Source organism: Microbacterium sp. LMI12-1-1.1 (genome assembly GCF_040676455.1).
In the GTDB taxonomy this organism is placed as follows: Bacteria; Actinomycetota; Actinomycetes; order Actinomycetales; family Microbacteriaceae; genus Microbacterium.
Window position 1 is genome coordinate 1 of record NZ_JBEGIA010000001.1, and the last position, 56,252, is coordinate 56,252.

The following is a 56,252-nucleotide window of genomic DNA, read 5'->3' on the forward strand; positions in this document are numbered from 1 at the left end:
ACTCACCCGTTCGCCACTGATCCACCCCGCAAGCGGGGCTTCACCGTTCGACTTGCATGTGTTAAGCACGCCGCCAGCGTTCATCCTGAGCCAGGATCAAACTCTCCATAAAAAATGAATACTGCAAACCCACCCCGGAAAAAGGGACAAGAAGCAGCGAGTTCAACCATGACCAAAAACGAATATCAAACTGACATCCATGAATTGATCCAAAAAGGACCCCCACCAACCAAACAAATGGTCAGCGAGGATACAAAAATTGGCATTTGACAAGTGCACGCTGTTGAGTTCTCAAAGATCGGACGCACCAGCGTTCGGGTCTCTCAACCTTCGCCGCTGGGCAACTTCTCTATCTTACACACGCCGTTTCGCCTGTCAAACCGACGCAGCGAGGCACAAGACCCCACCACACCGCCGACCGACGCACACGAGAGTGGAAGAAACCCATCCTAAGCCGAAACCGGCAGACTCACCAGGAGCAGTTCAGATGGGGTGGTTCACTGCTTGAGGGGAGCCAGGCCTTCCGGCCTTCCGCTCTACCCTTTGGGGCGAACAAGTAATACTTTACGTGCGACGTGGCCACCCGTCGAATCCAGCCCGCACCCCGGGCGTGTCGCACCCCCGCATCCGCGGAAACACGCGGGAACCGGGCCGGTCCGGCCGCGCTAGCGTGGAGGCATGACCGAAGAACGATGGGTGTGGGGCGTGGGCCTCGCGACGACCGCCGAAGACGGAACCGTGCTCGACACGTGGTTCCCCTCCCCCTCCGCGGGACGGATCCCGCTCGGGTTCGATCCGCAGCTGGCGCCGGATCAACTCGACCACCTCGCGGTGGCCGACCCTCGTCGCGCCGTCTCCGTCGACGTCGTCGCGGTCGAGGCGGACCTCGACGCCCCGCCCTCGTCGACACCGGACGCCTATCTGCGTCTTCACGCGCTCTCGCATCTGCTCGTGCGTCCCAATGAGGTGAATCTCGACGGTGTGTTCGCGCACCTGCCGAACGTCGCCTGGACCACCGCCGGTCCGATTCACCCCGACACGCTGACCAGGCTTCGCCCCTATCTCGCGCGCGACGGGATCCAGGTGCAGGGTCTCGACAAGTTCCCGCGCCTGCTCGACTACGTCACGCCCCCGGGCGTGCGGATCGCCGACGCCTCGCGCGTGCGCCTGGGCGCCTACCTCTCACCGGGCACGACGGTCATGCACGAAGGGTTCGTCAACTTCAACGCCGGCACGCTCGGACAGAGCATGGTCGAGGGCCGCATCTCGCAGGGCGTCGTCGTCGGCGACGGCAGCGACATCGGCGGTGGCGCGTCGATCATGGGCACCCTGTCCGGCGGGGGCACGCACAAGGTCTCGGTCGGTGCTCGGACGCTGCTCGGCGCGAACGCCGGCATCGGCATCTCACTGGGCGACGACTGCGTGGTCGAAGCGGGCCTCTACGTCACCGCCGGCACCAAGGTGGTGCTTGCGGACGAGCCGCGTCGCGCGGACGGCTCGCCCACGACGGTCAAGGGCGCCGAGCTGTCGGGGGTGGCCGGGCTGCTGTTCCGTCGCAACTCGCTGACGGGTGCCGTCGAGGCGGTCCGGCGTGCGGGCGTCGGCGTGACACTCAACGAGGCGCTGCACGCCTGACATCAGCCGGCCGGCCGCATCGCCGACGCGGAGGTGAGGCCGGTCGTACGAGATCAGCGGCGGATCGCGTTGATCGCCAGGTTGAGCACGCGCTGGCGCTGAGCCTCGTCGTCGAACGAGGCGACGGCCGCGACCCCTGACACGAGCTTGACGACGTCGCCGATGGAGATGTCGGGATCGACGTCGCCGGCCGTCTGTGCGCGCTCGAGCAGCGGCTCACCGGCCGACAGCATGATCGTCCGGCACTCGGCGAGCACCGGAGACCGGCGGTTCAGTCCGTCCAGCAGCGCGTGCTTCGTGCCGACGTACGTCACGAAGCGGTCGAGCCAGGCGCGCAGCGCATCCCAGGGCTCGAGGTCGGCGACCTCATCGGCGGCGCGCGCGAGCGCATCGACTTCGCCGAGGTAGAGCGTCTCGATCAGGTCGTCGCGGGTCGGGAAGTTGCGGTAGAGCGTGCCGATGCCGACCCCGGCGCGACGCGCGATGTCTTCCAGTGAAGCGGCCGAGCCCTCCTCGGCGAACGCCTCGCGCCCGGCGGCGACCAGGGCGTCGAAGTTGCGCGCGGCGTCGGCCCGCTGGGGACGACGCGCATCCAGCGCGGATACCCGCTCGACGACCGACATTCCGACGACCTCCCGTGGTGCTGCTGACTGCGACCGCCGAGACGGTTGCAGATCCGTACGAAGTGGTGGTTGCGAAACGGAGGACCCCTCCGCTAATCTCTAAGCGGAGGCTTCCTCCGTTCGGAGACCTACTTCCACTTTACTCCGCATTCATCGGATCCGCACCCATCGGAAGGCCCGTCGATGCCCGCCATCCCCTTCACCCCTCGCGCAGCGTTCGCGGCGATCGCTCTCAGCGTCGCCTCGCTCGCGCTGCTGCAGAACCTCGTCATCCCCGTCATCCCATTGATCGCCGCCGACTTCGGCGTGACGGCGGATGCGGCATCCTGGACCAACACCTCGTGGCTCATCGCCGCCGCGGTGGCCACTCCCCTCCTCGGCCGGATCGGCGACCTGCGCGGCCGCCGCAACACGTTCCTCGCCGTCCTGGGCGTGGTCGCTATCGGCGATATCGTTGCATCGTTCGCGCCGAACCTGCAGATCCTGATCCTTGCCCGCGTCCTGCAGGGAATCGGCGGCGCGCTCTTCCCGCTCGCCTTCGGCCTGCTGCGCGATGTGATGCCCCGCCACCAGCTCACCGGCGCGATCGGCGCCACGAGTGCGATCATCGGCATCGGCGGCGCGGCGGGCAGCGTCCTCGCCGGTCCTCTCGCCGAGCTGCTGGGCTGGCAGGGCATCTTCGCGGTGCCGTTCGTCGCCGCCGTGGCCGGGATCGCGCTGACCGCGATGCTCGTGCCGCCGGCGGGGTTGCGCGCCACGGGAAGCGTCAACGTCGTCTCGGCAGTCCTGCTCTCGGGCTGGCTCATCGCCCTGCTGGTTCCGCTCAGCTCGGGAGCCCGCTGGGGCTGGACCTCCCCGCTCACGCTCGGCATGTTCGCTGCGGCGACGGTGCTCGTCGTCGCCTGGGTCGTCGCGGAGCTGCGCTCCGACAACCCTCTCGTGGATCTGCGCCTGATGGCGACGCGCGCCATCTGGCCGGTCAACACCGCCGCACTCCTCATCGGCGCTGCCGCCTTCGGATTCTGGGGCTACCTGCCCCAGTTCCTCGAGACGCCCACCGACTCAGGATGGGGCCTCGGGCTCGGGGTGCAAGCGGCAGGACTCGCGCTGCTCCCGCTCCTCATCGGCATGTCGAGCGTCGGCTTCGCCACGGGAGCGATCGCACGCGTCATCCCGCTCCGACTCATGATGGCCCTCGGCGCGCTGCTCATGGCGGGCGGCGTGGTGTTCGCCGTCTTCGACCACGAGACGGTCCTGACCCTCGCCATCGCGGGCGGCGTGTTCGGGCTCGGCATCGGGCTCGCCTATGCCTCCACCGCGAGCATCATCGTCGAGAGCGTGCCGGCGGACCGCACCGGTATCGCGACCGGCGTCAACGCCAACCTCCGCACCATCGGATCGGCGATCGGCTCGGCCCTCACGACAGCGATCGTGTTCGGCTCGGTCGCCCCCGGCGGATCCCCCGCCGTCGACGGATACGCCGTCGCGTGGCTGACCCTCGCCGCCGGCGCCGTGGTCGCCGCGGTCATCGTGCTGGTCGTCCGGCCGCGTCGATCGACGGATGCCGCGACCACGCCCTCCGACGAGGAGAGAGCGGACGTGCCCGCCGCCCTCGCCGAGATCGCCTGACCGCCGGGCGACTCGAATGACGGATGCCGCGCCCCGAGGGGCGCGGCATCGTCGTTCTGCCGTCGATCACGCGGTGGAGCGCTCGTCGACGCAGGCCGGGTCAGGACAGACCCGGGTAGCTCCGCTCCTCGGCCCCGACGTACAGCTGCTGCGGGCGGCCGATCTTGGTCTGCGGGTCGCCGGCGGCCTCGCGCCACTGCGCGAGCCAGCCGGGCAGGCGCCCGATGGCGAACAACACCGTGAACATCCGGGTCGGGAAACCCATCGCCTTGTAGATCACGCCGGTGTAGAAGTCGACGTTCGGATACAGCCGGCGGTCCTGGAAGTACGCGTCGTTGAGAGCGATCTCTTCGAGCTCCTTGGCGAGATCGAGCAGCGGGTCGCTGACGCCGAGAGCGTTCAGCACCTCGTCGGCCGACTCCTTCACGAGCTTGGCGCGCGGGTCGTAGTTCTTGTAGACGCGGTGTCCGAAGCCCATGAGCTTCACACCGTCTTCCTTGTTCTTCACGCGCTCGACGAAGCGCTGGACGCTCTCACCGGAGTCGCGGATGCGCCCGAGCATGTCGAGCACGGCTTCGTTCGCGCCGCCGTGCAGCGGCCCGTAGAGCGCGTTGATGCCGGCCGAGATCGACGAGAACTGGTTCGCGCCGGTCGAGCCGACCAGGCGCACCGTCGACGTCGAGGCGTTCTGCTCGTGGTCCTCGTGAAGGATCAGCAGTCGCTCGAGCGCACGGGACATCACCGGGTCGACCTCGTAGACCTCGGACAGCACGCCGAAGTTCAGCTTGAGGAAGTTGTCGACGAAGCCGAGCGAGTTATCGGGGTACAGGAACGCCTGGCCGATGCTCTTCTTGTGCGCGTACGCCGCGATGACGGGCAGCTTCGCCAGCATGCGGATCGTGTTGAGCTCGACGTGCTCCGGGTTGTTGGGGTCGGACTGGTGCTCGTAGTACGTCGAGAGCGCCGACACCGCCGAGGAGAGCACCGACATGGGGTGCGCAGTGTGCGGAAGCGCGGAGAAGAATCGCTTCAGGTCTTCGTGCAGCAGCGTGTGCCGACGGATCTTCTCGTCGAACTCCCCCAGCTCGTCGGCGGAGGGGAGCTCGCCGTAGATGAGCAGCCACGCCACCTCGAGGTAGGTGCTGTTCTTCGCCAGCTGCTCGATCGGGTAGCCGCGATAGCGCAGCACGCCCTGGTCGCCGTCGATGTAGGTGATCGCCGACTTGGTCGCCGCGGTGTTCACGAAACCGTAGTCGAGAGCCGTGTAGCCGGTCTGGCGGGTGAGGGTGGAGAGGTCCACGCTCGGCGAGCCGTCGGTGCCCCGCAGGAGCGGGAACTCGGCGGACGTATCACCGATCGTGAGGGTGGCCTTCTCCTGCTGGGTGCCCGCGTCGCTCACGGCGCCTCCTCGCGATTTCTGGTCGTACCGGGGGTGTCGTCCGGTCCTGAGCGACACCGTGGGGCGGTCTGCGTCAGAACGGAGGGGCGGGACGGGGGATGCCGCATCGCCGCGTTCTTACAGCCTAGTCCGCCGCTGCGCCTACTGCTGACACAGCCAAAGGGACGCGGCATCCGATGGAGGAATCCTCAGCCAGGGGCGACGGTGCCCACGTTGTCGCTGCGGGGAGTGGACGCCGACGCGCGCAGGCGCTCGGCGGCCGCGGCGATGCGGTCGTCGGTCGCGGTGAGCGACAGCCGGATGTGCTGCGGGAAGTGCACGCCGTAGAAATGGCCGGGACCCGCGAGGATGCCGAGGTCGGCGAGCCGGTCGATGCTCTCCCACGCGTCACGACCCTCGGTCGCCCACAGGTACAGGCCCGCCTCGCTCGCGTCGATGCGGAAGCCGGCCGCTTCCACGGCCGGCCGAAGGGTCTCGCGCCGGCGACGGTAGAGCTCCTTCTGTGCCGCGACGTGGACGTCATCCGTGAGGGCGGCGACCATCGCCGCCTGCACCGGCAGCGGCAGCATGAGGCCGAGATGCTTGCGCGCCGTGAGCAGACGAGCGACGACGGAGGGATCGCCGGCGAGGAACGCCGCCCGGTACCCGGCGAGGTTCGACTGCTTGCTGAGCGAGTACACCGACAGGATGCCGCGCAGGTCGCCGGCGGTGACCCGGGGATCGAGCACGGACGGCACCGGCTCGCGATCCCAGGGGGCGTCCCAGCCGAGCTCGGCATAGCACTCGTCGGACGCGAGCACGGCGCCCAGCTCCCGCGCTCGCGCGACGGCAGCACGCAGGGCGTCGACGTCGAGCACGCGGCCATCCGGATTCCCGGGCGAGTTCACCCACACCAGGCGCGTTCCCTCCGGCCACTCCGCCGGGTCGTCGGACGCGACCGGCGTGGCGCCGACGAGGCGCGCCCCCACCTCGTACGTGGGGTAGGCGGCGCGGGGATGGACCACGATATCGCCGGGGCCGAGGCCGAGCAGCAGCGGCAGCAGGGCGACCAGCTCCTTCGAGCCGACGGTGGGAAGGACGTTGTCGGGCGTGAGGCCCGCGACTCCGCGGCGGCGGTCGTACCACTCGGCGATCGCCGCGCGCAGCGACGCCGTGCCGACGGTCTGCGGGTAGGCGTGCGCGTCGGTCGCCGCACGCAGCGCGTCGGCGACGACCGCGGGCGTCGGGTCCACGGGCGACCCGATCGAGAGGTCGACGATGCCGTCGGGGTGCGAGCGCGCCTTCTGCGCGTACGGCGCGACGGCGTCCCAGGGGTAGTCCGCGAGGTCGGCTACCGCCACGTCAGTGTTCCTGCGGCGGGAGCGCCTCGATGACCGGGTGGTCCTTGTGGATCACACCCACCTTGGCCGCGCCGCCCGGGGAGCCGATGTCGTCGAAGAACTCGACATTGGCCTTGTAGTAGTCCTGCCATTCGTCGGGCAGGTCGTCTTCGTAGTAGATCGCCTCGACGGGACACACCGGCTCGCAGGCGCCGCAGTCGACGCACTCGTCGGGGTGGATGTACAGCGACCGGTCGCCCTCGTAGATGCAGTCCACGGGACACTCGTCGATGCAGGCGCGGTCCTTGACGTCCACGCAGGGAAGGGCGATCACGTACGTCACCCGCTCAGTCTACGTCCGACCGGGGCCGGCCCCACGCCCCGCTCCGCATCCGGCCGGGGCCGGCCCCACGCCCCGCTCGGCATCCGACCTGAGCCGGCCCCATGCCACGCCCCGCATCCGGCCGGGGCCGACCCCGTGCCGAAGCTCGCTTCCGCGCGGTGGCCCGTCCTCGGCTCAGGCGGCGGCGCGGGAGCGATCGGGCCAGGCGACGGCGAGGGCCACGAGGATCGGCACCGCGAACGTCCAGACCACGGCGAGGCCGGTCTGCGGCACCACCACCGAGCCTCCGGGTCCGCTCCCCGAGAACACCAGCGTGGAGATCATCATGCCGCCGCCGGTCGCGAGCGTCGCCCACCTGTCTGAGGTGAGGAACCGCACCGCCATCAGCAGCGCTGCCGATCCGATCACCGCCAGGATGAGCCCGAGCGGGAACCAGCCGATCGTGTACGCGTGGGCGACGGTTCCGGCGACCCCGTACACCAGCCCGACGAGCAGCGCGACGATCCAGCTGCCGATGCGGGCGGGGACGGAGGGACGCATGACTCGATCGTACCGACCTCGTCCATGAGGGCGGTTCCCCTGCCTGGTCGCGCGACAGAGACGGTCTACGCCGCCCAGCCCCACAGGCGCAGCAGCGCCGCGACGAGGGCTGCGGCGATCACCACCACGAGGAACGGCGCACGCAGGAGGAGCAGCCCCGCGGCGACGAGCACGGCCGGCACGCGGGCGTCGACCACGACAGCCTGACCCGCGCCGAGCGTCTGCACGGCGACAAGGGCGGCCAGGAGGGCGACCGTCAGCAGATCGGCGATCCGCAGCGGAGTGGGTGCCTCCACCCAGCGGGCGGGGATGAGATAGCCGACCGTCTTGAGCGCCACGCACACGATCGCGGCGACGAGCACCGCTGTCCACATGGTCACGGCAGCCCCTCGCGCTCCGCCACGTCGTCCGGCTCGGCGGCATCCGCTGCGTCATCCCTGCCGAGCCAGTTGGTCCAGCCCACGAGGATCGCGACGGCCGCCGCGACGATCACGGGCAGCCCGGGCATGAGGACGGGCGTCAGCACCGTCGCGATGACGGCAGCGGCGACTCCGACGACGATCGGCTGCCGGGCCCGGAGCCGCGGCCACAGCAGGGCGAGGAAGGCGGCCGCCGCCGCGGCATCCAGTCCGTACGCCCGTGGGTCACCGAGCACGTCGCCGAGCAGGGCGCCGGCGAGCGTAGACAGATTCCAGCCGACATAGATGCCGATGCCCGTGACCCAGAACCCGAGGGTGCGGGCGCGCGCAGTGCGCTGTGCGAGCGAGACGGCGGTGGACTCGTCGATCGTGAACTGCGCAGCGGCGGCGCGGCGCCAGAACCCCGGACCGATCACCGGGGACATGCGGATGCCGTACGCGACGTTGCGCACCCCGAGAAGGGCCGCGGAGGCGATCGCGGCGGGTGCGGCCGCCAGTCCCCCGGCGCCGACGATCCCGACGAACGCGAACTGGGACCCGCCCGTGAACATCACGAGGCTCAGCACGCAGGTCTGCCACACGTCGAGTCCTGCGGCGACCGCCAGCGCGCCGAACGAGATGCCGTAGGCACTCGTCGCGAGAGCCACACCCAACCCCTGACGAACGGCCCGCTTCGCCTCTCCGGCGCTGTGCGCGTCGTCGAAGTGGGGGTCGAGAGTCACGTCGTCATGCTACCGACGGCTGCGCGGCGTCACTCCGGTCCGCCTCGAGGCGACTGGCCACCTCGGAGCGCGGCATCCGCTAGATGGGATTGCGTTTTCCGGCCGCCCGGACCATGCTGGTCGCACACGCAGAAAACGCTTCCTCGCTTGTGGGTGCCACCACCCGTTCTCATCACGGATTCTGCTTCCGGACGAAGGAGTCCCATGAGAACGACGCTGCCCGCGCGCGCCCTCCGCAGCCGAACGCCCCGGCGACCACTCACCAGAGCCGCCGGCCTCGCGACCGCCCTCGCCCTCGCCGCGGTGCAGCTCACCGCTGCGCCCGCCTCCGCGACGACGCCGGCTGCCGCATCCCCTGCCGTCGACCTCGGACACGAAGTGATCGCGGCGGGCGACGGCTGGGGCTCGTGGTCGGGACCGACGGCGCCCGAACGCGTCCCGCGCGTGGCCGAGCCGGTGAGCGGCGGGAGTGCGGCGGACCCCTCCCAGGTGTACGTCGTGGACGACTGGCAGACGCTCCGCGATGCTCTCGCGGGAGTACCCGGCGGCTCGCAGAACGATGCGCGCTACAACCAGGTGCCCCGCATCGTCTATGTCACCGGCGAGCTCGATCCGTGGCTCCGCGCCGACGGCAGCCGCATCACCTGCGACGACATCGCCTCGCAGGTGACGGTCGCGGGCACCGGAGCGCCGTTCGACATGGACGACTACATCGCGGCGTTCGGTCCCGGCGTCGACCCGTCCGGGCCCCTCGAGCAGGCGCGCGTCGAAGCGGCAGCCCTGCAGGCGAAGCTCACGCTGCAGCACGTCGGCTCGAACGTGACCCTCGTCGGCGTGGGTGACGACGCGCGCGTGGCCGGGGCATCCCTGCGCATCCGGGACGCGCACAACGTGATCGTCCGCAACCTGACGCTGTCCGACGCGTACGACTGCTTCCCCCAATGGGATGCCGGGGACGCAGGCGGGAACTGGAACTCGGCGTACGACAACCTCTCGGTCTGGACGTCCACGAGCGTCTGGGTCGATCACAACACGTTCGACGACGGCGCGCACCCGGCGACGAGCCTCGACACGGTCTACGGACGGCCGTTCGAGGTGCACGACGGGCTCCTCGACGTGACGCACGGCTCGGACCTCGTGACCATGTCGTGGAACTGGTTCCAGCATCACGACAAGACCGACATCATCGGGTCGTCCGATTCGCGCACCCAGGACCGCGGGCAGCACCGCGTCACGCAGCACCACAACCGCTGGACCGACATCGGCCAGCGGGGACCCCGCGTGCGCTTCGGCGACGTGCACGTCTACAACAACCTCTACGAGCAGACGGATGCCACCACGGCGGCGTCGTCGGCCGACCACCCGTTCTTCCAGTACTTCTGGGGCGCGGGCAAGGAGAGCAGCATCGTCGCGGAGGCCAATGCGGTCGAGCTCGTCGACCCGTCGAGCGCGTCGCGCATCATCGCCGGCTGGGGTGGGACGGAACTGCGCGCGAGCGACACGCTCGTCGACGGCGCGCCGTTCGACGTGCTGGCGGCGTACAACGCGACGGCCGCCAGCCCCCTCTCCCCCGACGTGCGCTGGGATCCCGCCGACGCGTACACCTATGCGCCCGACCCCGTCGCCGACGTGGCGGCGATCGTCCGCGCCGGCGCCGGCGCCGGCATCCTGTCGTCCGGAACCCCCGGCGCGACGGCAGCCCCCGCGGCGTTCACCGTCTCGGACGACAACGGCCGCGACACCGGGCTGCGCGACGGCGACTACCGGGTGTTCGCCGACCTGTGGTGGGGGCAGAACGCGACGGTCGTGAAGCTGTACGAGAACGGCGTGCTGATCGACGCGCAGGGGATCGACGGCGCCTCGCCCGCCGCGCAGCACGCCGCGTTCGACATCGCCGGCCGCGTCGACGGAAGGTACGAATACACGGTGGTGGCGCTCAATCCCTACGGCCAGACCGCGTCGCGGACCCACACGGTGACGGTCACGGATGCCGCGCCTGCCCGCGCCGCGCTGTCGGCCTCAGGGGCGCGGAGCGGCACGGTGACCATCACCGCCGACCTCTGGTGGGGCACCAACGCGACCGAGTACGTGCTCTACCAGGACGGCGTCGAGGTCGACCGCCGGGCGCTGGTCGCCGCGACGCCGGGCGCTCAGCACGCGGCCACCGTCGTCGGCGAGCTGGCGCCGGGGACCTACGAGTTCACCGCGGTGCTGTCGAACGCCGCCGGCTCGACGCCGGCGAAGCCCGTCACCGTGACCGTTCGGGGATGACAGCGGATGCCGCGCCCGGTGCCTCTGAGAGGCGCCGGCCGCGGCATCCGTCACTGCTTACGCGTTGGCGTCCTGGCGCTTCAGGCGTGCCGTGGCGCGGCCGCGCTCGGTCGCGTCGAGGACGACCTTGCGGATGCGCACCTTCTCGGGCGTCACCTCGACGCATTCGTCGTCGCGCGCGAACTCCAGGCTCTCCTCGAGCGAGAGCTGACGCGGCGGGGTCATCGACTCGAACGTGTCGGCCGTGGAGGAGCGCATGTTGGTGAGCTTCTTCTCCTTGGTGATGTTCACGTCCATGTCGTCATTGCGCGAGTTCTCGCCGATGACCATGCCCTCGTAGACCTCTTCGGTCGGCTGCACGAAGAACGACATGCGCTCCTGCAGGGCGATGATCGCGAAGGGCGTCACCACTCCCGAGCGGTCGGCCACGATCGAGCCGTTCTGACGCGTGACGATGTGACCCGCCCACGGCTCGTAGCCGTGCGAGATCGCGTTGGCGATGCCGGTGCCGCGCGTCGTGGTGAGGAACTCGGTGCGGAAGCCGATGAGACCGCGCGAGGGCACGATGAACTCCATGCGCACCCAGCCGGTGCCGTGGTTCGTCATCGTCTCCATGCGGCCCTTGCGCGACGCGAGAAGCTGCGTGATCGCGCCGAGGTACTCCTCGGGTGAGTCGATCGTGAGGTGCTCGAACGGCTCGTAGGTCTTGCCGTCGACCTTCTTCGTGACCACCTGGGGCTTGCCCACCGTGAGCTCGAAGCCCTCGCGCCGCATGTTCTCGACGAGGATCGCGAGGGCCAGCTCGCCGCGGCCCTGCACCTCCCACGCGTCGGGGCGGCCGATGTCGAGCACCTTCAGCGACACGTTGCCGATGAGCTCGCGGTCGAGGCGATCCTTCACCATGCGGGCGGTGAGCTTGTGACCCTTCACCTTGCCGACCAGCGGCGAAGTGTTCGTGCCGATCGTCATCGAGATCGCGGGGTCGTCGACGTGGATGGCGGGCAGCGGCCGGACGTCCTCGGGATCGGCGATCGTCTCGCCGATCGTGATCTCCTCGATGCCGGCGATGGCGACGATGTCGCCCGGGCCGGCCTCTTCCGCCGGGTAGCGCTCGAGCGCGCGGGTCTTCAGCAGCTCGGTGATGCGCGCGTTGGAGTGCGTGCCGTCGTGGCGCACCCAGGCGACCGTCTGGCCCTTCTTCAGCGTGCCGTTGAAGACGCGCAGGAGTGCGAGGCGGCCGAGGAACGGGCTGGAGTCGAGGTTCGTCACCCACGCCTGCAGCGGGGCCTCATCGTCGTAGGACGGCGCCGGCACGTGCTCGAGGATCGCGCCGAAGAGCGGCTCGAGGTCGGCGTTGTCGGGCAGCTCGCCGTTCGCGGGACGGTTGCGCGATGCCGCACCGGCGCGACCCGACGCGTAGACCACGGGCACGTCGAGGAGCGCGTCGACGTCGAGGTCGGGCACGTCGTCGTGGAGGTCCGACGCCAGGCCGAGCAGCAGGTCGTGCGCCTCTTCCTCGACCTCGGCGATGCGCGCATCGGGACGGTCGGTCTTGTTGACCAGGAGGATCACCGGCAGCTTCGCCTCGAGCGCCTTGCGCAGGACGAAGCGGGTCTGGGGCAGCGGGCCCTCGCTCGCGTCCACCAGCAGCACGACGCCGTCGACCATCGAGAGGCCGCGCTCGACCTCGCCGCCGAAGTCGGCGTGGCCCGGGGTGTCGATCACGTTGATCGTCACGGGCACGTCGGTGTGGACGCCCTTGTAGGTGATCGCCGTGTTCTTCGCGAGGATCGTGATGCCCTTTTCGCGCTCGAGGTCGTTCGAGTCCATCGCGCGTTCTTCCATGTGCTCGTGCGAGCCGAACGAGCCGGTCTGACGGAGCATCGCGTCGACGAGGGTGGTCTTGCCGTGGTCGACGTGAGCGACGATAGCCACGTTGCGGAGGTCCGGACGGAGGGCGCGCGCCATGAGGGAATCCTTGAAAGAGAATGGGGATGCCGGAATGCCGGCATCCCCATTCTATTGGGCGCTCCTGTGTGTCGCCTTTCGGCGCTGTGGTCAGCCCTCCAGGCCCGCTGCGAGCAGGGCCGCCCGCGCTTCGCGGCGCACGCGCTGCTCGTCGGGGTCGGGCACCGGGATGGCCGCGATGAGCCGTCGCGTGTAGTCCTCCTGCGGCGCCCGCAGGATCTGACCGGTCGCACCCTGCTCGACGATGTGCCCGTGATGCATCACGATGATCCGGTCGGCGAGCGAGTCGACGACCGCGAGGTCGTGGCTGATGAACAGGCACGCGAAGCCCAGGTCCTGCTGCAGCACGCGCAGCAGCTGCAGCACGGTGGCCTGCACCGACACGTCCAGCGCCGACGTGGGCTCGTCGGCGATCAGCAGCTTCGGCTGCAGCGCGAGAGCGCGCGCGATGCCGACGCGCTGCTTCTGACCGCCCGACAGCTCGTGCGGGTACCGGTTGCGGTACGAGCGGGGCAGCTCGACCGCGTCGAGCAGCTCCTGCACGCGCACGTCGAGCTGGCGGCCCTTCGCGACGTTCGCCAGCAGCATCGGCTCACCGATCGACTGGCCGATCGGCAGGCGAGGGTTGAGCGACGAGGACGGGTCCTGGAAGACGATGCCGACGTCCTTGTGCACGGTGTGCAGCAGACGGCGGTCCGCCTTCGAGATGTCGTGCCCGACGACCTCGGCGCGCCCCTCCGCGATCGGCAGCAGGCCGATGGCGGCGCGGCCGACCGTCGTCTTGCCCGAGCCGGACTCGCCGACGAGGCCGGTGACCTCACCCGGGAAGATCGAGAAAGTCGCGTGCTCGACGGCGCGGAACGCCGGGACGCGCCCGCGCTTGGGGTACTCGATGGCAACGTCCTGGAAGTCGAGCACCGGAGCGCCGAGGCCCTTGCGACGCTCTTCGTCCGCGCGCGCGGCCACATCCGCCAGTCGGATCACCGACGTGTCGCCGGCCAGCGCAGCCGTCGTGTCGATCGACTCCCCCGCCGCGTCGCCGATGCGCGGCACCGCCGCCAGCAGCTGCTGCGTGTAGGGATGCTGCGGACGGTTGAACACGGCGTCGACGGTTCCACGCTCGACGATCTCGCCCTTGCGCATCACCACGATGTCGTCGGCGATGTCGGCCACCACGCCCATGTCGTGCGTGATGATGAGGATGGCCGAGTCGAGACGGTGACGCAGGTCGCGCATGAGGTCGAGGATCTCGGCCTGCACCGTCACATCGAGCGCCGTGGTGGGCTCGTCGGCGATGAGCAGCTGCGGATCGCACGAGATCGACTGCGCGATCATGGCACGCTGCCGCTGTCCGCCCGAGAGCTGGTGCGGGTAGGAGTTGAACGCCTTCAGCGGATCGGGCAGCTCCACCATGTCCAGGAGCTCGAGCGCCCGGGCGCGCGCTGCGCTCGGCGTCATGCCCTTGTGGATGCGGAGCGTCTCGATGATCTGGAAGCCCACCGTGAACACGGGGTTCAGCGCGGTCATCGGCTCCTGGAAGATCACCGCGATCTCACGGCCGCGCACGCGGCGCAGCTCTTCCTTGCGCAGGCCCAGGATCTCGCGGCCGCCGAGCTTGACACTGCCGGTGACGCGGGCGTTCGAGGGCAGCAGTCCGAGCATCGCCATGGAGCTCGCGCTCTTGCCCGAGCCGGACTCGCCGACGATCGCGAGGGCCTTGCCCGACTCCACGAAGTAGTCGAGCTTCTTCGCCGCGGGCACCCAGTAGTTGTCGACGGCGAAGTCCACGGACAGGCCGCTCACTTGCAGCAGCGGGCCGCCGGTGGATTCGGTGTGGGGGGACGCGTTCATTGGATGGTCCTTGCGGGGTCGAGAGAGAGAATGGGGAGGTGACCGACCCTGCGATCCGCATCGACTCCCGTTTCAACCGCATTGCTGCCGTCATCGTCTGGAGTCTCGCGGCGCTCGCAGTGATCACCGCCGTGTGGAGCTCGGACGCGCGGCTGACGTGGGTCTACGCCGGCGCTCCGCTGGCCGCGCTTCTCGGCTGGGCCGCCCTGTGGCGCCCGTGCGTCGTCGTGTCCGATCACGGCGTGCGCATCGAGAACGTCAGTCACGACGTCGATGTGCCGTGGGAGGCGCTCGTGCACGTCGACACGGCCCGCGCCCTGACGCTGCACACGCCGTCCGGCAGCTTCACCGCCTGGTCCGCGCCGGCGCCCGGCTTCTTCACCACGATGATGGGCAACGCCAAGGCGCGCCGCGAGGCGAGCGCCGCCGGCGGCGAGGCGCGTCCCAGCGACCGCCTGGGCACCGACTCGGGCAATGCCGCCCTCGTCGTGCGCGAGACGTGGCGCCGCCGCCTGGACGCCGGTCAGGTGGAGCTCGGCGTCGCCGACGAGACGCCGGTCAAGCGCCACTGGCACCTGCTCTACCTGGTGGCGTCCGCCGTGCTCGCGGTGGCGTCCGTCGCGCTGATCATCGCCACGGGCTGACCGCTTCTCGAGCATCATGCGCGGCGATCCGGTTCGGGCGAGATCTCCTCGTCGAGGACGTCGTCGCCGCGATCGCTCGTCACACCCGACACGGTCGTTCCGCCGCCGGCGGTGACCATCGCGCCCTCGGGCACATCGACGGTGGTGCCGCTGACGATCACCGCATCGTCCGGGAGGTCCTTCACCTTGCGGAAGACCACGCGCTTCTGGCGCGGGTCGAACGCATCGCGCAGGCCGTCGCCGACGAAGTTCACCAGCAGCGACAGGATCACGATGAACGCCGCCGGCCACCAGAACAGCCACGGGCGGGTCTGGAACGCCGATTCGTTCGAGGCGATCAGCAAGCCGAGCGAGACATCGGGAGCGCGGACGCCGTAGCCGAGGAACGAGAGCGACGTCTCGAGGATGATGGCTGCGGCGATCAGCAGCGTCGTCGCCACGATCACGACGCCGATCGCGTTGGGCAGGATGTGCTTGAAGATGATGCGCGCGTCCGATGCCCCGGCGACCCGCGCCGCCTCGACGAACTCGCGCTCACGCAGCGTCAGGAACTCGGCCCGGACCAGACGCGCGATGCCCGTCCACACGAAGAAGCCGAGGAACAGGGCCAGGAACAGCGGCCCCAGGTTGCCGACGGACGAACCGACCACGGCGCCGATGACGATCACCGGGATCACGATGACGATGTCGGTCAGGCGCATCAGCACCGCGTCGACCCACCCGCGATAGTAACCGGCGATCGCACCGACCACGACGCCGATGAAGGCGCCGATGAGGCCGATGATGAACATGATGTACGACGAGTTCACGAGGCCGCGCATGACCATCGCGAAGTAGTCCTTGCCGACCGTGTTCTGACCGAACGGGTGGTCGCCCAGCGAGAACGGGAAGAGCGTCAGCGTCGGCTTGCCGCCGTCGGTGATCGGGATCAGCTGCTCATAGTTCCACTTCCACCAGCCCGGGATCGGGCCGATGCCGGTCGCGGTGACGGCGAATCCGACGATCAGGATGAAGAGGATCGCGCTGATCACGGCGGGCTTGTGGGCGATGAACCGACGGAAGGTCAGTCGCCCCTGGCTGACGCCGCGCTCGTCGGCGGTCTGGACGTGCACGCCGCCTTCGGCGACCTGGCTGGGCGGTTCGAGGGACGGATCGATCGGGATGGACATTACTTGACCCTCACTCTCGGGTCGATTGCCGAGTAGGCGAGGTCGGCGAGGAAGTTGAACGTGATGGCGAACACGGCGATGACGACGAAGTACGCCATGACCGGGTTGGGGTCGGCATGCGAGAGACCCTGGTTGAAGAGAGCACCCATGCCGCTGAACGCGAAGATCCGCTCGGTGATGATCGCGCCACCGATGAGCGCGCCCACATCGGCCGCGACGATCGTGGTGATCGGGATCAACGAGTTGCGGAACGCGTGGCGGACGATGACGGTGCGCTCCGGCAGACCCTTCGCGCGCGCCGTGCGGATGTAGTCCTGGTTCAGCGTCTCGAGCATGCCGCCGCGCGCGTAGCGCGTGTACGCCGCGAACGAGATGAGCATGAGGCTGATCGTCGGCAGCAGCAGGTGGGTGAACGTGTCGATGCTCTGGATCCACCAGTCGCCCTGCAGGTTCGGCGTCTCCGAGCCGATCGTGGCGATCGGGCGGCCGTTCACCTTCGGGTTGTTGACGTAGTCGTTCCAGCGCCCCATGAACTGGTTGAGGACGATGACGCCCATTCCCAGGATGCCGGTGAGGGCGCCGATGCGCATCGCCTGGCCCTTGTCGTACTCACCCAGGAACCAGCCCGCCGCCACGCCGACGAGCGCCGAGGCGACGAAGAGCGCGAAGACGCCCCAGCCGTTGAACGAGTCGAGGAAGGGCTGCAGCACGAAGAACGCGGCCACCAGCACGATGACGGTCGCACCCGCCGTACGCCAGGCGTAGCGCGCGCGGGGTCCGGCGATGATCAGCACCATCGCGGCACCGAACGCGGCGATCAGCAGCGGCGTGAGTACGGGGCCGAGCGACGGGTAGAGGAACCACGCCGTGACGCTCATGCCGTAGAGCATGGCGCCCGTGGTGACGACCGATGCGGCGAAGACGACCAGGCGACGCTGCCTGTTCCCGCCGATGATCGCCTGCCAGAAGACGCCCGATATGAGGCTCAACGCGATGATCCACGGCCATGTGAACACCGGGCTGTCCAGCCAGTTGTTGAAGCCGAGGGCCAGGAAGACCTTGAGGAGAACACCCATCACGAACGACGGCAGCGAGTAGAACAGGAAGCTGGCGAACGTGAACGAGTAGTCGATCGCGCTGTACTGACGCAGCGCCGAGACGATGCCGACCAGGATGCCGAGGACGATCGCGAGGATCGTCGAGGCGGTCACGAGCTGGAGCGTCGCACCCATGGCGCGAGCGAGAAGGACGTCGACCGGCTGGTTCTGGATCGTGACGCCGAGATCGCATCCGCCGAACGGGATGACGCAGCGTGCGGCGCCGAGAAGCCAGTTGAACCAGCGGACGGGAATGGGCTGGTCGAGGTTCAGCCAGTCGATGCGCTGTGCGATGAGCGCGTCGCGGTTCGGGCTGTTGGAGGCGTACAGATCCTCGAGCGGGTCTCTTGCCAGAGCCACGAGGGTGTACATCAAGAAGGATGCGGCGATGAGGATCAGGATCGAGACCCCGATGCGCCGCAGGACGAAGCTAAGCACTGGGCTGGCCCTTCATGCAGAAAAGGTAGCAGGCGGGCGACGGCGGCAGCAGAGGCTTGACGTCGCGGCCACCCGCAGTGGACGGGAAGACACACGCACGGGGCGCCGGGCTGCAAGAACCCGACGCCCCATGGCGTGGTGTTTCAGCTGATCACCGAATTACTCGGCGACCGTCCACTCCCAGAAGTTCCAGAACACACCGGTCTGGTTGCCCATGTAGGTGAGGCCCTCGATGTTGTCTGCGTGCGCCTCCAGGCCCGGGCTCTGCCACAGCGGCAGACCGTAGGCGTCGCCGAACAGCTCGGCGTCGGCCTGGACCGTGAGCTCATCGATGGTGTCGGTGTCGAGCGTCACCGGGATCTCACGGGCGATCTCGTCGACCGTGTCGTTGGCGTACTTGTTGAAGTTGCTGCCACCGAAGCTGGCGAAGATCTGCGGGACGGTGCCGTTGCCGACACCGGGCGAGATCCAGCCGAAGATGACCGCGTCGTAGATGTCCGAACCGAGCTGCGCGCTCCAGTCCTCACGGCCCAGATCCTCGATCACGAAGCCGGCCTCAGCAGCCGAGGCCTGGATGGCCTCGAACGCCGCGACGCGGTTCGGGTTGTTGATGTTGTACATGAGGCGGATCGTCGGGGTCGCACCGGCGAGGAGCTCCTTGGCACCCTCGATGTCGACCTCGGCGTACGCGTCGGAGCCGTTGCTCGAGACAGCGTCCTCGTAGGACGACTGCGCCGGGATGAACAGCTGCGAGTTGAGGACCTCGGCCTCGGGGTTGATCGGCTTGATCAGGGTGTCGACGAGCTGCTGACGCGGGATCGTCTTGAGGAAGGCCTCACGGACGTTCTGCTCGGCCAGCGGGCCGCCGAACGTCAGGTCGAGGTGGTCGTACGCGAGCTGGTCGCCCTGGATCACCGTGGCACCGTCGATCGCCTCGAGCGCGGTCAGCGTGTCACCGCTCGCCTGCGGGGCGATGATGTCGACCTCGCCGTTCTGGAGGGCCGTGACCTGGGCCTGCGCGTCACCGATGAAGCGGATGACGAGCTCCGAGAACTGCGGCTTGAGGTCACCCGTGTAGCTCTCGTTGAGCTTGAGCGTCATCGACTGCGTGGGCTCGTACGAGTCGATGATCCACGGGCCGCTCGCCAGGTACAGCGACGGGTCCTCCGGCAGCGACGTCATGTCGAAGCCCGAGTTCCAGAAGTCGGCAGCAGCCTTGAGCGTCTCGTTGACCGGCGCCGGAGCGGCAACGTCACCGCGCGGGCTCGTCAGGATCGTGTCGATGAGCTCGGCCTGGTCGACGCCCGCCTTCTCGGAGACGACGTGGACCGGCTGGTCCATGAGGTCCTGGATGTTCCAGTCGACGAAGGGCTCGTCGTACTCGAGCGTGAGCGAGAGCTTGTCGTCGGCGACCTCGGTGATCGTGGAGGTCTTGAGACCCTCCGTGCTGCCGGCGTACGCGAAGTACTTCGTGCCGCTGACGGCCTCACCCGACTCCGGGTCGAGCGTGGCGTCGTCGAAGACGCCCGACGTGGCAGCCCATCCGAAGACGAGGTCGTCGGTGGTGATGGGCTCACCGTCGGACCACTCGAGCCCGTCGTTGAGGGTGTACTTGACCTGGAGGGGGTCCTCGCTGACGACCTCCATCGTGCCGAACGACTCGTCCGGAACGACCTCGTAGCTGTCGCTGACGTAGTAGAACGTGGACTTGGTGAGGTAGTCGATCTTGCCGTTGATGTCGAGGTTGCCGTTGTCGCTGTTCGAGTTCGTACCCGTGAACTCGTTCGTCTCAGCAACGGTCACCGCGGTGTCGGTGGCCGTGGGCTCCTCCGACTCCGGCGGGGTCGTCGAGCAGCCGGCAAGGACCAATGCGGTCACGCCGACGCCCGCCGCGACTCCGAGTGCGCGCATGCGCCACGTCGTCTTGTCAGACACTGTGTCTCCTCCTGTGCAGGGTAATGCGCGCGAGTACGGAGAGAACCGGACGGGCGCGCGGATGGGAAAACGATAAGCATCGGTGGTGAGATGGTCAAAACGATCGGGGAAAACGTTACAGAGCCTTAACTCAATCGACGCGGAGTGTGACAATCTGACAAGATGACGCCGCTGAACCGGCCCACGGACCGGAGGGAATCCACTACGCTTGCTGCCCCCGATGCGTTCGAGCGCCGCCGCCTGACCTGGGAGGTCTGGATCGTCCTGGCGATCACGGTCGGTCAGTCGGCGCTCTACTCGGTCCTCTCGCTCGTCCGCAAGCTCCTCGCACCGGTCCCCCTGGGCCAGCAGCAGACCCAGGTGAATCCGTCACGCGATGTGCAGGCGTTCTGGGATGTGACCTACCAGCTGCTCTCCGTCTTCTTCGCGCTCGCCCTCGTCGCGCTCGTGGTGTACCTGCTGTGGGAGCCCGGGAGCAACGCACTGCGGCGCATCGGCCTCGACTTCACCCGATTCGGCGGCGACCTCGGCCGCGGCATCCTGCTCGCCGCCGTCATCGGCCTGCCGGGGCTGGCGCTCTACGCAGCCGGACGAGCGCTGGGGATCACAGTCGCGGTCGTGGCCTCGCCCCTCGACGCGGCGTGGTGGACGGTGCCGCTGCTCGTGCTGTCGGCGCTGCGCGCGGGGCTGACCGAGGAGGTCATCTTCATCGGCTACCTGTTCGACCGGCTGCGCCGGCTCGGCTGGAACGACGGGTCGATCATCCTGACCACCGCGGCCCTGCGCGGTGCGTACCACGCGTACCAGGGCATCGGAGCGATCGTCGGCAACTTCGTGATGGGCCTGGTGTTCGGCTGGTGCTACCGCCGGTGGGGGCGCGTCATGCCCCTCGTCGTCGCGCACACCCTGCTCGACATCGTCGCCTTCGTCGGCTACCCCCTCGCAGCGGCGCTGTGGCCCGGCGTCTTCGCCCCGATCCCGACGCCGTCGCCGTCGCCGACCCCGACTCCGACGCCGTCCGCGTCCGCGTCCGCGTCCGCGTAAGCGCGGCGTAGCCGGTCAGCGCGCCGCCCTGTCTCGGCGAGGGGTGCGCGCCGCCCTTTCTCGGCGAGACCCCAGTGGGTGGACGAGACCGTGGGGTTCACCCAGGGTCTCGTCGGCCCACTGGGGTCTCGTCAAACCGCGCCGGGCGCGCAGCGTGGGGCGCTGTGCGCAGGAACACCGGCCGGCGCGCGGCTCCTCCACAGACCGGGGGTTTCGGCGTTCGTCCACGAACGGCTCGGAGATCTTCGCCGCGGCTGCCGCGGCCCGACAGAGTCGACGGATGCCGCTGCTCACGTCCGCGCTGACAATCCAGCCATCGCCGATCTCGCTGTTGCGCGTCGACGACGTGCCTCATCCCGAACGCGCGGTGGCCCGGAACGACCTGGTCAAGGTTCGGCGCGGGGTGTACGCACCAGCGGAGGAGTGGCGATCGCTGCCGCCGTGGACGAGGTACCTGGCGCAGGTTCACGCTGCGCTTCTGTTGCATCCGGATCTCGTCCCCTCCCACGAGTCTGCTGTCGCGCTGCACGGCGGTCCGGTCTTCGGCAACCCCGGCGTCGTCCATGTCCTCGCACCGGCGACAGGCGCATCCAGGCTGGTCTCGGGTGTGCGCACCCACACCACAACGGACCACCGCGCACTCGTGCTGATCAGCGGGATCGCCGTCTCCGCCCCGGCGGAGGCAGCCGTCGACGTGGCTCGCGCGCGCCATCCCGCCATCGGGCTCGCGGTGGCGGATGCGATGCTGCGACGCGACGACACGGTCTCGCGCGAGGAGTTGGCGCGCATCAACGCGACGCGTTCGTCCAGCCGTGGCCGTGACATCGCACGATGGCCGCTGTCGCGCGCGACCGCGCTCGCGGAGACAGCGTTCGAATCCGTGAGCCGCGGCGTGATCGAGTGGCTGGGCTTTTCCGCGCCCGAGCTCCAGAAGACTTTCGTCACCCAACCGGACGAGGTGGACCGCGTCGACTTCGTGTGGGAAGAGGCATCCCTCGCTGGGGAGGCTGACGGGGACTTCAAGTTCGACGGCCGGTTCGGCGATGCGGCCACGCTCCTGAAGCAGCAGCGATCGCGAGATGCGCGACTTCGCGGGCATCTGCGAGCCGTCGCCCACTGGGGATGGCAGGATACGACGACGTTCACACCGCTGCGTACGCTCCTCCACGGCGCCGGACTCCGTGCCACCGCTCCCGAGAACTCCGCCGCGTTGATGTCGATGCGCCGTGTACTGGTCGGACGCGCCCCGCACCCGACCGACCCGCGTTAGCCCCCCTCCTCCGCGAGACAACAGTGGGCGGACGAGACCGCGGGGTTCACCCAGGGTCTCGTCCGCCCGCTGGGGTCTCGCCGCGCCGCCGCATCGGCCACGCCGCGCCGCCGCATCGGCCACGCTGCAGGGCATCACCCGCACCCGACCGACCCGCGCGAGCCCCCCGCCTCCGCGAGACAACAGTGGGCGGACGAGACCGTGGGGTTCACCCAGGGTCTCGTCCGCCCGCTGGGGTCTCGCGGAGGTGAGGCCAGGGCCCACGGCGCGCCGCCCGGAGGCGGGAGCGAGCGGGATGCCGGGGGCACCGGCATCCCGTCGCTCAGGCGCCGGTGTCAGGCGAAGGCCTCGATCGGCGGGCACGCGCACACCAGGTTGCGGTCGCCGTAGGCCTGGTCGATGCGGCGCACCGGCGGCCAGTACTTGGTGCGGACGAGCGTGTGCACGGGGTACACGGCGGTCTCGCGCGAGTACGGGTGGCTCCACTCGCCGGCGACGACCGACTCGGCCGTGTGGGGGGCGTTCACCAGTGGGTTGTCGTCGGCGGGCCACTCCCCCGCCGCGACGCGCTCGGCTTCGGCCTTTATCGCGATCATGGCCTCGATGAAGCGCTCGATCTCGCCGAGGTCCTCCGACTCGGTCGGCTCGACCATGAGCGTGCCCGCGACCGGGAACGACATCGTCGGAGCGTGGAAGCCGTAGTCGATGAGCCGCTTGGCGACGTCGTCGACCGTGATCCCGGTCGCCTCGCGCAGCGGCCGCAGGTCGAGGATGCACTCGTGCGCGACGAGGCCGTCCTCGCCGGTGTAGAGCACCGGGTAGTGCTCGCGCAGGCGCACGGCGATGTAGTTCGCCGCGAGCACGGCAGCGGCGGTCGCGTCGCGCAGCCCCTCGGCGCCCATCATCCGCACGTACGCCCACGAGATCGGCAGGATGCCGGCGGAGCCGTGCGGCGCGGCCGAGATCGGTCCGCCGTCGAAGACGCCGCCCGCGTGGTCCCTGCGCTGCGAGAACGGGTGGCTCGGCAGGTAGGGAGCCAGGTGCGCCTTGGCCGCGACCGGGCCGACGCCCGGACCGCCGCCGCCGTGCGGGATCGCGAACGTCTTGTGCAGGTTGAGGTGCGAGACGTCGCCGCCCAGATCGCCGAACCGGGCGTAGCCGAGGAGCGCGTTGAGGTTCGCGCCGTCGATGTACACCTGGCCGCCCGCGTCGTGCACGGCCTGCGTGATCTCGAGCACGTCGTGCTCGTACACGCCGTGCGTCGACGGGTACGTGATCATCAGCGCCGCGAGCTCGTCGGCGTGCGCTGCGATCTTCGCCCGCAGGTCGTCGAGGTCGACGTTGCCGGCGTCGTCGCACGCGACCACGACGACGCGCATGCCGGCCAGGACGGCCGAGGCGGCGTTGGTGCCGTGCGCCGAGGACGGGATGAGGCACACCGTGCGTTCCTGGTCGCCGTTGGCGCGGTGGTAGCCGCGGATCGCCATGAGCCCGGCGAGCTCGCCCTGCGAGCCGGCGTTGGGCTGCAGCGACACCGCGTCGTACCCGGTGACCTCGGCGAGCCACACCTCGAGCTGCTCGATGAGCGCGAGGTAGCCGTGCACGTCGGCCTCGGGCGCGAACGGGTGCACGCGCGAGAACTCCGGCCACGACACCGCCGCCATCTCGGTGGCGGCGTTGAGCTTCATGGTGCACGAGCCCAGCGGGATCATGCCGCGGTCCAGCGCGTAGTCCCGGTCGGAGAGCTGCTTGAGGTAGCGCATCATCGCCGTCTCGGACCGGTGCGTGTTGAACACCGGGTGCGTGAGGAACTCCTCGACGCGGTGCAGCCCCGAGGGCACGCCGGCGAGGGGCTCGGCATCCGCGTACGGAAGCCTGCGCTCTCCCTGCTCGCCCGCTCCGAGGAACTCGTCCTCGGGCAGCCCGAAGGCCCACGCCACGGCAGCGAGATCATCGGCGGTGGTGGTCTCGTCGACCGACACCCCGACCGTCGCGTCGTCCGCCCAGAACAGCTGGTAGCCGCGCGAGCGGGCGCGCTCGATCACCCGTCGCGATGCACCCGGTGTCGCGACCCGGATGGTGTCGAAGAACGCGTCGGAGCGCAGCGACAGGCCGTACGAGCGCAGCCTGGCGGCGAGCGCCTCGGTCTTCTTCGCCACGTCGGTTGCGATCGCGCGCAGCCCGTCGGGGCCGTGGTACACCGCGTACATGGAGGCCATGACGGCCAGCAGCACCTGCGACGTGCAGATGTTCGACGTCGCCTTCTCGCGGCGGATGTGCTGCTCGCGGGTCTGCAGCGCCAGGCGGTACGCGGGGTGTCCCGCGGCATCCTGCGAGACGCCCACGAGGCGGCCGGGCAGCTGGCGCTCCAGACCCTGGCGCACGGCCATGTAGCCGGCGTGGGGGCCACCGAAGCCCAGGGGCACGCCGAAACGCTGCGTCGTCCCCACTGCGACGTCGGCCCCGAACGAGCCGGGCGAGCGCAGCAGGGTGAGTGCGAGCAGGTCGGCGGCCACGACGACGAGCGCGCCCGTCAGGTGCGCCGCGTCGACGACGCCTGCCGGGTCCCACACGTTGCCCGAGGCGCCCGGGTACTGGATCAGCACGCCGAACGGCTGGAGGGGCTCACCGGCCGCGTTCTCGAGCAGCGCGCCGTGGGCGAGGTCGAGCTCCACGAGCTCGATGCCGACCGCCGCCGCGCGATGGGCGAGGAGCGCCTTCGTCTGCGGCATGGTTTCGGTGTCGACGACGAAGACGTTCGATGGCGACTTCGAGCCTCGGCGCGCGACGAGCATGCCCTCGACGACCGCGGTCGACTCGTCGAGCATCGACGCGTTCGCGGTCGCGAGGCCCGTGAGGTCGGTCACCATCGTCTGGAAGTTGATGAGCGCCTCCAGGCGCCCCTGCGAGATCTCGGGCTGGTACGGCGTGTACGCGGTGTACCAGGACGGGTTCTCGAGAACGTTGCGCGCGATCACCGACGGGGTGATCGTGTCGGCGTAGCCGAGGCCGATCATCGGCCGGGCCGCGCGGTTCTGCGAGGCCAGCATGCGCAGCTCGGCGAGCGCCTCGGCCTCCGTCGCCGCCGGCGGGATGTCGCTCGTCGGGCGCGCCTGGGCATGGATGGATGCCGGCACCGCCGCCTGCACGAGCGCGTCGACGCTGTCGTAGCCCAGGGCGTCGAGCATCGTGCGCTGGGCCGCGGCATCCGTCCCGATATGACGATCGACGAACAGACCCGTCATTCGGCGCCGCCCGTGAGCGAGATGTACGCGTCGCGGTCGAGCAGGTCGGCGACCGCCGCCGGGTCGACCGTCAGCTTGACGAGCCAGCCGGCGCCGAACGGATCGGCGTTCACGAGCGACGGGTCGTCCACCACGGCCTCGTTGATCTCGAGGACCTCGCCGGTCAGCGGCGCGTAGAGCTCGCCGACGGACTTGGTGGATTCGATCTCGCCGACGACGGTTGCCGCGGTCACCGTGCTGCCCACCGCGGGCAGCTCGACGAACACGACGTCGCCGAGCTTGTCGGCCGCGTACGCGGTGATGCCGACGGTCGCGACGTCGCCGTCGAGGGCGACCCACTCGTGCTCGGCGGTGTACTTGAGGGCGGTGAGGTCGGTCATTTGTTCCTCCGGTAGAAGGGCAGTTCGGTCACGGTCGCGGGGATGCGGGTGCCCCGCACGTCGATGAAGAGCGGGGTGCCGGGAGCGCTCGCGGCCGGCGAGACGAAGGCCATGGCAATGGGATGCCCGAGCGTGGGGCTGAGCGCGCCGCTCGTGATCTCGCCGACCGGGGTGTCGGCGTCGGTCGCGTCGAACACGGCGTAGGCGGCGCGACCCGCGCGCCGGCCCTCACAGGCGAGGCCGACGAGCACCGGGGCATCGGGCGTCACGACCGCCGCGAGGCCGGCCTTGCCGACGAAGTCGTCTTTGTCGGCCGCCACGACGCGGCCGAGCCCGGCCTGTGCGGGCACGATGTCGCGCGAGAGCTCGTGGCCGTAGAGCGGCATCCCGGCCTCCAGGCGCAGCGTGTCGCGCGCGGCGAGGCCCGCGGGAACAAGTCCGAGCGGTTCGCCGGCGGCCAGCAGCGCGTCCCAGAGCGCCGGTGCGGAGGACGCTCTGATGTACAGCTCGAAGCCGTCCTCGCCGGTGTAGCCGGTGCGGCCAACGTGCATCGGCACGGGCTCCTCGCCCGGCGCTGCGAACCGCGCGTGCGCCATGCGGTAGTACTTGAGGTCGTCGAGCGGGGCCGAGAGACCGACGATCCCGGCCGTCGCCTCGAGGATCGCCTGCGATGCCGGGCCCTGCACCGCGACGAGCGCGATGTGGTCGGTCGCATCGTCGATGTCGACGTCGAACGACTGCGCGCGCTCCGCGAACGCCGCCGCGACGGCTGCGCGGTTCCCCGCGTTGGCGACGACCATCAGTCGCTCAGGGTTGTGGCGATAGACGATGACGTCGTCGATGATCCCGCCGTCGGCGTCCAGCACCAGGCTGTACTTCGCCTGGTCGTCGGTCATCGCCGACAGTCGTCCGGCGAGCGCGTAGTCCAGGAACGCCCCCGCCTCCGGTCCTTCGACCAGGAACTCGGCCATATGCGAGATGTCGAAGAGGCCTGCGGCTGTGCGCACCGCGTGGTGCTCCGCGAGGTCGGAGCTGTAGCGCACCGGCATGAGCCAGCCGCCGAAGTCGGTGAAGGAGGCGCCGAGCGCCTCGTGGCGGTCATGCAAGGCAGTCGTACGGAGTTCTGTCATGAGTTCTCCCGGTCGCGGACGGGCAGACGCCGATCGACGTCTGTGAACTCCCCCTCTGTCATGGGCCTGAGAGCTTCGCCGGATGCGGGGCATCCTGCTTTCACCGTCGGCGGATCTGCGAGCTTCGCTCGAAATCGCTTTCCAGAGTCGGCCTGCCCGAACGGTACGCGGTACCTGAGAGATTGGCGGGGAGGCTTGCTCCTTCGGTGCTCGGCGATCGCGCTGCCGAGGCTCTCCCGCCCGGGTGATGGGCCGTATTGACTTGCGCAGCAAGCATAGCGGTCGTGGTGGTCAGCCGACGCAGGAACCGGTCGACACGGTGTTCGAGAGCGACGGCGCGCGCGCCGCCACCGGGTCGAGCTCGGCCATCGTCATCGCGTAGCCGAGGTTCTCGTCGTTCTCCGCTCGGGCGAAGACCACACCGGCCACGGCTCCGTCGTCGGTGAGCAGCGGACCGCCCGAGTTGCCCGGGCGCACGACGGCGTCGAGCGCGTAGATCTCGCGCGGGTTCCACGACTCGTCGTACACGTCGGGCACGTTCGCGGTCCCCACCGATTCCACCCCGGCCGGGACCATGGTGAACGGGCCGCCGTACGGGTAGCCCTGCACCGCCGCCGCATCGCCGGCTGTCAGAGTCGGGGAGAACGGCAGGACGTCGGCGCCCAGGTCGTCCACGGCGATCACCGCGAGGTCGTCGATCGGATCGAAGTACACGACGCGTCCCTCACGCGCCGCCACGCCCGGCAGCTCGACGATGGGCGTGTCGACGCCGGCGACGACATGGGCGTTCGTGACGACGCGGTCCTCTGCGATGACGAAACCGCTCCCCGCCGATCCGCGCCCGCAGGCGTACGCGTTGCCCGACACGCGGGCGACGGATGCCGCGGCCCGCTGCAGCTCCGGATCGTCCAGGGCCACCGGGGGCGCGGGATCCACCGTCGCGGGGCCGAGCAGCTGGCCGAGGCCCGGCAGGCTGTCCTCCAATACCGCGCCGCGCAGTTGTGCCAGCGCCGCGGCGACCGGGTCGGGCGTGGCCGCCTCGATCCCGCGCAGGATGCCGGACGAGGCGACGGCGGACGACACGATCGGGATACCGGCGACGGCGATCGCCGGGGCGACGAACGCGAGGGCGAGGATCGCGGCGAGCACGGAGGCGATGCCGCCGAGGAAGCGCTCAATGCCGCGGAGCTTGAGCCGGTCCGCGCCGGAGCGCAGCGCCGAGCCGATGGCGGCGCCGATCGCGGCGCCGGCGAAGACGAGTCCGATCGCGCTGGCGATCACGGCGGGGCCGCGCCAGACGGGCGAGGGCACCCATGTGCTCACCAGCGGCGTCAGCCAGTAGGCCGCGAACGCGCCCGCGGCGAGCCCGGCGAGCGTGCCGATGCTGGCGAAGAAGCCGCGCTGGACACCGCCGATGCAGGCGGCCACGAGGAGGAGGACGATCAGCACGTCGACGACGATCATCCCCACTCCTTCCGCCGCCAGGACCCGTCTCGACAGGCTACGCACCCTGCCTGGGAGAACGACCCCGACCCCCGTTCCCCGGCGTGTCGGGGAAGCGGAGGTGGAGCGGTGCGTCAGGGCTGCTTCGCAGCCAGCTCCCGGCGCACCTCGTCGCGCAGCATCCCCTGGTTCTCGGGGTCGGGAGCGGCACCCAGCAGCGTCCGCGTGTAGTCGTGCTGCGGGTCGAGGATGACCGTATCGGCGGGCCCGCGCTCGACGATGTCACCGCGATACATCACCAGGATGTCGTCGGAGAAGTGCCGGGCGGTCGCGAGGTCGTGGGTGATGTAGAGCACGCCCAGATGGTCCTCGCGCTGCAACTGCGCGAGCAGGTTGAGCACGCCGAGACGGATCGACACGTCGAGCATCGACACCGGCTCGTCGGCGATGATGAACTGCGACCCGGGCGCGAGCGCCCTCGCGATCGCGACGCGCTGGCGCTGACCGCCCGACAGCTCGTGCGGGCGACGCTCGGCCATCTTGTCGGTCGGCGTGAGGCGCACGCGGTCGAGCAGCTCGAGCACGCGCCGGCGCACCTCCGCCTTGCCCATCCCGGGGTTGTGGATGCGCAGCGGGCGCTCGAGGTGATGCTCGATCGAGTGGAACGGGTTCAGCGACGCGAACGGGTCCTGGAACACCATCTGCACGTCGCCGCGGTAGGCCGCGACCTCGCGGCTGCGGTTGCCGGCCGGCTCGCCGTCCAGCAGGATCTGCCCGCTCGTCGGAGTCTCGAGGCGGGCGAGCATCTTCGCGATGGTGGACTTGCCCGAACCGGACTCCCCCACCAGCGCGATCGTGCGGCCTGCCTCGAGCGTGAACGAGACGTCCTTCACCGCGTGCAGGGTGGAGAAGCTCAGTCCGCTGCGGAGCCGGAAGTCCTTGACGAGGTTGCGGGCCTCGAGAGTGCGCTGTCCGCGCGCGGTGGCTGGCTGGGCGCTCATGCGGCTCCTCCTTCGAGCGGGACGGCGCCCGCGGCCGAGCCCAGCGTCGCCGAGACCGGCTGCGTGCCGGTGCGCACGAAGTCGCCCCGGTCGCCGCGCAGGCTCGGGAAGCTCGACAGCAGCTTCTTGGTGTACTCGTGCTGCGGGTCGCGGTAGATCTCGGTGGCGGTGCCGAGCTCGACGATCCCGCCCTGCAGCATGACGGCGATGCGGTCGCTGATCTCGATCAGCATGGGCAGGTCGTGCGTGATGAAGATCACGGCGAACCCGAGCCGCTCGCGCAGGCGCATGATCTCGCGGATGATGCCGCGCTGCACCACCACATCGAGCGCGGTGGTCGGCTCGTCCATGATCATGACCTGCGGGTCGAGCGCGAGCGCCATCGCGATCATGACGCGCTGCCGCATGCCGCCCGACAGCTCGTGCGGGAAGCTCGACAGGCGCTTCGGGTCGACGCCCACGAGCTCCAGGAGCTCCTCGCTGCGCTGCTGCTTCTCGCGCTTGGACATCTCCGGCCGGTGCGTCGTGAACACGTCGAACAGCTGGGCACGGACGTTGATGACCGGGTTGAGCGAGTTCATCGCGCCCTGGAAGACCATCGACACCTTGTCCCACCGGAAGCGGCGCAGCTCCTCGTCGGCGAGCCCCACGACGTCGACGTCCTCGCCGGAGCGGTCGTGGAACACGATCTCGCCGGACGTCATCAGCGCCGGCGGCTTCAGAAGCCGGTTGACTCCGTACGCGAGGGTGGACTTGCCGCAGCCCGATTCGCCGGCGAGTCCCAGGATCTCCCCCCGGTGCAATGTGAGCGACACGTCGCGCACCGCCTTCACCGGCGGGTCGACCTCGTACTCGATCGACACGTTCCTCGCCGTGAGGACGGCATCGCGGTTCATGCCTCGACTCCGTTCGTGGTGCGGACCGACTCGACACCGCGTCCGGCGCGCTTGGCCCGGCGCACGCGCCGCGCGTTCTCCGGGGCGAGCCGGAGCTTCGGGTTGATGATCTCGTCGATCGAGAAGTTGATCAGCGACAGCCCGGCGCCGAGCAGCGCGATCATGAGGCCGGGCGGGACGAACCACCACCAGGCGCCGGTTCCGAGCGCCTGACCCGTCTGCGCGTCGTTGAGCATCGTGCCCCACGTGATCGATCCGGTGGGTCCGAGTCCGAGGTACGACAGACCGGCTTCGCCGAGGATGGCGAAGATGATCGCGAAGAGGAATTGCGCAGCCAGGAGGGGCAGCAGGTTGGGCAGGATCTCGACGCGGATGATGCGCACCGTCTTCTCCCCCGCCACGCGGCTGGCGGCGACGTAGTCGCGTGACCGCAGCGAGCGCGCCTGCGCCCGGAGGACCACCGCCGAGCCCGCCCACCCGGTGATGCCGAGCACGACGGCCACCAGCATCCAGCTCCGCCCCGGGATATAGGTGGCGATCACCATGACGAGGGGAAGGCCGGGGATGACGAGCATGATGTTGGTGAACAGCGACAGGATCTCGTCCCACCAGCCGCCCTTGTAGCCGGCGATGATGCCGAAGACGATCGACAGGACGAGCGCGATGAGGCCCGCGGTGATGCCCACCATGAGCGACCCTCGTGTGCCCCACGCGAGCTGGGCAAGGACGTCGTAGCCGAGCTTGGTCGTGCCGAGGAGGTGTTCCGGGCTCGGCGGCGACAGCGCCGGGTTGTCGGAGTCCATCGGATCCTGGCAGAACAGCGGCCCCAGGATGCCGAACAGCACGATCCCGACGACGATGAGGAGGCCGAGGGCGAGCTTGAGCGACATCCGCGGGAGCAGCTGGCGGATGCCGCGCCGAGCGGCGGATGCCTCGTCTCGAGCCGCGATGACCTCGGCATCGACGGGCGGCGTCATGAGCGCGCCGGGGGCGACGATGGCGGGGTCGATGGTGCGGTCGGAGAGCGTCTCGGGGGCGCGCTCGAGATCGACGGTCGACGGTTCGGTCACTTCGACCCTCTCAGACATTGTGACGCGCTCTCGGGTCGATGAATCCGTAGACGATGTCCATGATGAAGTTCGCCGCGAGCACCGCGACCGTGATCACGAGGAACACGCCCTGCATCAGCGCGTAATCGCTGTTCTGCACGGACTGGATCATGAGCTTGCCGATCCCGGGGTAGGTGAACACCTGTTCCATCACGATGGAGCCGGCCACGACGAAGCCGAGCGAGATGCTGAAGCCCGCGATGGACGGGATCGCCGCGTTGCGCGTGGCATATGTGCGGAGGATGCGCATCGGCTTCAGTCCCTTGGCCTCGGCCGTGACGATGTAGTCCTCCGACACGGTCGACACCATCATGTTGCGCATGCCGAGCAGCCAGCCGCCGACCGAGCTCAGCACGATCGTGAGGGCCGGGAGGAACCCGTGATAGATCGCGCTGCCGATGAAGTCCCAGCTCCACTCCGGGCCGTCGGGGAACGCCCACACGTCGTAACCGCCGAAGATCGGGAAGATGCCGAGCGCGACCGAGAAGATCGCGACCAGCACCAGTGCCAGCCAGAAGTACGGGATCGACTGCAGCACGGTCGTGAAAGGCACGAGGTGATCCACCCAGGTGCCTCGCCGCCAGCCCACCCAGGCGCCGATCCCGACGCCGAGCACGAACGAGATCACGGTGGCGAGGCCCACCAGGATCACCGTCCATGGCAGGGCCGCGGCGATGAGCTCGGTCACCGGGGTCGGGTACTTCGTGACCGAGACGCCCAGGTCGCCCTGGAGCATCCGGCCCCAGTACGCGACGTACTGCTCCCACATCGACGACGAGTCGCCGCCGAGCAGGGCCTTGATGTTGCGGACGGTGGTCTCGGTGAGCTCGCCGCCCGCCCGCTGCATCTTCGCGAGGAGGATGTCGGCAGGGTCACCGGGCAGAAGCCTCGGCAGGAGGAAGTTGAGGGAGATCGTCGCCCACAGTGTCACCACGTAGAACGCGATCCGCCGCGCATAGAACTTCATTGCGGCCCGCTCCTCCGTGCCGCGGCTTCTGCCCGGTTCTGCATTACTTCACCGGCTCCAGGTGCTGGAGGACGTAGCCGGACGCGACCGAGCCCCAGGCGGGCGGGAAGGCGTACAGGTCGTCCTCGGTCGGCCACCCCGTGAAGTCCTTCGTGTTGAAGAACGTCTGGGTGGCGTTGATGACCAGCGGGATGTAGGGCAGGTCGCGCACGATCTCGGCCTGCACAGCGGCGTACGCCTCCTGCTTGACGGCCTCGTCGTTCGTGGCGGCGGCCGCGGCGACGGCCTCGTTTACGATCGCGTTGTCGTAGCGGCTGAAGTTCCAGCGACCGGCGGGAACCTCCTGACCGACCTGCGACGTCGACTCACCGATGAACCAGTCCTTGTAGATCTGGAACGGGTCGGCGACCGAGGTGCCGATGACGCCACCCATGATGAGCTGGTACTGACCGGTCTGGCGGGCGTCCGAGAACTCCTGCCACTGCACCGTCGAGGCGTTGACCTTGATGCCGGCCTCGGCAGCCTGCTCAGAGATGAGCTTCGCGGCGTCGTTGTAGTCGGTCCAGCCGTCGACCGAGACGAGGCTCAGCTCGAGCGGGGCGCCGTCCTTCGCGTAGAAGCCGTCGCCGCCCTTCGCGTAGCCGGCGGCCTCGAGGATCTCACCGGCGGCCGCCGCGTCGGGCGACTGCGGGCTGACCTCGTTCGCCGGGTCGGCGACCCACTTCTGGTCACGCGGCAGCAGCGCGAAGGTGGGCGAGATGTCGCCGGTCAGGCCGACGAACGCCTTCTCCTTGATCGTGCCGCGGTCGATCGCGACGTTGAGCGCCTGGCGGACGGCCACGTCGGTCTGCGGACCGGTGCAGCCGAGGTCCGCGTTGGAGCAGGTGTACAGCACCGTCGGGTCCTGCGGCGTGTTCAGCATGCTGATCACGCCGTTGGAGGTCACCGAGTCGGGGTTCGGCACGAACATCCCGGTCCAGTCGAGCTCGCCGGCGGTGAGCAGGTCCTGCGCCGACTGGTTCGCGTCGATGCCGATGTACTGCACCTTCTTGATCGCGGGCACGCCCTCGTCGCGGAACTCGTCGTTCGCGACGACGGTGTAAGAGGCATCCGTCACCTTGTCGACGACGTACGGACCGGTGCCGACCGGCTCCTCGTCGGTGAAGGTGGTGTAGTCGTCGACCTCCGACCAGATGTGCTCGGGCAGCATCCAGGTGGTCCCGAGGATCTGGAACTCGTTGGTGAACTGGGGCGTCTCGTAGGTGAGCACGACGGTCGTGTCGTCGGTCGCCTCGGCCGAGACGAGACCGTCGCGGTGGTTCGGCTCGTAGTTGAACGTGAACGCGGCGTCGTCGGCGGTGAAGTCCTCGCCGTCGTTCCACTTCACGCCGTCCTTGAGCTTCACCGTGATGACGGTGCCGTCCTCGTTGTACTCGAAGCTCTCGCCGAGCATCGGAGCAGGCGCCTCGTCGGCCGTCTTGTTGTAGAAGAACAGCGGCTCGTAGATCGGACCGAGTGCGGCGTGCAGCACGCTCGGCGAGAAGGGGTTGAAGTTGGCCTCGATGGGAGTCTGGCTGCCGGCCCAGACCCTGAGGGTGCGTCCTTCGGAATCACCGCTGTCGTCGCCGCCACCACCGGCGCAGCCCGACAGGCCGATGCCGAGGATAGCTGTCCCGGCTACGGCGATGAGCGCCGCTCGGCGCTTCGCGTTTCGAATCATCGTTGGTTCTTTCTCTCGTGCGGCATTGCAGGGAGGAGTGCGAGGGCACCCGGGCATTCATTAAGTACTGAGCCCTAACAAATGTTTGAACGTAAACCTAACAAACATTCCCGCCGCTCCGCATCCCTCCGAGCCCGTCGGCGCGTCACGTCTTCGCAACGGTTCACGCGAAGGTCGAGTCGCACGCGTCGGTTACGGTCCCGGTTTGGCTTCTGGTCGTCATGACACTATGATCGATTCCGACAGTTAGAGTCACTATGACCAGAACAGCTCCTGACACCCTCTCCCCCGCCGACGCGATCCGCGTGGCGGTGTCGACCGTGATCTTCACGCTGCGCCGCCTGCCCGGCAGCGACGCGGTCCAGGTCGTGCTCCCGCTCGTGCGCCGCACGCGCGATCCGCACGAGGGGCAGTGGGCGCTTCCGGGCGGCTGGCTCGACGCGACGGAGGGGCTCGCCGCTGCGGCGTCCCGCACCCTCGGCGAGACGACCGGACTCGCGCCGAGCTATCTCGAGCAGCTGTACGCGTTCGGCGCCGTCGATCGCTCCCCCACCCGCGTCGTCTCGATCGTGTACTGGGCGCTGCTGCGCGGGGACGAGATCACCGACAGCACCGTCGAGAACGTCTCGTGGTTCGACGCCGCGTCACTGCCCTCGCTCGCCTTCGATCACAACGAGATCGTCGAGTACGCGCTGTGGCGCCTGCGCAACAAGGTCGGCTACAGCCGCATCGCACACGGCCTCCTCGCCGACGAGTTCACGCTGGCGGATCTGCGAGAGGTGTACGAGGCCATCCTCGGCCGGCGGCTCGACCCGGCGAACTTCCGCCGACAGGTGGAGAACTCCGGCACCCTCATCCCCACCGACCGCTTCCGCACCGGCAGCCACCGCCCGGCGCGCCTGTACCGCTACAACCAGGATGTCGAGCTCGCCGACCGCGGCCCGCTCGACGCCCGCGACTGACCCCACCCGAACGGAGCGCCCGACATGCCTGCCGTCAGCATCACCCTCAATCCTCGACCCGAGCTCGATGCCTCCGTCGATCACGCGATCCAGGCGATCATCGCGGGCGCGTCGACCGGCGAGACCTGTAACACCGATCTCGCCGCCGGCCCGTGGGACTTCGACACGCGCCCCGGCTACGGTCCGGGCTCATCGATGGGCGACGTCATCCCCACGGGATCCCCGCGCCAGGGCGAGCTGCCCCGCGCGTACCGCGAGGCGTCCGAGCCGGAGCTCGCCGAACGCATCCGCATCGCCAAGGCCACCCTCGGCGACCGGGTCGTGGTGCTCGGCCACTTCTACCAGCGCGAAGAGGTCATCGTGCACGCCGACTACGTGGGCGACTCGTTCCAGCTCGCGAACGCGGCGCTGGAGCACCCGGATGCCGAGGCCATCGTGTTCTGCGGCGTCCACTTCATGGCCGAGACCGCGGATCTGCTGTCGCGCCCCGAGCAGGCCGTGATCCTGCCGAACCTCGCCGCCGGCTGCTCGATGGCCGACATGGCAGACATCGACCAGGTCGAGGACTGCTGGGAGCAGCTCGCCGAGGTGTACGGCGACATGGACGCCGTGGACGCGGACGGCCTCGTGCCCGTCATCCCGGTCACCTACATGAACTCCTCTGCCGCGATCAAGGGCTTCGTCGGCCGGCACGGCGGCATCGTCTGCACGTCGTCCAACGCGCGGACCGTGCTGGAGTGGGCGTTCCAGCGCGGCCGCCGCGTGCTCTTCTTCCCCGACCAGCACCTCGGCCGCAACACCGCGAAGGCGATGGGCGTGCCGCTCGAGCAGATGCCGATGTGGAATCCGCGCAAGCCGCTGGGCGGGGCATCCGTCGACGCCATCGAGGACGCTCGCGTCATCCTGTGGCACGGCTTCTGCTCGGTGCACCGCCGCTTCTCGGTCGAGCAGATCGAGAAGGCGCGGGCCGAGCACCCCGGCGTGCGGGTCATCGTGCACCCCGAGTGCCCGATGGACGTCGTGGACGCCGCCGACGAGTCCGGTTCGACCGACTACATCCGCAAGGCGATCGAAGCGGCCACCGAGCCCAGCGTGTTCGCGATCGGCACCGAGGTGAACCTCGTGCAGCGCCTCGCTGCCGAGCACCCGCAGCACGAGATCTTCTGCCTCGACCCGGTGGTGTGCCCGTGCTCGACGATGTATCGCATCCACCCGGGGTACCTCGCGTGGGTGCTCGAGGGGCTCGTCGACGGCGAGGTGCGCAACCGCATCACCGTGCCGCAGGACGTCGCCGACCCGGCGCGCCTGGCACTGGAGCGGATGCTGGCGGCCAAGCCCCCGGCAGCGCCCGCGGCTGCCTGGGAGAACGCGTCATGACCGTGCCCGCTGCAGAGCCCCGCGCGATCGTCGTCGGCTCGGGGATCGCCGGACTGCTGACCGCGCTGCACGCCGTCGCGCACGGCTGCCGCGTGACGCTCGTCACCAAGGACGTGCTCGAGCACGCGAACACCCGCTACGCACAGGGCGGGATCGCCGGCGTCATGTTCGACGACGACCGGGTCGAGGACCACGTGCGCGACACGCTCGTGGCGGGCGCCGGGCTCAGCGATGCTGACGCCGTGCGGGTGCTCGTCGACGAGGGCCCGGCCCGCATCCGCGAGCTCATCGCGCTCGGCGTCGCGTTCGACCGCGACGCCGCCGGCGGGTTCGTGAAGGGCCTCGAGGCCGCCCACTCGTATCCGCGCATCCTGCACGCGGGCGGCGACGCGACCGGCACGGCGATCGAGAAGGCGCTGGTCGCCGGGCTGCGCGCGAGCGACGTGACCGTGGTCGAGCACGCCTTCCTGGTGGGCCTCGTGCTCGACGACGTCGCCGCGCCCGCCGCGGGCGCTCGACGGGTCGCCGGGGTGGAGCTGCTCATCGGTGAGACGGATGCCGCCCCCGGCCGCCGCGAGACGCTCCACGCGGACGCGGTCGTGCTGGCGACGGGCGGCGCCGGCGAGCTGTACGCGCACTCGACCAATCCCGAGGTGGCGACGGGCGACGGCATCGCCGCGGCGATCCGCGCGGGAGCCGAGGTCGCCGACCTCGAGTTCTTCCAGTTCCATCCGACGGTTCTGGCCGTGGGCGAGTCGTTCCTGGTGTCGGAGGCCGTGCGCGGCGAGGGTGCGACGCTGGTCGACGAGCACGGGCGCCGGTTCATCTTCGATGCCCACCCCGACGGCGAGCTCGCGCCTCGCGACGTCGTCGCCCGGGCGATCGCAGGGCAGATGGAGGCGCAGGGCGGACGCCCGGTGCTCCTCGACGCGACGCACATCCACTCCTCGGACGCCGACGAGCGCGCGGCGTTCCTCGCACGGCGCTTCCCGACGATCGATCGCGCCGTGCGCGAGCGGGGTCTCGACTGGGCGCGCGAGCCGATCCCGGTGACGCCGGCCGCCCACTATCTGATGGGCGGCATCGCCAGCGACCTGTTCGGCCGCACGTCCCTGCCGGGTCTCTACGCCGTGGGCGAGGTCGCCCGCACCGGCGTGCACGGGGCGAACCGCCTCGCGTCGAACTCGCTGCTCGAGGGCGCGGTGTTCGGCGCGCGTGCCGGCGACGTGATCGCCGCCGACGCGGCGTCCGCGACGTGGAGCGGCCCGAGGCGTGTCGTCTCGTCGCCGCGCTCCTCGCTCGACGACGGGGACGCCACCCCGTTCGACGCGCGCAGCGAGACCATCGGCGCTCGCCCTGCCGCGGCGCCGTTCACGCGGCGAGCGCTGCAGCAGCTCATGTGGGAGCACGCCGGCCTCGTGCGCGACGAGGAGGGACTCGGGGACGCGGCATCCCTCATCGCCCACTGGCGCGAGCAACTGCGCACCCCGGTCACCGAGCACGACTTCGAGGACGAGAACCTGCTGCTCCTCGCCGCGCAGGTCGTCGCCGCGGCCCGCGCCCGCCGGGAGTCCGTCGGCGCCCACTTCCGCTCCGACGACCCTGCGGCCGCAACTCCGCGGGATCCGCACGCGGCCTCGGTCACGGGGGCTCCCGTCACGTCGGTCGCCGCGCTTCGCAGGATTTCGGCACTTCCGGTCGCCGAGGAGGCGGTCGCATGCTGACCCGGGCGATCATCGACCGCACGGTCGCGGCCGCGCTCGAAGAGGACGCGCCGTGGGGCGACCTCACGAGCGAGGCGCTCATCCCCGAGAACGCGGTCGCCCGCGCCGACCTGGTGGCGCGGGAACGCGGCGTGTTCTCGGGGGGCGAGGTGTTCGAGGCCGCGTTCCGCCTGACCGATCCCGCCATCGACGTCCAGCTCGTCGTCGAGGACGGCGAGTGGTTCGAGCCGGGCGCGGTGCTCGCGGTCGTGACCGGACCCGCCCGCGGAGTGCTCACGGCCGAGCGCATCGGGCTCAACTTCGTCCAGCGGATGTCGGGCATCGCGACGCTCACCGGCACCTACGTCGGCGAGGTGGCCCACACCGGCGCCCGCATCGCAGACACGCGCAAGACGACACCGGGCCTGCGCGCCTTCGAGCGCAAGGCCGTGCGCGACGGCGGCGGTCGCAACCACCGTCACTCGCTGTCGGACGCCGTCATGGCGAAGGACAACCACCTGGCGGTGCTGGCCCAGAAGGGCGTCTCGCCGACGGCGGCGCTGCTCGCCGCGAAGGACCTCCTCCCCCACACCACGCACATCGAGGTCGAGGTCGACCGGCTCGAGCAGATCGAGCCCGTGCTCGCCGCTGGGATCGGCACGATCATGCTCGACAACTTCTCGCTGGACGACCTGCGCGCCGGCGTCGCCCAGGTCGCGGGTCGCGCGACGGTCGAAGCGTCGGGCGGCGTGTCGCTCGAGACGGTGCGCGCCATCGCCGAGACGGGCGTCGACGTGATCTCGGTCGGCGCCCTGACCCACTCCGCCCGCGCGCTCGATCTGGGGCTCGACGTGCGGATCGACGCCTCCTGAACCACGAGACCGGCACCCGATGAGCATGCTCTACCTCGACAACGCGGCCACGACCCCGGTGCGCCCGGAGGTGCTCGAGGCGATGATGCCCTATCTCACCCGCTGGTACGGCAACCCGTCGAGCCACCACACCGTGGGCGAGGCGGCCGCCGATGCGCTGGCCGACGCCCGCGCGCGCGTCGCCCGGGTGCTCGGACTCCGCGCCGGCGACGTCGTGTTCACCTCCGGCGGCACCGAGGCCAACAACCTCGCGATCAAGGGCATCTCCATCGCGGCCGCCCTGCGCCGCGACGGTGCGGCGGGCGCCGTGCGCCGCGCGCACGTGGTCACGACGCCGATCGAGCACGAGTCGGTGCTCGAGTCGGTCGCGTACCTCGAGAGGGTGCACGGCTTCGCGGCGACGTACACGCCCGTCGACGAGCACGGCCGGGTGTCGGCGGATGCTCTGGCGCGGAGCCTGCGCGACGACACGGTTCTCGTGAGCCTCGGGTACGCCAACAACGAGGTCGGGACGGTCCAGGATGCCGCGGGCCTCGCGGCCGCCCTCCGCGAGCGACGGGTGCCGCTGCACCTCGACGCCGTGCAGGCGGCCGGATGGCTGACGCTGTCGGCGGCGGAGCTCGGCTACGACGCGATATCCCTCGCCGGCCACAAGCTCGGCGCGCCGAAGGGCACCGGGGTGCTCGGCATCCGCGGCCGGATCCCGCTCGAGCCGCTGCTGCACGGCGGCGGCCAGGAGCGCGGCCGGCGCAGTGGCACGGAGGACGTCGCCGGCGCTGTCGGGTTCGCCGCCGCGCTGGAGCTCGCCGAAGCGGAGCGCGTCGAGGCATCGGCCCGCGTCGGCGCGATCCGCGACCGCTTCATCGCACGCGTGCTCGAGCTCGTGCCGTCCGCGCGGCTTACCGGCGACCCCGTGCACCGGCTCGCCGGCACCGCGAGCTTCACCTTCGCCGGCACCAGCGGAGAGGCCGTCCTGCTCGAGCTGGAGCGGCGGGGCGTCGTCTCGTCCAGCGGTTCCGCGTGCGCGGCGGGCAGCGACGAGCCGTCGCACGTGCTCCTCGCGATGGGCATCGCGCCCGAGCTCGCGCAGACCGCCGTGCGGTTCACGTTCCCCCGCTGGCTGAACGCACCGCTGGACGCCGTCGCCGACGCGGTCGAGGCATCCGTCGCCGCGGTGGCCGGCCCGTGACCTGGTCGCCCGCGAGGCTGGTTCGACGGCCTCCGAGCCGGCCTGAGAGAGGAGATGCCTGGAGTTGCGCCACCGACCCAGCAGACACCATCCCTCACACCCCATTGAACTTCCGGTTCACACACACGATGCAGGCTGGGTGAACCGGAAGTTCAATGGCGAAATGCAGAGGGTCCGACGGCCCTCGAACCGCCGCATCCCTCCGCACCCCGCGGCGCGAATGCCCGCACGACGGGTCCCGGTGCCCCCGGGCGACCGTAGGATCAGGACGTGACCCCCGCCGTGACCGTGATCGTGCCCGGCTACGACGTGGCGGCCTACGCCGGCGAGGCGCTGGACTCGCTGCGTGCCCAGACGCGGACCGACTGGACGGCGATCCTCGTCGACGACGCGTCGACCGATGAGACCGGCGCCCTGTTCGACGCCGCGGCCGCGGACGACGACCGGTTCCGCGTGGTGCACCACCCGGCGCAGCGCGGCCTCGGCGCCGCGCGCAACAGCGGGCTCGAGCTGGTGCGCACGCCGTTCGTCGGCTTCCTCGACGCCGACGACCGCCTGACGCCTCGTGCGCTCGAGCGGCTCGTCGGCACCCTCACCGCCAGCGGCAGCGACTTCGCGCTCGGTGCGTACGTGCGGCTGCGCCCCGACACCGCGGGGTCCTACACCGCCGGCATCGTGCAGCCGTGGGTCGCGGCCGCCACCGACCCGACGCGTCTCGGGACGACGCTCGACGAGCACCCCGAGGCATCCGGCAACATCGTGGCGTGGTCGAAGGTGAGCCGCACCGACCTCTGGCACCGCACCGGGCTGCGGTTCCCCGTCGGCAAGGCCTACGAGGACCAGGTCGTCGCGCAGCAGATGTACACGCGTGCGCGCGCCTTCGACGTCATCCCCGACGTCGTCGTCGAGTGGCGCGAGCGGGCGGACGGCTCGTCCATCACGCAGCACAAGGGCGAGCTGCCGGTGCTCCGCGACTACCTCGACGCACTGACGGGTGGCATCGCGGTGCTGGATGCCGCCGGCCAGACGCGGGCGGCGGCATCCCGTGTGCGGCTCATTCTCACGATGGATCTGCCGCCCCTCGTCGACCTGGCGCGCGACCACGTCGACGACGCCTATCGGCGCGACCTCGGCGCCTTCGCGCGCGCGCTCTGGGCGCGCACGGACGGTGCGGAACTGCCGCAACCGGCCGCGACCGCCGTCGCCGCAGCCCGTCTGTGGTGACCTCGGCCTGAGGACCCGGCCTCAGTCCTCCGGCCAGTCCGCGTCGCGGATGACGGCCCGGCCGGACGCGAGCACCTCGTCGGGCGTGACCACGGCGAGGTCCGGAGCGATGTCGGCCCGGCGGTCGGGGTGGTCCGCCGGCGGCTCGGCGTCCTCCGCCTCGAGGATCTTGGTCGTCGCGAGCTGTTGCGCCGCGAGTTCGGTGTAGAGCCCGCCGGCGGCGAGCAGCGACGCATGCGTGCCCGACTCGACGATGCGCCCCGCCTCGACCACGTGGATCACGTCGGCGGCGATCACCGTCGACAGCCTGTGGGCGATCGACAGCGTGGTGCGGCCGCGGGCCGCGGCGTCGAGCGCCTCCTGCACGACGCGCTCCGACACGGTGTCGAGCGCCGACGTGGCCTCGTCGAGGAGCAGCACGGGCGGATCCTTCAGCAGCACGCGCGCGATGGCGATGCGCTGCTTCTCGCCGCCCGACAGCCGGTAGCCGCGCTCGCCGACGACCGTGTCGTAGCCGTTCTCGAATCGCTCGATGACGTGATGGATGTTGGCCGCGCGGCAGGCCGCCTCGAGCTCGGCATCCGTCGCGTCCGGCTTCGCGTAGCGGAGGTTCTCGCGGATGGTGGCATGGAACAGGTAGGTCTCCTGCGACACGATGCCCACATTGTCGACGATCGACTCCTGCTGGAGGCGGCGCACGTCCTCTCCGGCGAAGAGCACGGACCCGCCGGATGCCTCGTACAGGCGCGGCGTCAGATAGAGCACGGTCGTCTTGCCGGCGCCCGACGGGCCCACGAAGGCGACGTGCTGGCCGGGCTCCGCCACGAAGGAGACGCCGCGCAGCGTCGCGCGGCTGTCGGCGGCGGCATCCGGGTAGCGGAACACGACGTCGCGGAACTCGATGCGGCCGAGCGGGCCCGGCGCGTCCGCGACGTCGATGGCGTCGGGATCGTCGCGGATCGCCGGCACCAGGTCGAGGTACTCGAAGATGCGCGCGAACAGCGCCGACGAGGTCTGCAGGTCGAGCGAGACGCGCATCAGGCCCATGAGCGGCATGAGCAGCCGCGCCTGCACGGTGGTGAACGCGACGATCGTGCCGGCGGTGATGGCATCGCTGCCGCCGCCGATCAGATACCCCGAGACGAGGTAGATGATCGCGGGGACGCTCGCCATGATGACCTGCACGACCGCGAAGAAGCCCTGGCCGCTCATCGCGCGCCGCACCTGCAGGCGCACCTGGTTGAGGTTCTCGTCGGCGTAGCGCGTCGCCTCGGTGCGCTGCCGGTTGAACGACTTCGACAGCAGGATGCCCGAGACGCTCAGGGTCTCCTGCGTGATCGCCGTCAGCTCCGACAGCGACTCCTGCGTCTCGCCGGCGATGCGCGCCCGCACCTGGCCGACGCGGCGCTGCACGAGCACCAGGAAGGGCATGAGGACGACGGCGATGATGGTCAGCCGCCAGTCGATGAGGATCATGGCGACGAGCGAGGCGACGACCGTGACGGTGTTGCCGAGGATGCTCGTCACGGTGTTCGTCAGCACGCCGGAGACGCCGCCCACGTCGTTCTGCAGGCGCGACTGGATGACGCCGGTCTTGGTGCGGGTGAAGAAGCCGAGCTCCATCGACTGCAGGTGGTCGAACAGCGTCACGCGCAGATCGCCCGTAACGCGGTTGCCGACGGTGGACGTGAGCCAGGTCTGGACCACCCCGAGCCCCGCCGAGAGCAGGAACAGCGCGATCATGGCGACCACGAGCTTCCACAGCAGCCCGAGGTCGGGCGCCGATCCGTCCAGCGGGAACAGCGCGTCGTCGAACACCCGCTGCACCAGCAGCGGCGGGATGACGGCGATGCCCGCCCCCGCGACGACCAGGAAGCCGGTGATCACGATCGACCACTTGTACGGCCGGAAGAGCCCGACGACCCGCTTGCCCAGATCGGGGATCTCCGGCGCCTCGGCGTTCGCCCGCCGCTGCGCGTCGGTGTCGACCGGCCGGAAGCCGGGGTGCCCGCCCCCGCCTCCGCCCCCACCGCCGCGCATGCTCACATGGCCAGCCTAATGAGCGCCGCCGACGCTAGGCTCGTGCCATGACCTCGACTCCCGACGCCCCCGAACACGACGGCAGCGACCTCGCCGAGCTGCGCGAGGAGATCGACGCCCTCAAGGCCATCCCGCACGAGGAGATCGTCAACCCGCTCCCGAAGAACCTCGAGGACCGCGAACCCGAGGCCGAGCCGACCGACGCGATCGGCTCGGAGCGGTGGGACGACACGGAGCCGCGGCGCTCCGGCAGCTGATCCGAACGGTCGCCCCGACGCCGGCTGACGTTCCCTGAATCGGGAATGGGATGTCGGAACCTGAGGTTATGGTGAGAGCTTGCCATCCTCGGGTGGCACTTCGCTGTCCATCCGAGCCTCGAGGAGACGACCTATGGCCGCCATCGATACGACCCCCGGAACGGGCAGCATCTCCGCTGTCCCCCGCGCCACCGCGCCGGGCGCCACACCCAAGCTCGGTCCCCGTGAGAGCCGCGTCATCTGGCTGCTCCTCGCCGCCGCATTCGTCGCGATCCTCAACGAGACCACGATGGGCGTCGCGATCCCGCACCTCATCACCGACCTCGGCATCACGGCGCTGGCCGCTCAGTGGCTGACGACCGCCTTCATGCTGACCATGGCCGTGGTCATCCCGATCACCGGCTTCCTGCTGCGCCGATTCACCACGCGAACGATGTTCGTCGCCGCGATGGGGCTGTTCTCGACGGGAACGCTCCTCGCGTTCCTGTCGCCGGGCTTCCCGATGCTGCTCGTCGCGCGCGTCGTGCAGGCGTCGGGCACCGCCATCATGATGCCGCTGCTCATGACGACCCTCATGACCGTCGTGCCGGCGGCCATCCGCGGCCGCATGATGGGCCGCGTCAGCATCGTGATCTCGCTCGCTCCGGCGATCGGCCCGACCCTCGCGGGCGCCATCCTCAACAACTTCGAGTGGCGCTGGATCTTCGGCATCGTGCTGCCCATCGCGATCGTCGCCCTCGTCGTCGGTGCGCGCTGGATCCACAACCTCGGCGAGACGACGCACGCTCGCATCGACATCCTCTCGGTCATCCTCTCGGCGCTCGGCTTCGGTGGCCTGGTCTTCGGTCTCAGCCAGCTGGGCGCCGGTGGTCACGGCACTGGAGCGGATGCCGCGGCCGCGAGCGCCGCCTCGACCACGACGCTCGTCGTGTCGCTGTCGGTGGGCGTCGTCGCGCTGGGCCTGTTCGGCTGGCGCCAGCTCGTGCTGCAGCGCAAGGACGACGCGCTGCTCGACCTGCGCGTGTTCCGCAGCGCGAACTTCTCGCTGTCGATCGGCCAGATGGCGATCATGTCGATGGCGTTCTTCGGCGCCATCACCGTGGTTCCGCTCTACGTCCAGGACGTGTTGCAGGTCGACCCGCTCACCACGGGCCTCGTGGTGCTGCCGGGAGCGATCGCGATGGGTCTCGCCGGCCCGTTCATCGGTCGCATCTACGACCGCTGGGGCACGACGGTGCTGCTGGTGCCCGGCGCCGTGATCACGAGCGCGATGCTGTGGTTCTACACGAGCTTCGGCTCCGCGACGCCGGTGTGGCTGGTCGCGGTGGCGCAGACGGTGCTGTCGATCGGCCTGGCGCTGTCGTTCACGCCGCTCTTCACGGCGTCGCTCGCGTCGCTGCAGCCGAAGTTCTACTCGTACGGCTCGGCGGTCGTCGGCACCGTGCAGCAGGTCGCGGGTGCCGCCGGCATCGCGCTGATGTTCGGCGTGATGGCCGCAGCGACCGCCGGCGCGACATCGTCGGGTGCCGATGAGATCGCCGCGGGCGCGGCCGGAACGCACGCCGCGTTCCTCACCGCCGCGTTCCTGTCGCTGCCGCTGCTCGTCGGCGCATTCCTCATCCGCAAGCCGGCCGACCAGCCGATGGGCGCGCCCATGGGGCACTGATCGCGCAGCCGCGCCGTTCCCGGTATCAGGCGGACGCCCCACCCCTCGACAGGGGGTGGGGCGTCCGCCATTCTGGTTGCGCCCGAATCCGACGGGAAGGCCCGACAATGATCGTCAGCACTCCAGACCTCGACGGCGCCGCCGGCCATGTCGCCGACATGTACGACAGCGACCTGAGCGGCGACGGCTTCGTCTTCGCATACACCCGGGCGATGGCGGTGAACCCCGAGGCGCACCAGGCCTTCGAGACCCTGATACGGGCGATCGTGCCGTCGATCGGCCTGCGCACCTACGAACTCGCTACGCTCGGCGCGGCGCGCGCGATCGGCTCGGAGCACTGCCTCCTCGCGCACGGGCGCAGGAGTCTGCGTGCCGGCCTGTTCGACGAGGACCAGCTGGCGCAGCTCGCGCGCGACGGCGTCGGGGCCGACCTCGACGAGCGAGACCGTGCCGTGGTCGCCTACTCCGAGAAGCTGTCGACGGATGCCGCGGCCATGACAGACGCCGACTCCGGCCGCCTGCGCGAGGTGGGGTTCACGGACCGCGAGATCGTCGACATCACTCTCGCCGCGGCCGCGCGCAACTTCTTCAGCCGGGCGCTGCTTGCTCTGGCCGTTCCGGTCGACGACGTGCCGGGGCTCACCTCGGAGCTCATCGCGGCGTTGCGATCACCGGGCGACGCTGCGCGCGTCAGTGGTGGATGACCGCCTTCAGCAGGATGAGCACTCCGCCGAACGCGGCGGTGACCACGGCGCTGACGATGCGCGGCAGCCAGTGTGTGCTCCAGCGCGCCACGGCGATCCACCCCAGTGCTCCGAGGAGCACGGTGTTGACGATGAGCGCCACCCAGAGGGCGAGGCTGTCGTCGATCACCCGTGTCGCTCCGAGGAGCAGGATGATGAGCGGAGGCACCGCGGCGAGGAGCATGCCGCCCGATTGATGGGCAGAGGCGCGAAGGCTTGCGCGCAGCCCGGCCTTCCCGTCCGTGGCGGCCAGGCGACCGAGCGTGCCGGCGAAGACGTGGGCGGCGAAGAACACGACCACCGTGACACCGACGGTGATCAGGGCGTCGACGGCCGTGCCGGTCGAGGATCCGCTGACGACGATCATGCCCGAGACCAGGATCAGTCCGTAGATCGCCTCCTCCGACATGAGGATGCGACCCACGCGCGGCGTGATCTGGAGCTGTTCGTCGGTCATCGACGGCGCGTCGCGGTGTTCGGGAGCGTCAGGTCAGTCGATGCTGCAGCTGCCGCCGCCGCAGCACGAGCCCGCGGAGTCGACGACGGTGAGGAGGTTCTTGTCGTCGGGAACCGGCGCGAGCGTGACAGGGGCCGGCTGCTGCGAAGTCGTCATGCCGTCCATGCTACCCAGGTCCGCGGACCACGAGGGCGCTCCGCGGCGCGATGTCAGAGCGGCGCTCCGCCGTTCTGACAGGTGGGGCAGTACTGCGCGGCCGTGCCGGAGAACGTGAGATCGAGGATCGTGTCGCCGCAGACCGGGCATGCTTCACCGCTGCGCCCGTGCACGCGCATGGCGGCGACCTTCTGCGCCTTCAACTGGTCGATCGGCACTCCGCTCCGAGCGGCGATGGCGTCTCGGACCGTCGTCACCGTCGCCTCGAACAGGCGATCGGTCGCCGCCGCGTCGAGGGCCGCGGCGTGCGTCACCGGCGACTGGCGGGCGACATGGAGGATCTCGTCGGAGTAGGCATTGCCGATGCCCGCGAGCGACTCCTGCTCTTGGAGGATGGCCTTGACCTGCTTCCGGCGCCCGCCGAGTGCAGCGTCGAACTGGGCGCGGGTGAAGGCGGGGTCAGCCGGATCGGGGCCGAGCTTCGCGATCGCGGGGACCTCGTCGGCGCGGTCGACAACGAACAGGCCGAGTGACACCCAGGATCCGGCATCCGTCACCTGCAGCGAGACGTCGCCCGACAGATCGAGCGTGGCGAGGGCCGGCGGCGCCTCGGCCGGCAGGTCGGCGCCCTCTGAGTCTGTGCGGAGCCAGCGCATCCACCCGTGACGGCCGAGCGACACCACGAGACTCTTCTCCTCGAGGAGGAGTTCGACATGCTTGCCATGACGCACCGCACCGGTGATGCTGCGTCCGGCGATGCCGGCGGGCGGCGCGTTGCGCGTCTTGACCGTGCGGAACTCCAGCACATCGACGGCGCGGATCTCACGACCGGATGCCTCGTCGGCGAGGAACCGCGCGAGAGCCTCGACCTCTGGCGACTCAGGCATGGCCCCATCCTGCCACCGGCCGCCGACACGACGATGGCCTCACGCGTGCGCGGGCGGGCGGTGCGGGATCGGATCGGGCTTGAGCGCGCCGAGACTGCGGCACTGCTCCAGCATCTGCACGGCGGCGAGGAAGAGCATCTCCAGCGACGCGAACCGGGCGGTGCCGCAGCCGACCGACACCCAGACGGCTTCGTAGATGCCGTCGTCGCGCAGCTCCACATATGCGACCAGGCTGGACGGATCGCCGCGGTCGATCGCCTGGTCGCGCAGCCGCCACGCGCGATCGGCGAGAGGGGTCAGCACGAGCTGGTGGACGTCGTCGCGCATGTTCGCCTCTGCGCTCTCACTCATGCCTGTCCGCCGGCATGGGTCCCCACCAGGGGTGCTCGAGCCAGGGGCGCTCACGGCGCCGCTCGGCGGCGTCGCCGCGCGCCGAGCGCTCGCTCGGCCCGGTTGCGCGGGACGACTCCGGCGCCGATGGCTCGTCCGGCGTCGGCCTCTGCACGACGTCCTCGTCGGCGATGGGTTCCGGCATCGTCATCCTCCTGCGCTCTGAGGATGCGGCCTCGCGGCATCCAGGGCAAAGGGGTTGACAGCGGACCTGCGAGCCGTCCGCGTGCCCTTTCCGAAGGCAGTCCGACGAGGCGAACGCGGTCAGGCGGCGGGCTGCGCCACCTCCGGTCGTTCCCGCGGCTGCGGGGGCGGGCCCTCGCCCGACGCCCCGAGCAGACGGACGTCCGCGAGGTCGAGGACGAGTCCGCCGTTGGAACTGGCGGCGGCCGCCAGGCTCGCGAGGAGAGCGTGATCGATCGCCGGTTCTTCGATCGTCTCGAACACGAAGCGCAGCGGGATGGACGGCTCCAGCCACACTGACGAACGGCCACTGCCGTCGGGGTGTCGCCAGGTCAGCATGAAGCTCTCGTTGCGGCGCAGCTTGGTAGCGACGACGAGTTTGACGTGTGCGAGGAGATGCTCCGGCATGTGGACCGGATCGCCCTCGGCACCGTAGATCAGTTCAGCCATGGTGCTGTTCCTTCCGAAGGCCTGCGCTCCATAATAGTTCGTCATCGAACTATTCGACGATGAGAGTTCTGCCATCGAGTGTTTCATTCACGTGAATTTCATGGTGCAATAGGTTCCCTGCGCCGCGGTGACGCACAGGGCAGAGAGGGGCCAGGTCGTGGTAGATCACACGGGGGCATCCGCATCGACGGAGGGCAGCCGACCTGATGTCGCCGGCATCCTCGAGCATCTCCGTCTTGCCGAGGCGAAGCTCAATCGCCAGCGCGAACAGCAGAGCGGGATGACCGAGACCGATCGCGCCGCGATGCGGTATCTGCTTGAGCGCCGAGATTCCGAAGAGGTCACGCCCGGAAGGATCGCGCGCGCGCTGCATCTGTCGCCCGCCTCCGGGACTGCTCTCATCGATCGCCTGGTGGCCCGCGGACTCGTGGTCGTGCACGGTCACCCTCATGACCGCCGCAAGAAGCTCGTGCGGCCGCTCGACAGTGACATCGACCTCGACCACCTGGATCCGCTCACGATGCGGCTGCGCTCGATCGCTGCGAAACTCACATCCGGCGACGCGCGGATCGTCGCGACGTTCCTCGAGGACGTGCTCGCATCCGTCACGCACGCGACCGCGCCCTCGCACTGATCGCCCGGCCGCCGATACCTGTCGGCCCCGCACAAGGCATCGAGGGCTTCGCCGCGAGGGATGCCGAGATTCGACCGTAGGCTGAGGCCGATGCGCGACTTCGTCAGAGGGGTGGCCCTCCTGGGCCGTGGCTTCGCCACGTGGCGGCGCCGTCCCGGCCTCATGATGCTGGGGCTGTTGCCCGCCGCGATCGTCGGCGCCCTGTTCCTGGCGGGCCTGATCGCACTCAGCGCCTCGCTGCCCGGGCTCACGGACGCCATGACGCCCTTCGCCGACGGCTGGCCCAGCCTGTGGGCGACGGTCTTCCGCATCGCCGTCGGCACGGCGCTTCTCGGGGCGGCGCTCGTGCTGGTCGTCGTCACGTTCACCGCCGTCACGCTGCTCGTCGGCGACCCGTTCTACGAGCGCATCTGGAGGGCCGTGGAGACGGATGCCGGAGCCGCCCCTCCCGATGCCCGCTACGGATTCTGGCGCTCGGTCGCCGACGGGCTGTCGCTCATCGGCCGCGGGCTGGGGGTCGCCCTCCTCGCCGCGCTCATCGGGCTCGTGCCGGTGGTGGGCGGCGCGCTGAGCGCCGTGTTCGGCGTGACCCTCACCGGTTGGCTGGTGGCCGACGAGCTGACGTCACGGGCTTTCACGGCGCGGGGCATGGCCCGGCCTGCGCGGCGGCAGCTGATGCGCCGCCACCGCGCTCGCGTGCTGGGCTTCGGCGTCGCCACGCAGCTCACGTTCCTGGTGCCGCTCGGCGCCGTGGCCACGATGCCCGCCGCCGTGGCAGGTGCGGCGCTGCTGGCGCGATCGATGCTCGACCCGAGCCCCTCGCAGGCGGCGGCGCGCGGCTCGGACAACGAGCTCGGCATCCGTCCCGCCTGATCGCGGATCGAAGGCCACCGCGAGATCGCGCGCATCCACAGTCGCCACCCATCTGCGCGGTGCTAGCTTGGCTGCGCACGACGAGTGGAGGACCACGTGGGCGACGACCCTGATCTCGGGCTCGTGCTCGGCGGCGGCGGCGCTTTCGGCGCCGCGCACGTGGGCGTCCTGCAGGTCCTGGCCGAGCGAGGCATCCAGCCGGGGATCGTCACGGGAACCAGCTCGGGCGCCCTGGTCGGCGCCGCCTACGGCGCCGGCGTCGAGCTGGACGCCCTCGACCGCGCCACACGGGGATTCCGCTGGGGCGCGATCGCACGCTGGTCGCTGGCTCCGCGGTGGGGCCTGCTCGACACGACCGCCATCGTCGACGCCGTCTCGCGGACACTCGGCACGGACCCCCTCATCGAGAATCTGCCGCGTCGCTTCGCGGCGTTCGCCACCGACCTCCGCACCCGGCGCGGCGTGATCCTCGACAGTGGTCCGCTGAGCCTCGCGCTGCGGGCGACGGTCGCCGTCCCGGGCCTGCTCCCGCCGGTACGTCGGGGCCGCGAGCTGCTGGCCGACGGCGGGATGATCGACAACGTGCCGGTCGCGGCCGCCCGCGCGCTCGGCGCGTCCCGCGTCATCGTGGTGCGACTGCACGCGAAGTGGGAGAACGTGCGAATGATGCGCACCGTCACCCGCACGACGGAACTCGTCGAGGACCCGTCGGTCGTGCTCGTCCAGCCCGAGATGGAAGGCATGGCGCAGTGGACGATGTCCGACGTGCCGCGCCTCATCGCCGAGGGGCGCCGTGCCGCGACATCGGCGCTGGATGACGCGCAGTGGGGCCGCCCGAGCGTCGCGGCGTCAGAAGACGGGCGGCCGAAGAGCGGCTGAGAGCGAGAGGGCGCTGCGGCGGAGTCGCTCACATCCGCGCATAGCGGGCACGCGCGAAGCAGAACAGGCCGTAGATGATCAGCCCCGCCGCAACCACCCAGAGGATCAGCGGCCCGAACGGCAGCTCGGCAAGCGTATGGAGGGCGCCATCCAGTCCCCCGGCCTTCTCCGGGTCGTGAGTGAATGCCGCCACGACGAAGAGCGCTCCGGTGACGGCGACCGCGACGCCCTTCGCGACATAACCCACGACGCCGAACGTCACGACCCCCGTGCGGACGGCACCGGCCGGAAGATCCAGGTTCTTCTCGAAGGCCTGGGTGAACCCGCGGACGACGAAGGCGATGCCGATGGCGAGCACGATGAGTCCGATCAGCACGAGCAGGATCAGGCCGCCGGTACTGGCTATCAGCTGCGCGCTGAGGCTCTGCGACGACTGCGAGGAGTCGGACTGGCCGCCCAGCGCGTACACGAGCGCAGTGAAGGCGATCGCGAGGTAGACCACCGCGGTGCCGGCGAACTTCACCCGATGACCCCACTTCTTCTTGGCGTCGGCGTCCCGCGCAAGAAAGGCCTCCGCGATCTGCCACGCGGCGAGCGCCACGAGCCCGACCACGATCGCCCAGAGGAGCACCGTGCCGGCAGGAGAATCCCGGATCGTCTCCATCGCCCCACCCTGGTCCGCCTCGCCCCCGCCGCCCATCGCGACCGAGATCGCGATGACGCCGATCACGATGTGCAGCACGCCGAGCACGAAGTAGCCGATGCGGGCGATCGTGCGGAAGACGGGTGATTCCGTCGCGGTGCGCGCCGCGTTCTTGGCAGTGGTCATGGCCGAAGCGTATCCAGGTGCCGGCACCCGACGGAGGGGGTTGCAATCGGGCGGGATCCAGGCATCACACCGCCACGCGCGACGCCGACGTCGCCCGCCGGATCCGGTAGGCCTGGACGGCACTCCACACCAGCGTCGCCACAGCGACGCCCTCCAGCATTCCGGCGATGACGTCGCTCAGCCAGTGCGCGTGCAGATAGGTCCGGCTCCACATCATGTAGAGCACCCAGAACGCGCCGAGGAGCCATACGTACCAGCGCCGCAGCAGCAGCCCGAGGGTGACCGCCATCGTCGTCGCGACGGCGGTATGACCGGAGGGGAACGACGTGGCGACGCTCTCGGCGAGCGAGTCCGCGGGCCTCACGCGCGCGATGACGGCGGCCATGGGCGCGCCGATCGCGACGACCACGAGGATGGCGCTCGCGAGCGTCACGGCATCCCATCGTCTTCTCTGCCACACGAAGATCGCCACGAGGAGGATGCCGATCACGATGACTCCGATCGTGCCGCCGACGACGGCGGGCACCCATGCCGCGATGATGCCGACCTCACCGAGGGTCGCCAGCATGACGTCGTGCCACCACAGGTCGGCCGGGAGCGGTTCGTGCCCCCCGAGCGCCACGACGAAGCGCAGCACCACGAAGGCGACCGTCGCGACCACCCCCACGACGAGGACGACGGCCCGGTGGGGTTCCGGGTGCGGAAGACGCTCGACGGACGTGGACGCGTATGGCGCCGCCGTCCCCTGACCCTCGTCGTCGCTCACCTGCCCATTGTCGGTGCGTCAGGCGACTTCGCCGTCGCTCTTGCCCCTGGGCCCCGGCCGGTGTAGCGCGGGGACCGCCCATTGACGCCGATCACCTCCACTGCTCTGATGAGCGCATGGAGGAGATCGTCGACGTCGACTACCTGGTGGTCGGCGCGGGAGCGATGGGAATGGCGTTCGTGGATGCCCTCACCGCCCACGCCGACGTCTCGGTGGCGATCGTCGACCGTCGCCACGGCGCGGGCGGCCACTGGCTCGATGCCTACGGGTTCGTGCGGCTGCATCAGGCCTCGGCCTTCTACGGGGTCGCATCGACACTGCTGGGCGGCGGACGTGTGCAGTCCGATGGCCCCGAGCGCGGGCTGCACGAACGAGCGCGCGCAGCCGAGGTCACGGAGTACTACGCCCGCGTCCTGACCCGTCTCACGGGGACCGGGCAGGTCGTGTTCCACGGGCGCTCCGAGTACCTGGGAGAGCGCAGGTTCGCATCGCTGCTGAGCGGACGGCGATTCCGCGCGCCCCGGGCTCGGGTGGTGGATGCCGCGTACCTGTCGCCCGACATCCCCTTCCTCACGCCCCCGCCGTTCGCCGTCGCGGATGGCGCCCACGTCATCGCCGTGAACGACCTGGTCCGGATCTCGCATGCCCCCGAGCGCTACGTCATCGTCGGGGCGGGCAAGACCGCCACCGACACGTGCGTGTGGCTGCTGCAGAACGGCGTGTCACCGAACGAGATCACCTGGGTGCGACCGCGCGATGCGTGGCTGCTCAACCGCGCCGTCGTGCAGCCGGATCCCGCGGTCTTCCTGGGCATGGCCGCCGACACGATGGCCGCCGCGGCGGAAGCCACCAGCCCCGACGACGTGTTCCTCCGGATGGAGGATGCCGGGATCATGCTCCGCATCGACGCGACGGTGACGCCGACGATGGCCAAGACCCCCACTCTCGCGACGTGGGAGCTCGACCTCGTCCGGACGATCGACGACGTCGTCCGCCGCGGTCACCTGCGCGCCATCGGTCCAGGACGCCTGCGCTTCGCCGACGGCGACGTGCGGGTCCCCGCCGACACGCTCGTGGTGCACTGCGCGGCCGAGGGCCTCAAGTACCCGGGTCTGCGGTCGATCTGGACCGCGGAGGCGATCACCCCGCAGCCGGTCCGGGTGGGGTTCCCGTGCTTCGGGGCCGCGCTCGCCGGCTACGTCGAGGCCACGCGCGACGACGACGACGAGAAGAACCGCGTGTGCAGGCCGTCGCCGCACGCGAACACGCCCACGGACTGGACGACGATGCAGGTGATCGGCGGCGATGCGTCGCTCGCGATGACGAGGGAGACCGACCTGCGGGAGTGGTCGAACGCCACGACGCTCAACCCTGCCCGCATCCCTGCCGACCTCGCCGGCGATCCGTCCGTCCTCGCGGCGCGCGACCGCCTGAAGCAGAACATCGCCGCCGGACGGGCACGTCTCGCGGCGCTCGCGAGCGTGAGGTGAGGCCACCGCCCGGCGGTCAGCCGAAGACCGGGGTCTGGAAGCGTCGCTCGTAGCGGCGGATGCACTGCGTGTCGCGCGCGAACTGGAAGGCCGCCAGGCATTCCGGATCGGTGCGGGAGGCGATGCGATAGGCCTCGTAGTCCGCCATCGACGGGAACGTGAACAGCGCGAAGGCCTCGTCGCTGTCCCCCTCGCTGGGCAGGAAGTAGCCGTGGTGGGTGCCGCCGAGCCCGTTGACCAGCCGGATCCACTCGCGGCCGTACTGCGTGAACTCCTCGAGCTTGTCGGGGTCGATCTCGTAGCGCAGGTGGATGGTGATCATGGTGCTCCTTTCATCGGTCGAGCCGGCGGGGCTGCGAGCGGGTCGTCTCCGATTGTCGCCGACCTCCGCGCGGCCGCCCGCGGATCCGCGCCGCCTGCCGCACTGCTGGCCGGATCACGTGCACGTTTGGCAGCAGTCGGACGTCCGCCCGGCGGCGGTCCGGATGCCGGCACCCCCGTATCCTGAAGGCGCAGGCAACGGAAGGCTCGCTGTGAACATCACTCACCTGGAACGGTTCGTCACCGTCGTCGCCGAAGACCTGCACTTCCCGCGTGCTGCCGATCGCCTCGGCATCCCGCTCGCGTCTCTGTACTCGTCGATCGACAAGCTCGAGGCGGAGGTCGGCCACCCGCTCGTCACCCGCAGCAAGCCCACCTGGACCCTGACGCCGGCGGGGGTGCTGCTGCTCGAGGAGGCGAAGCGCCGGATCGCCGAGGCCCCCGCCGCCGCGCCGAAGCCGAAGGTGCCCGCCGGCGGCAAGGCGAAGGCCTCGAAGGGCAAGGGTCGGGCTCCGGCCGTGAAGGGGCAGCCGAAGCCGTTCAAGAAGCGTCAGGGCCGCTAGCACGACGCTCTGGCGGAACCACGACTGCGGCCGCGCCGCCGTCTGCCGGCGCGAGCGCGCTGCGGAACGGCTCAGTCCCAGTCGAGGTAGTCCTCGATGGGCCACGCGGTCGCACCGACGTGGGTCACCGGGAACAGGTGCCCGGCTCCCTCGACGCGCGTGACGCTCACCCGATCGGGCGCGGACGCCTGCAGCTCTTCGCCGTTCGACGGAGGGGTCATGCGGTCCTCGGTGCCCTGCACGACCAGCACCGGCACGGCCGGCGCCAGAGAGGACCATTCGAGCTCGGGCGTCGCCTCCAGCGCCGCCCGCTGCATCGACTCGACCTCGGCGTCGCGCGCCTGCGCCGGGATCTCCGACACGTCCGAGCTCAGCTCATCGGTCGCCACCGCACCCTCGACCCCGAGCAGCAGCACGCCGTTGACGCGTCCCGGATGATCGAGCGACACCGCCCGCGCGACGGAGCCGCCGAAGGCGTGACCGCCGACCCAGGCGCTCGCCAGTCCGAGGTGCTCCATCACGTCGACGACGTCCTGCGCCAGGTCGTGCATCGAGACCACCTGGTCGGCGGCAGCACGCGGATGACGGGGGCCGATGCGGACGACGTGGAAGTCCTCTTCCGCGAGGGCATGCGTCAGCGGGCCGAGGTAGCTGATGTTCAAGCCGCGCCCGGGGATGAGCACGAGCGCCGGGCCGTCGGCTCGTTCGTCGACGTACGGGATCGCGCGGCCGTCGGGCTCGAAGATCTGGGTTTCAGCCAAGGTTTCTGGGTCCTCTCGCGTGCACGTTTGGGGAGTAGCCCGCGCCCGGCCGGACGCGGTGGGGGCGTCAGACGTTGAACCGGAACTCGACGACGTCGCCGTCCTGCATGACGTAGTCCTTGCCCTCGAGACGGGCCTTGCCCTTCGCACGCGCCTCGACGATCGATCCGGTCGCCACGAGATCGTCGAACGAGATGACCTCGGCCTTGATGAAGCCCTTCTCGAAGTCGGTGTGGATCACGCCGGCGGCCTGCGGTGCCTTCCAGCCCTTGCCGATCGTCCAGGCCCGGGCTTCTTTCGGGCCCGCCGTGAGGTAGGTCTGCAGCCCGAGCGTGTCGAAGCCGATGCGGGCGAGCTGGTCGAGACCGGACTC

53 protein-coding genes, 1 rRNA gene and 2 riboswitches (1 of these 56 running past the window's edge) are annotated in these 56,252 nt (G+C 70.1%); of the genes, 20 read left to right on the forward strand and 34 right to left on the reverse strand.

Annotated elements, in window-relative coordinates:
* Positions 1-112: ribosomal RNA gene (locus MRBLMI12_RS00005) — 16S ribosomal RNA — on the reverse strand; the annotation flags it as partial.
* A 566-nt stretch (positions 113-678) separates the two neighbouring features.
* Here MRBLMI12_RS00005 and dapD point away from each other — a divergent pair.
* The gene (dapD, locus tag MRBLMI12_RS00010) at positions 679-1,635 is read left to right on the forward strand and encodes a 2,3,4,5-tetrahydropyridine-2,6-dicarboxylate N-succinyltransferase (protein WP_363352826.1); all 957 of its coding nucleotides are present in this window, start codon (positions 679-681) and stop codon (positions 1,633-1,635) included.
* Positions 1,636-1,688: 53 nt separating this feature from the next.
* Here dapD and MRBLMI12_RS00015 read toward each other — a convergent pair whose 3' ends face one another.
* Complete coding sequence (locus tag MRBLMI12_RS00015; RefSeq protein ID WP_349427869.1) at positions 1,689-2,258, reverse strand: TetR/AcrR family transcriptional regulator; 570 nt, start codon at positions 2,256-2,258, stop codon at positions 1,689-1,691.
* Positions 2,259-2,441: 183 nt separating this feature from the next.
* Here MRBLMI12_RS00015 and MRBLMI12_RS00020 point away from each other — a divergent pair, with 183 nt between their 5' ends.
* A complete protein-coding gene (locus MRBLMI12_RS00020; protein ID WP_363352828.1) occupies positions 2,442-3,887 on the forward strand; it encodes an MFS transporter in 1,446 nt (481 codons plus the stop codon).
* Positions 3,888-3,987: 100 nt separating this feature from the next.
* On the opposite strand, the gene MRBLMI12_RS00025 is transcribed toward MRBLMI12_RS00020, so the two are convergent.
* From MRBLMI12_RS00025 to MRBLMI12_RS00050, 6 genes are all read right to left on the reverse strand, one after another.
* The gene (locus MRBLMI12_RS00025) at positions 3,988-5,286 is read right to left on the reverse strand and encodes a citrate synthase (RefSeq protein WP_349427871.1); all 1,299 of its coding nucleotides are present in this window, start codon (positions 5,284-5,286) and stop codon (positions 3,988-3,990) included.
* A 188-nt stretch (positions 5,287-5,474) separates the two neighbouring features.
* A complete protein-coding gene (gene dapC, locus MRBLMI12_RS00030; protein ID WP_363352831.1) occupies positions 5,475-6,626 on the reverse strand; it encodes a succinyldiaminopimelate transaminase in 1,152 nt (383 codons plus the stop codon).
* Position 6,627: 1 nt separating this feature from the next.
* Complete coding sequence (gene fdxA, locus MRBLMI12_RS00035; protein ID WP_363352833.1) at positions 6,628-6,948, reverse strand: ferredoxin; 321 nt, start codon at positions 6,946-6,948, stop codon at positions 6,628-6,630.
* 174 nt (positions 6,949-7,122) lie between these two features.
* Positions 7,123-7,488 (reverse strand): DUF6113 family protein, encoded by a 366-nt coding sequence (locus tag MRBLMI12_RS00040; protein WP_363352835.1) that lies wholly within the window; start codon positions 7,486-7,488, stop codon positions 7,123-7,125.
* A 65-nt stretch (positions 7,489-7,553) separates the two neighbouring features.
* The gene (locus MRBLMI12_RS00045; RefSeq protein ID WP_363352837.1) at positions 7,554-7,868 is read right to left on the reverse strand and encodes an AzlD domain-containing protein; all 315 of its coding nucleotides are present in this window, start codon (positions 7,866-7,868) and stop codon (positions 7,554-7,556) included.
* A complete protein-coding gene (locus MRBLMI12_RS00050; RefSeq protein ID WP_363352839.1) occupies positions 7,865-8,629 on the reverse strand; it encodes an AzlC family ABC transporter permease in 765 nt (254 codons plus the stop codon). Before MRBLMI12_RS00050 ends, MRBLMI12_RS00045 begins: the two co-directional genes overlap by 4 nt.
* A 204-nt stretch (positions 8,630-8,833) precedes the next feature.
* On the opposite strand from MRBLMI12_RS00050, the gene MRBLMI12_RS00055 reads away from it, so the two are divergent.
* Positions 8,834-10,900 (forward strand): hypothetical protein, encoded by a 2,067-nt coding sequence (locus tag MRBLMI12_RS00055; RefSeq protein ID WP_363352841.1) that lies wholly within the window; start codon positions 8,834-8,836, stop codon positions 10,898-10,900.
* Between the two features lie 57 nt (positions 10,901-10,957).
* On the opposite strand, the gene typA is transcribed toward MRBLMI12_RS00055, so the two are convergent.
* Positions 10,958-12,868 (reverse strand): translational GTPase TypA, encoded by a 1,911-nt coding sequence (typA, locus tag MRBLMI12_RS00060; protein WP_349427877.1) that lies wholly within the window; start codon positions 12,866-12,868, stop codon positions 10,958-10,960.
* Positions 12,869-12,958: 90 nt separating this feature from the next.
* On the reverse strand, positions 12,959-14,719 hold the full coding sequence (locus MRBLMI12_RS00065) for an ABC transporter ATP-binding protein (protein WP_349427878.1): 1,761 nt from the start codon (positions 14,717-14,719) through the stop codon (positions 12,959-12,961).
* A 38-nt stretch (positions 14,720-14,757) separates the two neighbouring features.
* Here MRBLMI12_RS00065 and MRBLMI12_RS00070 point away from each other — a divergent pair, with 38 nt between their 5' ends.
* Positions 14,758-15,363: a PH domain-containing protein gene (locus MRBLMI12_RS00070; protein WP_363352844.1), complete on the forward strand. Its 606-nt coding sequence runs from the start codon at positions 14,758-14,760 to the stop codon at positions 15,361-15,363.
* A gap of 14 nt (positions 15,364-15,377) precedes the next feature.
* On the opposite strand, the gene MRBLMI12_RS00075 is transcribed toward MRBLMI12_RS00070, so the two are convergent.
* The 3 genes from MRBLMI12_RS00075 to MRBLMI12_RS00085 form a co-directional block, all read right to left on the reverse strand.
* Entirely contained in the window at positions 15,378-16,532 is a 1,155-nt protein-coding gene (locus MRBLMI12_RS00075) for an ABC transporter permease (protein ID WP_363352846.1), read from the reverse strand.
* Positions 16,532-18,067, reverse strand: a complete 1,536-nt coding sequence (locus tag MRBLMI12_RS00080; protein WP_349427881.1) for an ABC transporter permease — start codon at positions 18,065-18,067, stop codon at positions 16,532-16,534. The genes MRBLMI12_RS00075 and MRBLMI12_RS00080 overlap by 1 nt, the downstream gene beginning before the upstream one ends.
* Before the next feature lie 159 nt (positions 18,068-18,226).
* Positions 18,227-20,002, reverse strand: coding sequence for an ABC transporter family substrate-binding protein (locus MRBLMI12_RS00085; RefSeq protein ID WP_363352848.1), 1,776 nt, complete (start codon positions 20,000-20,002; stop codon positions 18,227-18,229).
* 162 nt (positions 20,003-20,164) lie between these two features.
* Between MRBLMI12_RS00085 and MRBLMI12_RS00090 the strand changes: the two genes are divergently transcribed.
* Together MRBLMI12_RS00090 and MRBLMI12_RS00095 are read left to right on the forward strand one after the other, a co-directional pair.
* Entirely contained in the window at positions 20,165-21,046 is an 882-nt protein-coding gene (locus MRBLMI12_RS00090) for a CPBP family intramembrane glutamic endopeptidase (protein ID WP_363352850.1), read from the forward strand.
* Positions 21,047-21,326: 280 nt separating this feature from the next.
* Complete coding sequence (locus MRBLMI12_RS00095; RefSeq protein WP_363352852.1) at positions 21,327-22,316, forward strand: hypothetical protein; 990 nt, start codon at positions 21,327-21,329, stop codon at positions 22,314-22,316.
* A 335-nt stretch (positions 22,317-22,651) separates the two neighbouring features.
* Here MRBLMI12_RS00095 and gcvP read toward each other — a convergent pair whose 3' ends face one another.
* The 9 genes from gcvP to MRBLMI12_RS00140 all read right to left on the reverse strand — a co-directional run bounded on the left by gcvP (position 22,652) and on the right by MRBLMI12_RS00140 (position 34,207).
* Entirely contained in the window at positions 22,652-25,561 is a 2,910-nt protein-coding gene (gcvP, locus tag MRBLMI12_RS00100; RefSeq protein ID WP_363352854.1) for an aminomethyl-transferring glycine dehydrogenase, read from the reverse strand.
* A complete protein-coding gene (gene gcvH, locus MRBLMI12_RS00105) occupies positions 25,558-25,941 on the reverse strand; it encodes a glycine cleavage system protein GcvH (protein WP_363352856.1) in 384 nt (127 codons plus the stop codon). Before gcvH ends, gcvP begins: the two co-directional genes overlap by 4 nt.
* The gene (gene gcvT / locus MRBLMI12_RS00110) at positions 25,938-27,071 is read right to left on the reverse strand and encodes a glycine cleavage system aminomethyltransferase GcvT (RefSeq protein WP_363352858.1); all 1,134 of its coding nucleotides are present in this window, start codon (positions 27,069-27,071) and stop codon (positions 25,938-25,940) included. Before gcvT ends, gcvH begins: the two co-directional genes overlap by 4 nt.
* Positions 27,072-27,119: 48 nt before the next feature.
* Positions 27,120-27,221, reverse strand: a riboswitch (glycine riboswitch).
* Position 27,222: 1 nt separating this feature from the next.
* Positions 27,223-27,320, reverse strand: a riboswitch (glycine riboswitch).
* A gap of 42 nt (positions 27,321-27,362) precedes the next feature.
* Entirely contained in the window at positions 27,363-28,535 is a 1,173-nt protein-coding gene (locus MRBLMI12_RS00115; RefSeq protein WP_363352860.1) for a MarP family serine protease, read from the reverse strand.
* A gap of 113 nt (positions 28,536-28,648) precedes the next feature.
* Positions 28,649-29,515, reverse strand: a complete 867-nt coding sequence (locus MRBLMI12_RS00120; protein WP_363352862.1) for an ABC transporter ATP-binding protein — start codon at positions 29,513-29,515, stop codon at positions 28,649-28,651.
* Complete coding sequence (locus tag MRBLMI12_RS00125; RefSeq protein WP_363352864.1) at positions 29,512-30,411, reverse strand: ABC transporter ATP-binding protein; 900 nt, start codon at positions 30,409-30,411, stop codon at positions 29,512-29,514. Before MRBLMI12_RS00125 ends, MRBLMI12_RS00120 begins: the two co-directional genes overlap by 4 nt.
* Complete coding sequence (locus MRBLMI12_RS00130; RefSeq protein WP_363355680.1) at positions 30,408-31,388, reverse strand: ABC transporter permease; 981 nt, start codon at positions 31,386-31,388, stop codon at positions 30,408-30,410. The genes MRBLMI12_RS00125 and MRBLMI12_RS00130 overlap by 4 nt, the downstream gene beginning before the upstream one ends.
* 103 nt (positions 31,389-31,491) lie before the next feature.
* A complete protein-coding gene (locus MRBLMI12_RS00135) occupies positions 31,492-32,487 on the reverse strand; it encodes an ABC transporter permease (RefSeq protein ID WP_363352866.1) in 996 nt (331 codons plus the stop codon).
* Positions 32,488-32,530: 43 nt separating this feature from the next.
* Positions 32,531-34,207 carry an ABC transporter substrate-binding protein gene (locus tag MRBLMI12_RS00140; RefSeq protein ID WP_363352868.1) on the reverse strand — a complete coding sequence of 559 codons (1,677 nt, stop codon included), beginning with the start codon at positions 34,205-34,207 and terminating at the stop codon, positions 32,531-32,533.
* A 257-nt stretch (positions 34,208-34,464) separates the two neighbouring features.
* Between MRBLMI12_RS00140 and MRBLMI12_RS00145 the strand changes: the two genes are divergently transcribed.
* The 6 genes from MRBLMI12_RS00145 (at position 34,465) to MRBLMI12_RS00170 (ending at position 41,534) form a co-directional block, all read left to right on the forward strand.
* Entirely contained in the window at positions 34,465-35,169 is a 705-nt protein-coding gene (locus MRBLMI12_RS00145; protein ID WP_363352870.1) for an NUDIX hydrolase, read from the forward strand.
* 24 nt (positions 35,170-35,193) lie between these two features.
* Positions 35,194-36,546: a quinolinate synthase NadA gene (gene nadA, locus MRBLMI12_RS00150; protein ID WP_349427894.1), complete on the forward strand. Its 1,353-nt coding sequence runs from the start codon at positions 35,194-35,196 to the stop codon at positions 36,544-36,546.
* The gene (gene nadB, locus MRBLMI12_RS00155) at positions 36,543-38,270 is read left to right on the forward strand and encodes an L-aspartate oxidase (protein WP_363352873.1); all 1,728 of its coding nucleotides are present in this window, start codon (positions 36,543-36,545) and stop codon (positions 38,268-38,270) included. Before nadA ends, nadB begins: the two co-directional genes overlap by 4 nt.
* A complete protein-coding gene (gene nadC, locus MRBLMI12_RS00160) occupies positions 38,264-39,121 on the forward strand; it encodes a carboxylating nicotinate-nucleotide diphosphorylase (RefSeq protein WP_363352875.1) in 858 nt (285 codons plus the stop codon). Before nadB ends, nadC begins: the two co-directional genes overlap by 7 nt.
* A 25-nt stretch (positions 39,122-39,146) precedes the next feature.
* On the forward strand, positions 39,147-40,310 hold the full coding sequence (locus MRBLMI12_RS00165; RefSeq protein ID WP_363355682.1) for a cysteine desulfurase family protein: 1,164 nt from the start codon (positions 39,147-39,149) through the stop codon (positions 40,308-40,310).
* 270 nt (positions 40,311-40,580) lie between these two features.
* Entirely contained in the window at positions 40,581-41,534 is a 954-nt protein-coding gene (locus MRBLMI12_RS00170) for a glycosyltransferase family 2 protein (RefSeq protein ID WP_363352877.1), read from the forward strand.
* A gap of 21 nt (positions 41,535-41,555) precedes the next feature.
* On the opposite strand, the gene MRBLMI12_RS00175 is transcribed toward MRBLMI12_RS00170, so the two are convergent.
* Entirely contained in the window at positions 41,556-43,574 is a 2,019-nt protein-coding gene (locus MRBLMI12_RS00175; RefSeq protein ID WP_363355684.1) for an ABC transporter ATP-binding protein, read from the reverse strand.
* A gap of 47 nt (positions 43,575-43,621) precedes the next feature.
* On the opposite strand from MRBLMI12_RS00175, the gene MRBLMI12_RS00180 reads away from it, so the two are divergent.
* The 3 genes from MRBLMI12_RS00180 (at position 43,622) to MRBLMI12_RS00190 (ending at position 46,201) form a co-directional block, all read left to right on the forward strand.
* On the forward strand, positions 43,622-43,831 hold the full coding sequence (locus tag MRBLMI12_RS00180) for a hypothetical protein (protein WP_308869513.1): 210 nt from the start codon (positions 43,622-43,624) through the stop codon (positions 43,829-43,831).
* Positions 43,832-43,964: 133 nt separating this feature from the next.
* Positions 43,965-45,497, forward strand: coding sequence for a DHA2 family efflux MFS transporter permease subunit (locus MRBLMI12_RS00185; RefSeq protein WP_363352879.1), 1,533 nt, complete (start codon positions 43,965-43,967; stop codon positions 45,495-45,497).
* A 107-nt stretch (positions 45,498-45,604) separates the two neighbouring features.
* Positions 45,605-46,201, forward strand: a complete 597-nt coding sequence (locus MRBLMI12_RS00190) for a carboxymuconolactone decarboxylase family protein (RefSeq protein WP_363352881.1) — start codon at positions 45,605-45,607, stop codon at positions 46,199-46,201.
* Here MRBLMI12_RS00190 and MRBLMI12_RS00195 read toward each other — a convergent pair.
* The 6 genes from MRBLMI12_RS00195 to MRBLMI12_RS00220 all read right to left on the reverse strand — a co-directional run bounded on the left by MRBLMI12_RS00195 (position 46,188) and on the right by MRBLMI12_RS00220 (position 48,763).
* Positions 46,188-46,697: a hypothetical protein gene (locus MRBLMI12_RS00195; RefSeq protein ID WP_349427900.1), complete on the reverse strand. Its 510-nt coding sequence runs from the start codon at positions 46,695-46,697 to the stop codon at positions 46,188-46,190. The two genes, MRBLMI12_RS00190 and MRBLMI12_RS00195, sit on opposite strands and share 14 nt — an antisense overlap.
* A gap of 33 nt (positions 46,698-46,730) precedes the next feature.
* Entirely contained in the window at positions 46,731-46,853 is a 123-nt protein-coding gene (locus MRBLMI12_RS00200) for a hypothetical protein (RefSeq protein ID WP_363352883.1), read from the reverse strand.
* A gap of 53 nt (positions 46,854-46,906) precedes the next feature.
* The gene (locus MRBLMI12_RS00205) at positions 46,907-47,740 is read right to left on the reverse strand and encodes a DNA-formamidopyrimidine glycosylase family protein (protein WP_363352885.1); all 834 of its coding nucleotides are present in this window, start codon (positions 47,738-47,740) and stop codon (positions 46,907-46,909) included.
* Between the two features lie 39 nt (positions 47,741-47,779).
* Complete coding sequence (locus MRBLMI12_RS00210) at positions 47,780-48,091, reverse strand: hypothetical protein (protein ID WP_363352887.1); 312 nt, start codon at positions 48,089-48,091, stop codon at positions 47,780-47,782.
* Entirely contained in the window at positions 48,084-48,275 is a 192-nt protein-coding gene (locus MRBLMI12_RS00215; protein WP_349427904.1) for a hypothetical protein, read from the reverse strand. Before MRBLMI12_RS00215 ends, MRBLMI12_RS00210 begins: the two co-directional genes overlap by 8 nt.
* A gap of 119 nt (positions 48,276-48,394) precedes the next feature.
* Positions 48,395-48,763, reverse strand: a complete 369-nt coding sequence (locus tag MRBLMI12_RS00220) for a hypothetical protein (protein ID WP_363352889.1) — start codon at positions 48,761-48,763, stop codon at positions 48,395-48,397.
* A 157-nt stretch (positions 48,764-48,920) separates the two neighbouring features.
* Between MRBLMI12_RS00220 and MRBLMI12_RS00225 the strand changes: the two genes are divergently transcribed.
* The 3 genes from MRBLMI12_RS00225 (at position 48,921) to MRBLMI12_RS00235 (ending at position 51,149) form a co-directional block, all read left to right on the forward strand.
* Positions 48,921-49,397: a MarR family winged helix-turn-helix transcriptional regulator gene (locus MRBLMI12_RS00225; protein ID WP_363352891.1), complete on the forward strand. Its 477-nt coding sequence runs from the start codon at positions 48,921-48,923 to the stop codon at positions 49,395-49,397.
* A 90-nt stretch (positions 49,398-49,487) separates the two neighbouring features.
* Entirely contained in the window at positions 49,488-50,270 is a 783-nt protein-coding gene (locus MRBLMI12_RS00230; protein ID WP_363352893.1) for an EI24 domain-containing protein, read from the forward strand.
* 96 nt (positions 50,271-50,366) lie between these two features.
* The gene (locus MRBLMI12_RS00235) at positions 50,367-51,149 is read left to right on the forward strand and encodes a patatin-like phospholipase family protein (protein WP_363352895.1); all 783 of its coding nucleotides are present in this window, start codon (positions 50,367-50,369) and stop codon (positions 51,147-51,149) included.
* 28 nt (positions 51,150-51,177) lie between these two features.
* Here MRBLMI12_RS00235 and MRBLMI12_RS00240 read toward each other — a convergent pair whose 3' ends face one another.
* Both MRBLMI12_RS00240 and MRBLMI12_RS00245 read right to left on the reverse strand, forming a co-directional pair.
* Positions 51,178-51,978 carry a DUF1206 domain-containing protein gene (locus tag MRBLMI12_RS00240; RefSeq protein WP_363352897.1) on the reverse strand — a complete coding sequence of 267 codons (801 nt, stop codon included), beginning with the start codon at positions 51,976-51,978 and terminating at the stop codon, positions 51,178-51,180.
* A gap of 64 nt (positions 51,979-52,042) precedes the next feature.
* Entirely contained in the window at positions 52,043-52,744 is a 702-nt protein-coding gene (locus MRBLMI12_RS00245) for a phosphatase PAP2 family protein (protein ID WP_363352899.1), read from the reverse strand.
* A 116-nt stretch (positions 52,745-52,860) separates the two neighbouring features.
* Here MRBLMI12_RS00245 and MRBLMI12_RS00250 point away from each other — a divergent pair, with 116 nt between their 5' ends.
* A complete protein-coding gene (locus MRBLMI12_RS00250; protein WP_363352901.1) occupies positions 52,861-54,234 on the forward strand; it encodes an NAD(P)-binding protein in 1,374 nt (457 codons plus the stop codon).
* Between the two features lie 16 nt (positions 54,235-54,250).
* Here MRBLMI12_RS00250 and MRBLMI12_RS00255 read toward each other — a convergent pair whose 3' ends face one another.
* On the reverse strand, positions 54,251-54,556 hold the full coding sequence (locus tag MRBLMI12_RS00255; RefSeq protein WP_349427912.1) for an NIPSNAP family protein: 306 nt from the start codon (positions 54,554-54,556) through the stop codon (positions 54,251-54,253).
* Positions 54,557-54,767: 211 nt separating this feature from the next.
* On the opposite strand from MRBLMI12_RS00255, the gene MRBLMI12_RS00260 reads away from it, so the two are divergent.
* Positions 54,768-55,118 carry a LysR family transcriptional regulator gene (locus MRBLMI12_RS00260; RefSeq protein ID WP_349427913.1) on the forward strand — a complete coding sequence of 117 codons (351 nt, stop codon included), beginning with the start codon at positions 54,768-54,770 and terminating at the stop codon, positions 55,116-55,118.
* 71 nt (positions 55,119-55,189) lie between these two features.
* Here MRBLMI12_RS00260 and MRBLMI12_RS00265 read toward each other — a convergent pair whose 3' ends face one another.
* Entirely contained in the window at positions 55,190-55,879 is a 690-nt protein-coding gene (locus MRBLMI12_RS00265) for an alpha/beta fold hydrolase (protein ID WP_349427914.1), read from the reverse strand.
* A 67-nt stretch (positions 55,880-55,946) separates the two neighbouring features.
* Positions 55,947-56,252, reverse strand: partial view of a redox-regulated ATPase YchF gene (gene ychF / locus MRBLMI12_RS00270; protein ID WP_349427915.1) — the 3' portion only. Its footprint extends 768 nt past the window's final position; the window shows 306 of its 1,074 coding nt (coding positions 769-1,074); its start codon lies beyond the right edge, outside the window — the gene reads right to left on this strand; the stop codon is at positions 55,947-55,949.

Excerpts from the sequence above, each read along its gene's own strand:
- dapD (WP_363352826.1), top strand. The coding sequence starts at position 679 with ATGACCGAAGAACGATGGGTGTGGGGCGTGGGCCTCGCGACGACCGCC.
- MRBLMI12_RS00015 (WP_349427869.1), bottom strand. The coding sequence starts at position 2,258 with ATGTCGGTCGTCGAGCGGGTATCCGCGCTGGATGCGCGTCGTCCCCAG.
- MRBLMI12_RS00020 (WP_363352828.1), top strand. The coding sequence starts at position 2,442 with ATGCCCGCCATCCCCTTCACCCCTCGCGCAGCGTTCGCGGCGATCGCT.
- MRBLMI12_RS00040 (WP_363352835.1), bottom strand. The coding sequence starts at position 7,488 with ATGCGTCCCTCCGTCCCCGCCCGCATCGGCAGCTGGATCGTCGCGCTG.
- MRBLMI12_RS00055 (WP_363352841.1), top strand. The coding sequence starts at position 8,834 with ATGAGAACGACGCTGCCCGCGCGCGCCCTCCGCAGCCGAACGCCCCGG.
- typA (WP_349427877.1), bottom strand. The coding sequence starts at position 12,868 with ATGGCGCGCGCCCTCCGTCCGGACCTCCGCAACGTGGCTATCGTCGCT.
- MRBLMI12_RS00065 (WP_349427878.1), bottom strand. The coding sequence starts at position 14,719 with ATGAACGCGTCCCCCCACACCGAATCCACCGGCGGCCCGCTGCTGCAA.
- MRBLMI12_RS00075 (WP_363352846.1), bottom strand. The coding sequence starts at position 16,532 with ATGTCCATCCCGATCGATCCGTCCCTCGAACCGCCCAGCCAGGTCGCC.
- MRBLMI12_RS00090 (WP_363352850.1), top strand. The coding sequence starts at position 20,165 with ATGACGCCGCTGAACCGGCCCACGGACCGGAGGGAATCCACTACGCTT.
- MRBLMI12_RS00095 (WP_363352852.1), top strand. The coding sequence starts at position 21,327 with ATGCCGCTGCTCACGTCCGCGCTGACAATCCAGCCATCGCCGATCTCG.
- gcvP (WP_363352854.1), bottom strand. The coding sequence starts at position 25,561 with ATGACGGGTCTGTTCGTCGATCGTCATATCGGGACGGATGCCGCGGCC.
- gcvH (WP_363352856.1), bottom strand. The coding sequence starts at position 25,941 with ATGACCGACCTCACCGCCCTCAAGTACACCGCCGAGCACGAGTGGGTC.
- gcvT (WP_363352858.1), bottom strand. The coding sequence starts at position 27,071 with ATGACAGAACTCCGTACGACTGCCTTGCATGACCGCCACGAGGCGCTC.
- MRBLMI12_RS00115 (WP_363352860.1), bottom strand. The coding sequence starts at position 28,535 with ATGATCGTCGTCGACGTGCTGATCGTCCTCCTCCTCGTGGCCGCCTGC.
- MRBLMI12_RS00120 (WP_363352862.1), bottom strand. The coding sequence starts at position 29,515 with ATGAGCGCCCAGCCAGCCACCGCGCGCGGACAGCGCACTCTCGAGGCC.
- MRBLMI12_RS00125 (WP_363352864.1), bottom strand. The coding sequence starts at position 30,411 with ATGAACCGCGATGCCGTCCTCACGGCGAGGAACGTGTCGATCGAGTAC.
- MRBLMI12_RS00130 (WP_363355680.1), bottom strand. The coding sequence starts at position 31,388 with ATGACGCCGCCCGTCGATGCCGAGGTCATCGCGGCTCGAGACGAGGCA.
- MRBLMI12_RS00135 (WP_363352866.1), bottom strand. The coding sequence starts at position 32,487 with ATGAAGTTCTATGCGCGGCGGATCGCGTTCTACGTGGTGACACTGTGG.
- MRBLMI12_RS00140 (WP_363352868.1), bottom strand. The coding sequence starts at position 34,207 with ATGATTCGAAACGCGAAGCGCCGAGCGGCGCTCATCGCCGTAGCCGGG.
- MRBLMI12_RS00145 (WP_363352870.1), top strand. The coding sequence starts at position 34,465 with ATGACCAGAACAGCTCCTGACACCCTCTCCCCCGCCGACGCGATCCGC.
- nadA (WP_349427894.1), top strand. The coding sequence starts at position 35,194 with ATGCCTGCCGTCAGCATCACCCTCAATCCTCGACCCGAGCTCGATGCC.
- nadB (WP_363352873.1), top strand. The coding sequence starts at position 36,543 with ATGACCGTGCCCGCTGCAGAGCCCCGCGCGATCGTCGTCGGCTCGGGG.
- nadC (WP_363352875.1), top strand. The coding sequence starts at position 38,264 with ATGCTGACCCGGGCGATCATCGACCGCACGGTCGCGGCCGCGCTCGAA.
- MRBLMI12_RS00165 (WP_363355682.1), top strand. The coding sequence starts at position 39,147 with ATGCTCTACCTCGACAACGCGGCCACGACCCCGGTGCGCCCGGAGGTG.
- MRBLMI12_RS00175 (WP_363355684.1), bottom strand. The coding sequence starts at position 43,574 with ATGCGCGGCGGTGGGGGCGGAGGCGGGGGCGGGCACCCCGGCTTCCGG.
- MRBLMI12_RS00180 (WP_308869513.1), top strand. The coding sequence starts at position 43,622 with ATGACCTCGACTCCCGACGCCCCCGAACACGACGGCAGCGACCTCGCC.
- MRBLMI12_RS00185 (WP_363352879.1), top strand. The coding sequence starts at position 43,965 with ATGGCCGCCATCGATACGACCCCCGGAACGGGCAGCATCTCCGCTGTC.
- MRBLMI12_RS00190 (WP_363352881.1), top strand. The coding sequence starts at position 45,605 with ATGATCGTCAGCACTCCAGACCTCGACGGCGCCGCCGGCCATGTCGCC.
- MRBLMI12_RS00195 (WP_349427900.1), bottom strand. The coding sequence starts at position 46,697 with ATGACCGACGAACAGCTCCAGATCACGCCGCGCGTGGGTCGCATCCTC.
- MRBLMI12_RS00200 (WP_363352883.1), bottom strand. The coding sequence starts at position 46,853 with ATGACGACTTCGCAGCAGCCGGCCCCTGTCACGCTCGCGCCGGTTCCC.
- MRBLMI12_RS00205 (WP_363352885.1), bottom strand. The coding sequence starts at position 47,740 with ATGCCTGAGTCGCCAGAGGTCGAGGCTCTCGCGCGGTTCCTCGCCGAC.
- MRBLMI12_RS00210 (WP_363352887.1), bottom strand. The coding sequence starts at position 48,091 with ATGAGTGAGAGCGCAGAGGCGAACATGCGCGACGACGTCCACCAGCTC.
- MRBLMI12_RS00215 (WP_349427904.1), bottom strand. The coding sequence starts at position 48,275 with ATGCCGGAACCCATCGCCGACGAGGACGTCGTGCAGAGGCCGACGCCG.
- MRBLMI12_RS00220 (WP_363352889.1), bottom strand. The coding sequence starts at position 48,763 with ATGGCTGAACTGATCTACGGTGCCGAGGGCGATCCGGTCCACATGCCG.
- MRBLMI12_RS00230 (WP_363352893.1), top strand. The coding sequence starts at position 49,488 with ATGCGCGACTTCGTCAGAGGGGTGGCCCTCCTGGGCCGTGGCTTCGCC.
- MRBLMI12_RS00240 (WP_363352897.1), bottom strand. The coding sequence starts at position 51,978 with ATGACCACTGCCAAGAACGCGGCGCGCACCGCGACGGAATCACCCGTC.
- MRBLMI12_RS00250 (WP_363352901.1), top strand. The coding sequence starts at position 52,861 with ATGGAGGAGATCGTCGACGTCGACTACCTGGTGGTCGGCGCGGGAGCG.
- MRBLMI12_RS00255 (WP_349427912.1), bottom strand. The coding sequence starts at position 54,556 with ATGATCACCATCCACCTGCGCTACGAGATCGACCCCGACAAGCTCGAG.